49 protein-coding genes and 1 tRNA gene (1 of these 50 running past the window's edge) are annotated in these 57458 nt (G+C 54.5%); 30 read left to right on the top strand and 20 right to left on the bottom strand.

All coding sequences use genetic code 11. The features are described from left to right. Both ACQY36_RS02020 and ACQY36_RS02015 read left to right on the top strand, forming a co-directional pair. A protein-coding gene (locus tag ACQY36_RS02020) for an aminopeptidase (RefSeq protein ID WP_428077493.1) crosses the window boundary here: on the top strand, positions 1-24 show its end. 1188 nt of this gene lie to the left of the window's left edge; the window shows 24 of its 1212 coding nt (coding positions 1189-1212); its start codon lies beyond the left edge, outside the window; the stop codon is at positions 22-24. A gap of 117 nt (positions 25-141) precedes the next feature. Continuing rightward, positions 142-933, top strand: a complete 792-nt coding sequence (locus ACQY36_RS02015) for a hypothetical protein (protein ID WP_428077492.1) — start codon at positions 142-144, stop codon at positions 931-933. 150 nt (positions 934-1083) lie between these two features. Here the strand turns inward: ACQY36_RS02015 and ACQY36_RS02010 are convergent, their stop codons facing one another. The 3 genes from ACQY36_RS02010 to ACQY36_RS02000 form a co-directional block, all read right to left on the bottom strand. Further along, positions 1084-1707, bottom strand: coding sequence for an anaerobic ribonucleoside-triphosphate reductase activating protein (locus ACQY36_RS02010; protein ID WP_428055261.1), 624 nt, complete (start codon positions 1705-1707; stop codon positions 1084-1086). Between the two features lie 30 nt (positions 1708-1737). Then, positions 1738-1950 carry an anaerobic ribonucleoside-triphosphate reductase gene (gene nrdD, locus ACQY36_RS02005; protein WP_428055263.1) on the bottom strand — a complete coding sequence of 71 codons (213 nt, stop codon included), beginning with the start codon at positions 1948-1950 and terminating at the stop codon, positions 1738-1740. 161 nt (positions 1951-2111) lie between these two features. Then, a complete protein-coding gene (locus tag ACQY36_RS02000; protein ID WP_428071356.1) occupies positions 2112-4157 on the bottom strand; it encodes a ribonucleoside triphosphate reductase in 2046 nt (681 codons plus the stop codon). 475 nt (positions 4158-4632) lie between these two features. Between ACQY36_RS02000 and ACQY36_RS01995 the strand changes: the two genes are divergently transcribed. Then, complete coding sequence (locus tag ACQY36_RS01995; protein WP_428077491.1) at positions 4633-4890, top strand: hypothetical protein; 258 nt, start codon at positions 4633-4635, stop codon at positions 4888-4890. Between the two features lie 58 nt (positions 4891-4948). Here the strand turns inward: ACQY36_RS01995 and ACQY36_RS01990 are convergent, their stop codons facing one another. Beyond that, entirely contained in the window at positions 4949-5425 is a 477-nt protein-coding gene (locus ACQY36_RS01990; protein ID WP_428077490.1) for a TspO/MBR family protein, read from the bottom strand. Positions 5426-5561: 136 nt separating this feature from the next. Between ACQY36_RS01990 and ACQY36_RS01985 the strand changes: the two genes are divergently transcribed. The 5 genes from ACQY36_RS01985 (at position 5562) to ACQY36_RS01965 (ending at position 10206) form a co-directional block, all read left to right on the top strand. Continuing rightward, a complete protein-coding gene (locus ACQY36_RS01985; RefSeq protein WP_428055269.1) occupies positions 5562-5936 on the top strand; it encodes an acetyl-CoA carboxylase biotin carboxyl carrier protein in 375 nt (124 codons plus the stop codon). Between the two features lie 9 nt (positions 5937-5945). Next, a complete protein-coding gene (gene accC, locus ACQY36_RS01980) occupies positions 5946-7337 on the top strand; it encodes an acetyl-CoA carboxylase biotin carboxylase subunit (RefSeq protein WP_428077489.1) in 1392 nt (463 codons plus the stop codon). Next, positions 7321-7785, top strand: a complete 465-nt coding sequence (rfaE2, locus tag ACQY36_RS01975; protein WP_428077488.1) for a D-glycero-beta-D-manno-heptose 1-phosphate adenylyltransferase — start codon at positions 7321-7323, stop codon at positions 7783-7785. Before accC ends, rfaE2 begins: the two co-directional genes overlap by 17 nt. 63 nt (positions 7786-7848) lie before the next feature. After that, positions 7849-9039 (top strand): aminotransferase class I/II-fold pyridoxal phosphate-dependent enzyme, encoded by a 1191-nt coding sequence (locus ACQY36_RS01970; protein ID WP_428055275.1) that lies wholly within the window; start codon positions 7849-7851, stop codon positions 9037-9039. 57 nt (positions 9040-9096) lie between these two features. Further along, entirely contained in the window at positions 9097-10206 is a 1110-nt protein-coding gene (locus ACQY36_RS01965; RefSeq protein ID WP_428077487.1) for a GNAT family N-acetyltransferase, read from the top strand. A 1064-nt stretch (positions 10207-11270) separates the two neighbouring features. Here ACQY36_RS01965 and ACQY36_RS01960 read toward each other — a convergent pair. The 6 genes from ACQY36_RS01960 to ACQY36_RS01935 are packed head-to-tail and all read right to left on the bottom strand — an operon-like array spanning position 11271 to position 16686. Beyond that, positions 11271-12182, bottom strand: a complete 912-nt coding sequence (locus ACQY36_RS01960; protein WP_428077486.1) for an RluA family pseudouridine synthase — start codon at positions 12180-12182, stop codon at positions 11271-11273. Beyond that, on the bottom strand, positions 12175-12960 hold the full coding sequence (gene lgt / locus ACQY36_RS01955; protein ID WP_428077485.1) for a prolipoprotein diacylglyceryl transferase: 786 nt from the start codon (positions 12958-12960) through the stop codon (positions 12175-12177). The genes ACQY36_RS01960 and lgt overlap by 8 nt, the downstream gene beginning before the upstream one ends. Next, positions 12960-13568, bottom strand: a complete 609-nt coding sequence (locus ACQY36_RS01950; protein WP_428077484.1) for an MBL fold metallo-hydrolase — start codon at positions 13566-13568, stop codon at positions 12960-12962. Before ACQY36_RS01950 ends, lgt begins: the two co-directional genes overlap by 1 nt. Positions 13569-13590: 22 nt before the next feature. After that, complete coding sequence (locus ACQY36_RS01945) at positions 13591-13890, bottom strand: FtsB family cell division protein (RefSeq protein ID WP_428077483.1); 300 nt, start codon at positions 13888-13890, stop codon at positions 13591-13593. Position 13891: 1 nt separating this feature from the next. Continuing rightward, positions 13892-15163: a phosphopyruvate hydratase gene (gene eno / locus ACQY36_RS01940; protein WP_428077482.1), complete on the bottom strand. Its 1272-nt coding sequence runs from the start codon at positions 15161-15163 to the stop codon at positions 13892-13894. A gap of 35 nt (positions 15164-15198) precedes the next feature. Beyond that, the gene (locus tag ACQY36_RS01935; protein WP_428071349.1) at positions 15199-16686 is read right to left on the bottom strand and encodes a hypothetical protein; all 1488 of its coding nucleotides are present in this window, start codon (positions 16684-16686) and stop codon (positions 15199-15201) included. A 122-nt stretch (positions 16687-16808) separates the two neighbouring features. Between ACQY36_RS01935 and rlmN the strand changes: the two genes are divergently transcribed. From rlmN to ACQY36_RS01910, 5 genes are read left to right on the top strand one after another with little or no spacing between them, the layout of a single operon-like run. Then, positions 16809-17831, top strand: coding sequence for a 23S rRNA (adenine(2503)-C(2))-methyltransferase RlmN (gene rlmN / locus ACQY36_RS01930; protein WP_428071350.1), 1023 nt, complete (start codon positions 16809-16811; stop codon positions 17829-17831). 8 nt (positions 17832-17839) lie between these two features. After that, entirely contained in the window at positions 17840-18277 is a 438-nt protein-coding gene (locus tag ACQY36_RS01925; RefSeq protein ID WP_428071352.1) for a hypothetical protein, read from the top strand. After that, complete coding sequence (gene queC, locus ACQY36_RS01920; protein WP_428077481.1) at positions 18258-20051, top strand: 7-cyano-7-deazaguanine synthase QueC; 1794 nt, start codon at positions 18258-18260, stop codon at positions 20049-20051. Before ACQY36_RS01925 ends, queC begins: the two co-directional genes overlap by 20 nt. Before the next feature lies 1 nt (position 20052). After that, positions 20053-20391 (top strand): DMT family transporter, encoded by a 339-nt coding sequence (locus ACQY36_RS01915; protein ID WP_428077480.1) that lies wholly within the window; start codon positions 20053-20055, stop codon positions 20389-20391. A gap of 10 nt (positions 20392-20401) precedes the next feature. After that, complete coding sequence (locus ACQY36_RS01910) at positions 20402-20920, top strand: hypothetical protein (protein WP_428077479.1); 519 nt, start codon at positions 20402-20404, stop codon at positions 20918-20920. Between the two features lie 68 nt (positions 20921-20988). Here the strand turns inward: ACQY36_RS01910 and ACQY36_RS01905 are convergent, their stop codons facing one another. From ACQY36_RS01905 to ACQY36_RS01895, 3 genes are all read right to left on the bottom strand, one after another. Further along, complete coding sequence (locus ACQY36_RS01905) at positions 20989-21399, bottom strand: ACT domain-containing protein (RefSeq protein ID WP_428055299.1); 411 nt, start codon at positions 21397-21399, stop codon at positions 20989-20991. A gap of 152 nt (positions 21400-21551) precedes the next feature. Next, positions 21552-22343: an inositol monophosphatase family protein gene (locus ACQY36_RS01900; protein ID WP_428077478.1), complete on the bottom strand. Its 792-nt coding sequence runs from the start codon at positions 22341-22343 to the stop codon at positions 21552-21554. Further along, entirely contained in the window at positions 22340-23830 is a 1491-nt protein-coding gene (locus tag ACQY36_RS01895) for a TM0106 family RecB-like putative nuclease (protein WP_428055303.1), read from the bottom strand. The genes ACQY36_RS01900 and ACQY36_RS01895 overlap by 4 nt, the downstream gene beginning before the upstream one ends. A 96-nt stretch (positions 23831-23926) precedes the next feature. On the opposite strand from ACQY36_RS01895, the gene ACQY36_RS01890 reads away from it, so the two are divergent. Genes ACQY36_RS01890 through def form a run of 3 tightly spaced genes read left to right on the top strand, consistent with a single transcriptional unit; the run spans position 23927 to position 27021 of the window. Then, the gene (locus tag ACQY36_RS01890; RefSeq protein WP_428055305.1) at positions 23927-24400 is read left to right on the top strand and encodes a PTS sugar transporter subunit IIA; all 474 of its coding nucleotides are present in this window, start codon (positions 23927-23929) and stop codon (positions 24398-24400) included. A gap of 8 nt (positions 24401-24408) precedes the next feature. Next, on the top strand, positions 24409-26436 hold the full coding sequence (locus ACQY36_RS01885) for an APC family permease (protein ID WP_428077477.1): 2028 nt from the start codon (positions 24409-24411) through the stop codon (positions 26434-26436). 60 nt (positions 26437-26496) lie between these two features. Next, positions 26497-27021 carry a peptide deformylase gene (gene def, locus ACQY36_RS01880; protein ID WP_428055309.1) on the top strand — a complete coding sequence of 175 codons (525 nt, stop codon included), beginning with the start codon at positions 26497-26499 and terminating at the stop codon, positions 27019-27021. Between the two features lie 64 nt (positions 27022-27085). Here the strand turns inward: def and gpmA are convergent, their stop codons facing one another. Beyond that, positions 27086-27835: a 2,3-diphosphoglycerate-dependent phosphoglycerate mutase gene (gene gpmA, locus ACQY36_RS01875; RefSeq protein WP_428077476.1), complete on the bottom strand. Its 750-nt coding sequence runs from the start codon at positions 27833-27835 to the stop codon at positions 27086-27088. Positions 27836-28095: 260 nt separating this feature from the next. Between gpmA and ACQY36_RS01870 the strand changes: the two genes are divergently transcribed. The 10 genes from ACQY36_RS01870 (at position 28096) to ACQY36_RS01825 (ending at position 47030) form a co-directional block, all read left to right on the top strand. Next, positions 28096-29436: a prepilin-type N-terminal cleavage/methylation domain-containing protein gene (locus ACQY36_RS01870; RefSeq protein ID WP_428077475.1), complete on the top strand. Its 1341-nt coding sequence runs from the start codon at positions 28096-28098 to the stop codon at positions 29434-29436. Between the two features lie 276 nt (positions 29437-29712). Then, positions 29713-30978, top strand: coding sequence for a diaminopimelate decarboxylase (gene lysA, locus ACQY36_RS01865; RefSeq protein WP_428077474.1), 1266 nt, complete (start codon positions 29713-29715; stop codon positions 30976-30978). Further along, the gene (locus ACQY36_RS01860) at positions 30975-31703 is read left to right on the top strand and encodes a hypothetical protein (protein ID WP_428077473.1); all 729 of its coding nucleotides are present in this window, start codon (positions 30975-30977) and stop codon (positions 31701-31703) included. Before lysA ends, ACQY36_RS01860 begins: the two co-directional genes overlap by 4 nt. Before the next feature lie 9 nt (positions 31704-31712). After that, positions 31713-31886: a hypothetical protein gene (locus ACQY36_RS01855; protein ID WP_428077472.1), complete on the top strand. Its 174-nt coding sequence runs from the start codon at positions 31713-31715 to the stop codon at positions 31884-31886. A 132-nt stretch (positions 31887-32018) separates the two neighbouring features. Beyond that, the gene (locus ACQY36_RS01850; protein WP_428071386.1) at positions 32019-33146 is read left to right on the top strand and encodes a coenzyme F420-0:L-glutamate ligase; all 1128 of its coding nucleotides are present in this window, start codon (positions 32019-32021) and stop codon (positions 33144-33146) included. A 332-nt stretch (positions 33147-33478) separates the two neighbouring features. After that, positions 33479-33916, top strand: coding sequence for a hypothetical protein (locus ACQY36_RS01845; RefSeq protein WP_428077471.1), 438 nt, complete (start codon positions 33479-33481; stop codon positions 33914-33916). A gap of 338 nt (positions 33917-34254) precedes the next feature. After that, on the top strand, positions 34255-43659 hold the full coding sequence (locus ACQY36_RS01840; RefSeq protein WP_428077470.1) for an SDR family NAD(P)-dependent oxidoreductase: 9405 nt from the start codon (positions 34255-34257) through the stop codon (positions 43657-43659). Between the two features lie 11 nt (positions 43660-43670). Then, positions 43671-44291, top strand: coding sequence for a 4'-phosphopantetheinyl transferase family protein (locus ACQY36_RS01835; RefSeq protein ID WP_428077469.1), 621 nt, complete (start codon positions 43671-43673; stop codon positions 44289-44291). 47 nt (positions 44292-44338) lie between these two features. Next, positions 44339-45943: an acyl-CoA carboxylase subunit beta gene (locus tag ACQY36_RS01830; RefSeq protein ID WP_428077468.1), complete on the top strand. Its 1605-nt coding sequence runs from the start codon at positions 44339-44341 to the stop codon at positions 45941-45943. A 574-nt stretch (positions 45944-46517) separates the two neighbouring features. Next, positions 46518-47030: a type IV pilin protein gene (locus ACQY36_RS01825; RefSeq protein WP_428077467.1), complete on the top strand. Its 513-nt coding sequence runs from the start codon at positions 46518-46520 to the stop codon at positions 47028-47030. A gap of 53 nt (positions 47031-47083) precedes the next feature. Here ACQY36_RS01825 and ACQY36_RS01820 read toward each other — a convergent pair whose 3' ends face one another. Further along, positions 47084-49765: a 4-alpha-glucanotransferase gene (locus tag ACQY36_RS01820; protein WP_428077466.1), complete on the bottom strand. Its 2682-nt coding sequence runs from the start codon at positions 49763-49765 to the stop codon at positions 47084-47086. Between the two features lie 3 nt (positions 49766-49768). Beyond that, positions 49769-51094 carry an MFS transporter gene (locus tag ACQY36_RS01815; RefSeq protein WP_428077465.1) on the bottom strand — a complete coding sequence of 442 codons (1326 nt, stop codon included), beginning with the start codon at positions 51092-51094 and terminating at the stop codon, positions 49769-49771. A gap of 109 nt (positions 51095-51203) precedes the next feature. Here ACQY36_RS01815 and ACQY36_RS01810 point away from each other — a divergent pair, with 109 nt between their 5' ends. From ACQY36_RS01810 to ACQY36_RS01800, 3 genes are all read left to right on the top strand, one after another. Then, entirely contained in the window at positions 51204-51617 is a 414-nt protein-coding gene (locus ACQY36_RS01810; protein WP_428072002.1) for an EamA family transporter, read from the top strand. A gap of 48 nt (positions 51618-51665) precedes the next feature. Next, entirely contained in the window at positions 51666-52847 is a 1182-nt protein-coding gene (locus tag ACQY36_RS01805; RefSeq protein WP_428077464.1) for a sigma-70 family RNA polymerase sigma factor, read from the top strand. Positions 52848-52866: 19 nt separating this feature from the next. Further along, positions 52867-52940, top strand: a tRNA-Arg gene (locus ACQY36_RS01800). A 42-nt stretch (positions 52941-52982) separates the two neighbouring features. Here ACQY36_RS01800 and ACQY36_RS01795 read toward each other — a convergent pair. Then, positions 52983-53603 (bottom strand): hypothetical protein, encoded by a 621-nt coding sequence (locus tag ACQY36_RS01795; RefSeq protein WP_428077463.1) that lies wholly within the window; start codon positions 53601-53603, stop codon positions 52983-52985. 171 nt (positions 53604-53774) lie between these two features. On the opposite strand from ACQY36_RS01795, the gene ACQY36_RS01790 reads away from it, so the two are divergent. After that, entirely contained in the window at positions 53775-54380 is a 606-nt protein-coding gene (locus ACQY36_RS01790; protein WP_428055434.1) for a nitroreductase family protein, read from the top strand. 329 nt (positions 54381-54709) lie between these two features. On the opposite strand, the gene ACQY36_RS01785 is transcribed toward ACQY36_RS01790, so the two are convergent. Genes ACQY36_RS01785 through ACQY36_RS01775 form a run of 3 tightly spaced genes read right to left on the bottom strand, consistent with a single transcriptional unit; the run spans position 54710 to position 57007 of the window. After that, positions 54710-55018: a septation protein SpoVG family protein gene (locus tag ACQY36_RS01785; RefSeq protein WP_428077462.1), complete on the bottom strand. Its 309-nt coding sequence runs from the start codon at positions 55016-55018 to the stop codon at positions 54710-54712. Continuing rightward, positions 54975-55940 (bottom strand): 4-(cytidine 5'-diphospho)-2-C-methyl-D-erythritol kinase, encoded by a 966-nt coding sequence (gene ispE / locus ACQY36_RS01780; protein WP_428077461.1) that lies wholly within the window; start codon positions 55938-55940, stop codon positions 54975-54977. The genes ACQY36_RS01785 and ispE overlap by 44 nt, the downstream gene beginning before the upstream one ends. After that, positions 55937-57007: a toxin-antitoxin system YwqK family antitoxin gene (locus ACQY36_RS01775; RefSeq protein WP_428077460.1), complete on the bottom strand. Its 1071-nt coding sequence runs from the start codon at positions 57005-57007 to the stop codon at positions 55937-55939. The genes ispE and ACQY36_RS01775 overlap by 4 nt, the downstream gene beginning before the upstream one ends. Positions 57008-57458 lie beyond the last annotated feature (451 nt).

The following is a 57458-nucleotide window of genomic DNA, read 5'->3' as shown; positions in this document are numbered from 1 at the left end:
GAAAAAGGCCAATTCCGCTATTAATCTCTGCTGTGTATAGGCCATAAGACCCACAAAAAGGTGGGTCTTATGGCCCTTGTTGCGTGCATACAGATTGTTTAAACTAAAAATATAGATGTTACTTTACCAAAGGAGTTTAACATGAAGAAACTGATGATGTTGGTGGCCCTATCCGTTTTAACCCCTTGTGTATTTGCGCAGTCTTCCGTAAACACCGCCGCTATCCAGCGCGCGGCCAAAGCCGGAAAAGACAGCAAAGCGGCCCGCGTGGAAACCCTTTCCAAGCGCGTACTGGCCGAATTGGAATCCTTCCGCAAGCAGGCGTATAAGTGGGAGTATTACGAAGCGAATTATATGTTCCAGTCCATGGACGGCCTGCGTGAGAGCTATATGGCGCTGCGCGCGGAATCTGTCCCGGCGGCCCGCAAGGTGGCGCCGAAGGTCAATGAGCCTGTATTTGTGGCGAACGGCAGAACCCAAATTAAGGTGGAAGATTATTTGCGTATGGAAACGGTCAGCCTGTGGCAGAGCGAACAGGTGAAATTTGACGCGTTCCACGATGCGCTGGCGGAAGACTTGGCCGCCGCGAAGAAAGCGGACTCCGCCGCGGAAGAGCAAGCCGCCGCCGCTTTGCCGGAAGATTTTAAAAACGGGCTGGAAAGCTTCCGCGCCTATGTGCAGCAATCTAAAACCTTCAATTCCAACTTCGTCTTGCAGAGCATGATGAACGCGATGGACGCGTTTAACGCGAATTTGAAAAAGGACCCGAAATCCGGCCCGGCCATGGCGAAAGAATTTGTCAAACCGATTCAAGCCGGCTGGGGTACCGTGGTGGATCCGGTGGCCTTTATTAACGACCATGCCTGCGAAGTCTGGCCGATTCAGGAGGATTTGTATAACTTTAGAGACCAGTTGGTCAGACTTTCCCGCTGATTTCCTGGCACCGATTATTAAAAACTCCCGGGTCAAAACCCGGGAGTTTTTGTCTGTCCGGCTGGAAAAGCGGGCGGGATAAATGCGGAAATACGGCCCATAAAAAACGCGCCGGAAAGGCGCGTTGGGTAAATTGGAAGAAGCGGGGGGTTAAATTTCCTGATGGAGCACTTTTAAGGCGGCTTTTTCTTTGGCGACGGGCAGGCATTCCTGCACGCGGAAATGTTTGCCGTCCACGCTTTGCGAGATGGCGGCGATATCCGCATCCGTCAGCACTTCTTTATCATACGTGGTGCGAAATTCGTATCCCAGGCCGCTTTGGCGGATTAAATCCATGGATTCGCGCAGTACGGCGGGGTTGAATTCCACGCCCGTAATCAGCGCGTATTTGTCCAGCGGGGCCTTTAAATCCATGGCGATAAAGTCCACCAGCTTGTCCTGAATTAATTGTTTGAGCATATCGGGCCGGGTGCCGTTGGTGTCCAGCTTAACGGCGTAGCCCATGGCTTTTAATTTGGCTAAAAATTGGGGCAGATCTTCGTGCAGGGTAGGCTCCCCGCCGGATACCACAACGCCCTCCAGGGTGCCCTGGCGGCGTTTTAAAAAGGCGTCTATTTCCTCTTCGGCAACGGGTTCGGCGAACAGGTGCGGATACACCAGCTCCGGGTTGTGGCAGTAGCGGCAGCGGAAATTGCACCCTTGGGTGAACACCACCGCGGCCGGCCGGCCCGGAAAGTCAATCAGTGTAAATTTAATCAGTCCGCCTATTTTCATGCCGGAACCCGTTGCAGAATAAGAGAAAACTTATTTTTCGCAGTCGCAGCCGCAAGAGCAGCCGACGTGCATGGTTTTTCTCATGGCAAATTCTTCTTTTTTGCCTTTGTTCCAGTTCTGGACGGGGCGCAGATAGCCCACTACTCTGGAGTATACTTCGCATTTGGAACCGTGAACTTCGTTCATTTCTTTTTTGAGTTCCGAGATTTTGTTTTCAACTACTTGTCTTTCCTGTGCAGTCATGGCTTTGTCTCCTAAATACAAGGTACAACTGTGTATCAACGGGAACGGGCCCGTGAAAACCCGTTACTTCATTATGGCACTTTGCCACGTCCGTTTCAACCGCTTTTTTGGGTTAGCTTTGCGGCGCAAAGTAACCCAAAAAAGGTAATTACTGCGAAGAACTATTTGCTGTAAAGCTGTTCTTCCAAAAGTTTTACTTGATGTTCCAGCTCCTGCATGCGTTCGGCTTTGCATTTGGGGCATTCAAAATGTTCGCCTTCAATGTAGCCGCACTTGGGGCAGACGCTGAACGTGGGCGTGATGGAGAAGTACGGCAGGGTGTATTTCTCGCACACGGTTTTGATGAATTTCTTCATCGCTTCCAAATCTTTGATTTTTTCGCCGGTGAAAATATGCTGTACGGTTCCGCCGGTGTATTTGGACTGGATGGTGCTCTGCAGGTCCAGCATTTCAAACACGTCGTCGGTATAGTTGACGGGCAGCTGGGAAGAGTTGGTATAGAAGGGCTGATGGCCCTGTTTGTACAGCTCTTCGTTGGCGCAGATGATTTCCGGGAAGCGTTCTTTGTCCAGCTTGGCCAGGCGGTACGACGTGCCTTCGGCCGGCGTGGCTTCCAGGTTATAGTTGTTGCCGGTTTCTTCCTGGAATTTTACCAGCGTTTCGCGCATAAACGTCAGCACTTTTTCGGCGAACGCTTTGCCTTTTTCGGAGCCGATGTCTTCGCCGATGAGGTTGGTGGCGGCTTCGTTTAAGCCCACGAGCCCGATGGTGGAGAAGTGGTTCTTCCAGAATTCGCCGAAGCGCTGGCGCACGGAGCGCAGGTAGAAGCTCATGTACGGATAGAGGTTGCCCTTGGTAAAGCGTTCAATCACTTTGCGCTTGATTTCCAGGCTGGTCTTGGCCACTTCCATGCGGTCTTTCAAATTGGCGAAGAATTCGTCTTCGTTTTTGGACAGATACCCCAGGCGCGGCAGGTTGATGGTTACCACGCCGATGGAACCGGTGAGCGGGGCCGAGCCGAACAGGCCGCCGCCGCGTTTTCTGAGTTCGCGGTTGTCAATGCGCAGACGGCAGCACATGGAGCGCGCGTCTTCGGGGTTCATATCGGAATTGATGAAGTTGGCAAAGTACGGAATACCGTATTTGGCCGTCATTTCCCACAGCGGGGTGAGTTTGGGGTTGTCCCAGTCAAAATCCTTGGTGATGTTATACGTCGGAATCGGGAACGTGAACACGCGGCCCTTGGCGTCGCCCGCGAGCATCACCTCGCAGAACGCGCGGTTGAGCATATCCATTTCGTTCTGGAATTCGCCGTACGTTTTGTCCTGCAGTTTGCCGCCGATGATGACCGGCTGGTCCTTATAATAAGAAGGCACCGTCAAATCCAGTGTCAGGTTCGTAAACGGAGTCTGGAAGCCCACGCGGGTCGGCACGTTGACGTTGAACAAAAATTCCTGAAGCGCCTGTTTTACTTCGTCGTAGGTCAGTTTGTCGTAATAGATAAAAGGCGCGAGCAGCGTGTCAAAGTTGGAGAACGCCTGCGCGCCGGCGCTTTCGCCCTGCAGGGTGTAGAAAAAGTTGACCACCTGGCCCAGCGCGGTGCGCAGGTGTTTGGCGGGCTTGCTTTCGGCTTTGCCGACTACGCCCGTAAAGCCGCTTAACAGCAGGTCCTGCAAGTCCCAGCCCACGCAGTAGGCGCCCAGCAGGCCCAAGTCGTGCAGGTGGAAGTCCCCTTCCGAGTGCATGCGGCGCACATTGTCCGGATAAATTTTGTTGAGCCAGTAGACTTTGCTGATTTCAGACGAAATATAGTTGTTCAGCCCCTGTAGCGAATAGCCCATATTGCTGTTTTCGTTCACCTGCCAGTCTATTTTTTGCAGGTATTGGTCCACCAGGTCTACGTTAAATTTGGAAGTAATCTCGCGCATGCGGGCGTGCTGGTCGCGGTAGAGGATATAGGCCTTGGCCGTTTTGTGATAATTGGAAGTAAGCAGCACGTCTTCCACGATGTCCTGCACGTTTTCCACGTTCGGCACGGTGTCCGAATACAGCTGCTGGATGATGTTGATGGCGCGGATGGTCAGTTTTTTAGCGGTTTCCGGGTCAAATTCCCCGGTTACCTCGGCGGCTTTGGCGATGGCTTTGGTAATTTTTTTAGAGTCAAAACGTTGGGTGGTACCGTCTCTTTTGACGATATGCGTAATCACTTCAGAGTTTTCCATAATGTGTAGTCCTGGTAGAATATTCGCCGTTGTCTAAAGTAACGACTTTTAAAATTTTGACAAAAACAGACAAAAATTGCAAATTCCGTCTGAGCGTTTGCGTTTGGCAGGTTTGGTAAAAACAAATCCCCGTCGGAGAAAATAGTTTTTTGCCGCTGCTGGCGGACGCGGAAAACGGCGTGCTTCTTAATAGTAATTATTACTAATAAAGAAAATCTTGTCAAACTTTTTTTGGACCTATAAAAATATGCCCCAAAATATAAGGCAAAACGGGCGGCGCGGTTTTAAAGGGTCCCAAAACGCCTGGGTCCTTTTTTCGGCCCAAATAGGTCTTTTTTGTTTCCGGAAAACCCTTGATCCGGACGGCGCGCCGGAGGTCCGGCGCGGAAAATAACCCTTTCCGGGGGTTGACGGAGGGCGGGTAAACTGGTTTAATAAAAAAAAGGAAAGGGGGTGCTATATGGATTTTTATCAATGGTGTGTGTTGGCGGCGGTGGCGGCGTTTATCGTGTTTGTGGCGTTTGCGGTGCGCGCGTTTCTGCAAATTACCCGCACGGCCGAAGCGGTGGAGTATCTGGCCATTTCTACCGCGGAAAACGTGGATAAAGCCAAAAGCGCGTTTGATTTGATTGACAATGTTTCCACCATGCTGGATTCCACTTTTTACAAAGTGATGAAGCTGGGGATGGACCTCGTCAAACGTTACCGCGGCCGCTGAGGGCGTTTAACTGTTTTTACAAGGGCTCTTCCTTACGGGAGGGCCCTTTTTCATATGGTTAGGCGTTTAACGCCCACACGCCTATATTTAAATAGGCCGCATACATCAGCCATAGTCCGTAAGGGAGCAGGAGCCACGCGGCCGCGCGGTTTCTGCGCCAAAGCGCATATGCAAGCCATACGCCTTCGGCCAGCATCAGCGCCAGAATAAGCAGGGCGGCCGCCGGGTCGCGCCGCCCGAAGAATACGGGCGTCCACCAGGCGTTGAGCGCAAGCTGCACGATAAACAGAATCAGGGGTTTTCGCGCGGAGAGGCTGAGCCCGCGGCCAAAAGCCAAAAAAGCCGCAGTGCCCAGCAGTATGTACAATACGCCCCACGCCAGACCAAACAGGGCATCCGGCGGCGTAAACGGCGGCAGGGCCAGGGCGTGATACCAGCCCAGGTTGGCCTGTACCGCGCGCGCACCCGCCAGCGCGGGCAGCTGGCACAGGGCCAGCCAAAAAAGCAGTTTTAAAAAAGGCAGTATGCGTTTCATACTTTCACGCTAGCATTTTGCCGGCTGACGTAAAACCGGGAAAAAGGGTTAGTCCTATGGGCGGAGCGTGCCGTTTTGCTCCTAAAAATGGTAAAATAACCAGAGCGTATTTTTAACCTTTCAATCCGAGGACACTATGGACACGAAACTGATTACGGAAGTAACCGATTGGCTTAAAACCACCGATTTGGCCGAATTTTGCTACGAAAAAGACGGCGACTGCATTGAAGTAAAAACCCAAGAAGCCCTGCCCGAACCCGCACAGTTTTCCTGCTCGCTGACGGCTGTTACCGCGCCGTCCGTAGGCATTTACCGCGCGGCGGTTAAAGGCAAAGCGCTTCCGTTAAAAGAAGGCCAGGCCGTTAAAGAAGGCGACGCGCTGGGCCTGGTGGAAACGGTTTCCCAAAAACATAAAATCACGGCTCCCGTGTCCGGGAAGCTGCGCATCGTAACGGCGCAGGAAGGCGCGCCGGTGGAATTCGGCCTGCCGCTGTTTTTCATTGAGAGATAGGAGCCTTCTATGTCCGCCAATATCAAAATTACTCCTTTTAAAAAAGTTCTTATCGCCAACCGCGGGGAAATTGCCCTGCGCGTCATCCGCACTTTAAAAGAAATGGGCATTAAGTCCGTGGTCGTCTACTCGGAGGCCGACCGCGGCAGCCTGCATGTGCGCATGGCCGACGAAGCCGTATGCATCGGCGCGGCGCCGTCCCCTTTAAGCTATTTAAACATTGACGCCATCGTTACCGCCGCCAAAATCACCGGCGCGGACGCGGTTCACCCCGGTTACGGGTTCCTGTCCGAAAATGCGGACTTCGCTTCCGCCGTTACCAAAGCCGGTATGACCTTTATCGGCCCCACCGCCGAAGCGATTGAAATGCTGGGCGTTAAATCCACCGCGCGCGAAATCGCGGTGAAAGCCGGCGTGCCGATTACGCCCGGTTCCGACGGCGTAGTGGGCAAAAACTTCCGCGAAGTGGCCCGCAAAATCGGTTTCCCGATTATGATTAAAGCGTCTTTGGGCGGCGGCGGCAAAGGAATGCGCGCGTGCCTGAAAGAAGAAGATTTGGAACGCATGATGAAAACCGCGCAGGGCGAAGCCAAGGCCAACTTTGGCGACGACCGCGTGTATTTTGAAAAACTCGTTTTAAATCCGCGCCACATTGAAGTGCAGGTGGCGGGGGACAATTACGGCAACGTCGTGGCGTTTGCCGAGCGCGACTGCAGTATGCAGCGCCGTCACCAGAAGCTGGTGGAAGAGTCTCCTTCTCCGTTTGTGGATGCGGTAACGCGCAAAAAACTGCAGGAAGCGGCCTGCAAGCTTGTTAAAGCCGCCAAGTACCGCGGTGTAGGCACCGTGGAGTTTTTGATGGCGCAGAACAAAGAATTTTATTTTATGGAAGTAAACACCCGTCTTCAGGTGGAGCATCCGGTGACGGAATCGGTCTGCGGGCTGGATTTGGTTAAAATGCAAATCCAAATCGCGCAGGGCGAACCGTTGCACGTAACGCAGGACGAAGCGGCCGTGATTAAATGCCACGCCATTGAGCACCGCATCAACGCCGAAGACAGCGAAATGAATTTCACCCCCTGCCCGGGCACCATTGAAGAATGGATTCCCGCCGGCGGCCTGGGCGTACGCGTGGACAGCCATATGTACACGGGCTATACCATCCCCAGCTATTACGACAGCTTAATCGCCAAGCTGATCGTCACCGCGCCGGACCGCACGAAATTGCTGGAACGCAGCCGCCGCTGTCTGGGCGAGTTTCAAATCGGCGGTGTAAAAACCACCATTCCGTTCCACCAGAAAATCGTGGGCAACGAAGATTTCATCCAAGGCAATATGGACACGGGGCTTATTGAGCGCATGATGTCCAAAGAAAAGGAAGCCAGTGAAAGCAAAAAATAAAATTCTCGGTCCGCGCGCCCTTAAAAAAATGCTGGAAACCGCGCGTAAGGAAGGGAAAAAAATCGTATTTACCAACGGCTGTTTTGACATTCTGCACGCCGGACACGTGAGCGTGCTGGAATTTTCGCGCGCCAAAGGCGACGTACTGGTCGTGGGCGTAAACAGCGACGATTCCGTCCGCCGTTTAAAAGGGCCTTCCCGCCCCGTCAACTGCCAGGCGGACCGGGCGCTGGTGCTGGCGGCGCTGGAAAGCGTATCGGCCGTCTGCCTGTTTAAAGAAGATACGCCGTATGAACTGATTAAACTCGTCCGCCCCGACGTGCTCGTCAAAGGCGGCGATTACAAACCCGGCGAGATTGTCGGCCGTGAATTTGCAAAAAAGGTGGTTCGGTTCCCGCTGTTAAAAGGCCGCTCCACCACCAATATAATTAAAAAGGTAAGTAAATAAACCGTTTGGCGGCCCCCGTTTGGGCGGCCGGCGGACGGTTGTTGCGCCACGAGGATAAACAATATGTCTGATATTTTTGAGAAATGCAGGAATTTCAAAGACGCCAAACTGGCTATGCGTATGGGCATTTACGGCTATTTCCAGCCGATTGAATCCGCCCAGGGGCCGGAAGTGATGTTAGGCGGTAAAAAATATATTATGGCCGGGTCCAACAACTACTTAGGCCTGGCGGACGACCCCGAAATGAAAAAAGCGGCCAGCGAAGCCGCCCTGAAATACGGCACCGGCTGCGCGGGTTCGCGCTTCTTAAACGGTAACACCAAAGCCGCCGACGAGCTGGAAGCGCGCATCGCCAAATTTAAACGCAAACAAGCGGGGCTTATTTTCTCTACCGGATATCAGATGAACCTGGGCGTGGTGTCGTGCCTGGTTAAAAAAGGCGACTACGCCATCGTGGACAAGCTGGACCACGCCAGTATTTTGGACGGCGTGAAACTTTCCGACGGCGAAATGGTGCGCTTTAAACACAACGACCCGGAAGACCTGGAGCGCGTGCTGTCCAAACTGCCGGAAGAAGCCGGCAAACTGATTATCGTAGATGGCGTATTTAGCATGGAGGGCGATATCTGCCCGCTGCCGGAAATTGTTAAAGCGGCCAAAAAATACGGCGCGCGCATTATCGTAGACGACGCGCACGCCACCGGCATTATCGGCAAAACGGGCCGCGGCACCTGCGAGTATTTCGGCCTGGAAAACGGCGAGGTGGATCTGGTGGTGGGAACCTGCTCCAAAACGTTTGCCACCGTCGGCGGTTTTGTGGTGGGGGACGAAGACATCATCCACTATATCCGCCACAACGCCCGCAGCCAGATTTTCTCCGCCGCGCTGCCGCCCGCTTCCGTGGCTTCCATCACCAAAGCGCTGGAGCTGATTGAAAACGACACTTCCCGCCGCGACAATTTGTTCCGCCTGACCGCGAAACTTAAAAAAGGCCTGGAAGACCTGGGGTACGATTTGGGCACCAGCACCACCCCGGTGCTGCCGGTGCACGTGGGCAGCAACGAAAACTGCTTTAAAATGTGGCGTGCGCTGCACGAGCTGGGTATTTTTTCCAACCCGGTCGTCAGCCCCGCCGTGCCGCCCGGCCGCGCGCTGATGCGCCTGACCTTGATGGCTACGCATACCGACGAACACGTGGATAAAATTATTGACGCGTTCGCCCAGGCGGGCCGCGCAATCGGCATTATTAAATAGTTTGTGTATTTCAAAACCCCGGTTTTAAGCCGGGGTTTTGTATTTAGGGTGAGGAATATGAGTGTGGAAATCCGTCAAATTACCGACAGCGAATTAAACGAATTTGTAAATTTTCCGTTTGAACTGTATAAGCGGGATCCGTATTGGGTGGGGGAACTGAAAGCCGACACCAAAAAACTCCTGCGCGCAGACAATGTTTTCTGGACGCACGGCGAGCGGGCTCTTTTTATGGCTTACCAAAACGGCAAGCCCGCTGGGCGCATTTTGGCGCTTATCAACCGGGCGCATAACGAATACCATCAGGAAAATATCGGTTTTTTCGGCTTTTTTGACTGCGTAAACGATTCGTCCGTTTCGGACGCGTTGTTTAAAGCGGCCGAAGACTGGCTCCGCTCTAAAAGCGTCACCGCCGTGCGCGGGCCGGCCAATCCGTCCAGCAACCACGTGTACGGACTTTTGGTGGACGGTTTTGACAGTATGCCCGCTATCATGATGCCGTATAATTACCCGTATTACGCGGAACTGATTGAGCGGGCGGGTTTTACCAAAGTGAAAGATTTGCTGGCGTTTCACCGCACCAAGGATGATAAATTTTCCGAACGATTTATCAAAGTCTGCGCCCGGTGCGCGCGCGGCAAAGGCATTACGCTCAGGCGGCTGAATTTGAAAAACTTGGAGCAGGAAGCCGAAATCATCCGCGAAATTTATAACAAAGCCTGGGCGGAGAACTGGGGCTTTGTGCCGCTGAGCAAGCAGGAAATGGCCGACGTGGTGAACGAATTAAAATTGATTGTGCGGCCCGAAGGCACCTGCGTGCTGGAGGCGGACGGCGTACCCGCCGGGTTTTATATTGCCATCCCGAATATGAACCACGCTTTAAAGGAGCTGAAGGGTTCGCTGGCTAACCCGTGGCGCATTTTAAAAGCGCTGTGGGCCTGGCGCAGAATTAAGGACGCGCGCTTGATTATGTTGGGCGTGGCTCCGGAATTTAGGCAGCGCGGGATTGATTTGATTTTAATCAAACACATTGTGGACCACGGCGTAGCCGTTTGGAACGAGGCGGAGCTTTCCTGGGTGTTGGAAGACAACGAAGGTATTATCCGGGGGATTGTGGAGTGCGGGTGTCATCCCAGCAAGCGTTACCGGCTGTACCAAAAGGATTTATAACGGCTGTCGTATGTTGAATTTACGTACACGGACTAAAGAGGATATCTTTAGTCCGTGTTACTTGTATGGGCAACTATTTTCCACATTTGTGCGATTTTGTGTTCCCTTGCCTCTCGGCGTACCTGGCAGTACTTCCTCGGGCAACTGGCCACGCAAACTCGCGGCAAATCTGAAAAATCAGCCAATCGTCAGCAAAGGCGCAGTCTGTGCCGGACGGCACCTGAATGAACGGCTGTCGTATCGTCGGGTTTACGTACACGGACTAAAGAGGATATCTTTAGTCCGTGTTACTTATCCGGGCAACTATTTTCCATATTTGTGCGATTTTGCGTTCCCTTGCCTCTCGGCGTACCTGGCAGTACTTCCTCGGGCAACTGGCCACGCAAACTCGCGGCAAATCTGAAAAATCAGCCAATCGTCAGCAAAGGCGCAGTCTGTGCCGGACGGCACCTGAATGAACGGCTGTCGTATCGTCGGATTTACGTACACGGACTAAAGAAGATTTCTTTAGTCCGTGTTACTTATATGGAACAAGAATGTATCGTACCGGGAGAGAGGGCCGCCGGGTAAAAAAGCCAAACAAAGGGCCCTATCCTTCCCACGGGAATAGGGCCTTTTGTAACTTTGTCCGGTGGGCGGGTCCCCTCCCGCGTCCGGACGGATGAAATCTATATACTTATGGTATGTTATTAAATTTCTTTTTTAAAGCTTAAAAACTAATTAGTTTGAAAAAGAACTCCGCCCTGATACGGACGGAGTTCTTTTATTGTCAAGAGGAACGGTGTTTTTACCCCATATAAAAACGCAGTTTCCTCTTTTCCCCTGTGCAGCTCCCTTGCTCGCGGCCTTGGGCCGTTTATCCCCCGGAGCTTGATGAAATCCGTTTCCTTAACCATACGGTAACTAATCCCGCGTCCCGGGTAAAGCCGGAAAAAGGGTTAGTTTGTTGGGTTGCGGTTCCCCTGCGTTACTTTTGCTCGTAACAATAAAACCCCCGCAGGGAGGCGGGGGTTTATAAAGTCTGCTCCCCAGTAAGCCTGGGGAATTTTATATAGCGTTTGGGATTATTTTTTAGAAGCGCTGACGCGTTCCCACGCCGCTTCAAAATCCGGCGGGACGGGTGCCTCAAACATCAGTTTTTTGCCCGTCAGCGGGTGTTTAAATTCCAGGCGCCGCGCGTGCAGCATCAGGCGGTCCGCCGTGGCGCCGCGGTAGAGCCAGTCCCCCAAAACGGGATATCCCAGCCAGCTTAAATGTACGCGCAGCTGGTTGGTGCGGCCCGTGCGGGGGTAGAGTTCAATATAGGTAAATCCGTTTTTGCGCTCCAGCACTTTATAGCCGGTGACGGCCTCGCGCCCGATATCCGACGCTTTGATTTTGCCGCCCGCCACGCGCCCGATCGGCACGTCAATGGTGCCTTCGTCGTCCGGCACTTCGCCGCAGGCGATGGAATGATAGGTTTTGTGCACGTCGCGGTTGGCAAACAGCGCCACCATTTCGGCCTGGAACTCCGGGTTCTTGGCCACCAGCATCACGCCGCTGGTTTCGCGGTCCAGCCGGTGCACGAGGCCCGCGCGCGGGGTGGCCGGGTCAAAGCCTTTGGGCGGGTTGGCGAGAATGACGGACACCAGCGTCTCTTCAGACGAGAAAACGGCTTCCGGATGTTCTTCCCACACCGGGCTCTGCGGATGTACAAGCATACCGGCGGGTTTTATCAGCACAAAAAAATCTTTTGCGTCGTGGATAATTAAATCGGAAAGTTTGGTTTTGCTTTCGGCCCGGGGGAATTCAATCGCCACCGTTTCGCCGGCCGTCAGCGGCCAGGAAGGCTTTACTTTTTTGCCGTTGACGGTGATTTTGCCGTCTTTAATCATTTTCTGCACGAGGGCGCGGGAAAAATCCGGCAGTTCGTCGGCGGCAAAAATGTCCAGGCGGCGGGAGTATCCTTCAAAAATGATTTTTTTGGTTTCAGGCATGTTGTTTATCCTTTTTTAAATAACGCCACACGATAAGCGCGGCCAGCGCGCCCAGGAGCGAAAGGCCCTGGGAAGGCGAAAGCCCTAAAATATATTCGCCCCGGTAATCGCCGCGGAAGAATTCAATAATAAAACGCATCAGGCTGTAGCACATCACGTATTCCACTAAAATTACGCCCGCTTTGTGCGGTTTTTTATAGGCGTAATGGAGAATAAAAAATAAAATCAGGTTGCCCGCGGCTTCATACAGCTGGGTGGGATGAATGTGTACGCCCAGCAGTTCCGGCGCCACCAGCGAATGCGGGTTGGTAAACGCCACGCCCCAGGGCATATCCGTCGGGCGGCCGTGGCAGCAGCCGGCCAGAAAACAGCCGATGCGCCCCAGCGCGTGCCCCAGCGGCAGGGCGACGATTAAAAAGTCGGACGTTTGTAAAACAGGCAGCCGCTTCTTTTTCATATACCAGACAAGCGCGGCTACGGACACAATCATCCCGCCGAAGAATACGAACCCGTAGCGGAAATCGTGCACGATGTTGGAAAGTTTTTCGGCCAGCGTAGCACCCAAATGCGGCCAGGAAACGAGGATATAAAGGAGTTTGCTCCCGGCCAGCGCGCCGATAAACGCAATAAAAATCAGGTTCCAGAAAGTGTCTTTGTCCAGCCCGATTTTTTTCAGGCGAGGCAGCAGATACAGCGCGGCCGCCGCATAACCGAGCGCCGTCATCAGCCCGTAACTGGCCAGCTCAAAGGAGCCTATTTTGAACAGTACCGGATGCATTACAAGGCCTCCGCGTCGCGTATGGCGTTGCGCATAAACGGGTTTTTCACCCGTTCGTACCCGATGGTGGAACTGCATTTGCCGCCGTAGCTGTGCCCGGCGAAGATTTGCGTGTCTTCGGGCAGTTTGGAAAGTTTAACGAGGCTTCTGCGCATTTCGCGCGGGTCGGAGGACGGCAGGTCCACGCGGCCGCAGGCGCCGGGGAACAGCGTATCCCCGGTAAAAAGGGCGTTGCCGATTTTAATGCATACGCCGCCCGCCGTATGGCCGGGGGTGGGGATGATTTCCACGTGAAACGGTCCCACGTCAAAGGTTTGTTCGCCGCTGTAGGCGTTTAGCATATGCGCGTCAATGCCGGAGAGAATGACGTCGTTCTTTTCCATATACCCTTTCAGGCGGTGTTTTTCCAGCAGGTTCTGGGCGAATTTAACGTGGTCAAAATGCCCGTGGGTAAAGAAAACGGCCAGCAGGCGCAGGCCTTTTTCCTGCAGGGTATGCTCCAAAAAATTCATATCCCAGGCCGGGTCAATTAACAGGGCGTCCTGCCCTTCGCTGACGAGGTAGGTGCAATTGTCCATCGGGCCCAGATTGATAACGTCTATATTCATAAAATCCTCTTGCGCGCCTGCGCTATTTTACGTGGAAGCGAAACTCAATTTCGCCGGGTTTAACCATATTGTACTGCGTCCGCGCGAGTTCTTCAATATATGCCGGGTCCTGCTTTTCCAGCAGTTTCATTTTAGCCAGCAGTTCTTCGTGCTGTTTATCCAGCTGCACGCGCTGGCGGGCCAGCTTGCGCATTTCCAGTTTATTATGCACCAAACTTAAAAAGCTGCTCCCTAAAAAAAATGTAACCACTGCCGCCAGCCCAAAGGCCAGCAGCAGTGGTTTTTTGTTGCGAATTAAAGCTTCTTTGAGTTCCTGCGTCACATTATCTCTTAAAGGCAGAATCGCGCGCGTAGACCGCTTTTTCGCCCAGCTCGGCTTCAATTTGCAGCAGGCGGTTGTACTTGGCCGTACGTTCGGAACGGGCCGGCGCGCCGGTTTTGATGGCGCCGGCGTTGGTGGCTACCGCCAGGTCGGCGATGAAGGTGTCTTCCGTCTCGCCCGAGCGGTGCGACACAATGCGCGAGTATCCGTTCTGTTTGGCCAGTTCCATGACGTCAATCGTTTCGGACACGGTGCCGATCTGGTTGACTTTAATCAAAATGGAGTTGGCGGCTTTTTCTTCAATGCCTTTCTGCAGGCGTTTGATGTTGGTAACGAACAAATCATCGCCCACCAGGTTGATTTTTTTGCCGAGCTTTTTGGTGATGTGTTTCCAGCCGGCCCAGTCGTCTTCCTGCAGCGGGTCTTCAATGGAGATGAGCGGATAGGCGGCGCACCAGTCGGCGTAGATATCCGTCATCTGTTCGGCGGAGTACATTTTGCCTTCAAAGCGGTAGGCTCCGTCGTGGAAGAATTCGCTGGCGGCGCAGTCCATCGCCAGGGAAATTTCCGGATGGCCGGCTTTTTTGGCGGCGGCCAGTACGGTTTTTAACACATCTTCGTGCTTGGAAATTTTAGGAGCGAAGCCGCCTTCGTCGCCCACGGCAATAACCATGCCTTCGGACTTTAACAGGTTTCTCAGGGAATGGTAGGTTTCGCTGGCTTCGCGCAGTGCTTCGGAAAAGCTCTTGGGCGCGGTGGGCACAATCATAAATTCCTGCACGTCCAGGCCGGAATCGGCGTGTTTGCCGCCGTTGATGATGTTAAGCATCGGGGCGGGCATTAAATAGGTGTCGTATTCCAAACCGTACACGTTGCGGATGTGCTGGTAGAGCGGCAATTTGGCGTGGTGGCAGCCCGCGCGCAGTACAGCCATGGAAACGGCCAGCATGGCGTTGGCGCCCAGGTTGGATTTGTTTTCCGTCCCGTCTAGGGCAATCATGCTTTCGTCCACCAGGCGGATGTCGTACGGGTCCATCCCGGCCAGCTGCTGGGAAATGCGTTCCACGTTTTCCACGGCTTTTAATACACCTTTGCCGTTGTAGCGTTCGCCGCCGTCGCGAAGTTCAAGCGCTTCGTGCGAACCGGTGGAAGCTCCGCTGGGGACTGCTGCGGTGCCGGTGTTGCCGTCGTCCAGAAGCACGTCGGCGGCGATGGTCGGGTATCCGCGCGAGTCTAAAATTTCTCTTGCCGTAATTTTTTTAATGCGAACCATAGTACAACCCCCTTCGGCCGCGTGGCGGCCGTTTGTCAGACAATACTGTCAATAATTTTTTTGCCTTCTTTGATGAGCGCGGCCGGCAGTTTTTCATCCTGCGCTTCCGCGTACATACGAATCAGCCGTTCGGTGCTGGACGGCCGGATGGCCAGCCAGCTGCCGCCTTTCAAAATAAATTTGAAACCGTCGGTGGAGTCAATACGCCAGACGGACGTCTTGTTGATGGACAGCGGCGGGCGGATGTCCAGCCGTTCCATGATTCGGTTGATTTCAGTTTCCGTTTTCGGGATACTTACTTTCTGGTCAAACAATTGTTTGTACTTCTTATAAAATTCTTTTTTAAGCTGTTTGAGCGTTTTGCCCTCTACGGCCAGCATATCCACCACCAGCAGACACGCCAGCAGGCCGTCTTTATCCGGGATGTGGTTCGCCACGGCGATGCCGCCGGACTCTTCCATCCCCATAATATACTGCCCGGTGGTCATCAGCTCGGTGATGTATTTAAACCCTACCGGCGTTTCGCGCAGCATCAGCCCGTTGGTTTTGGCCACCTGGTCAATCAGGTTGGACGTAATAACGCTTCTGCATACGCGGCCTTTTAATTTTTTATTGCGCACCAGGTGTTCCAGCAGCATCGGCGCGATTTCGTTGGGGGAAACCCAGTTTCCCTCCGCGTCAATGATGCCGAACTTGTCGCAGTCCGGGTTGCAGGCGATGCCCAGGTGCATCTTTTTGCCGGTAACCAGTTTTTTAAGGTCGGTCAGGCTGACGGGGCCCGCGTTGGGCACGTGCCCGCCGAAGAGGACGTCGTCCCCTTCGTGGATGCCTTCCACGGTAACGCCGTATTTTTCCAAAAATTCGCGGAAATAGTTTTTAGCCGTTCCGAAAAGCGGGTCCACCGCCACTTTAAGCTTGGATTTTTTAAGCGCTTTTACGTCCAGCATTTTTTCCAAACGCGCCAAATAGCTTTTGCGCAGGTCTTTGCTGACGACGGCCGCGGCGTTTAAATAACCAAATTCGGTGGAAGAAGCTTTTAAAATCTGGGCGCTGGGGGAGGGAATGCGTTTTTCAATGTCCTGCACGATTTCGTTGTTGGCGATGCCGCCGTAGTAGGAAATCCATTTCACGCCGTTTACATAGTATTCGGCTTCGCTGCCGGTTACCACAATGGCCCCGACGGCGCACTCGTTCAGGACGGCCCACTCGGCCACGGGGGTCGGCAGGGGCAGTTCGGCCACTTTTACGGTAATTCCGCTCTGCACCAGGGCATTGGCGGCAATATAAGCAAATTGTTTAGAGAAAAAACGGGTGTCAAACCCCACGAGCACGAGGGGTTTCTTAGGTTTTTTGCCGTGTTCTTCGCAGTGCTTGCGGTAACCCGTACCTTCAAAACCGTAGAAGGGATGTTCCAGAATATGTTCGGAAATCCCGTAAGCCAAACGCTGTACGGACTGGGCGGTAAGCCCGTCCGCGGTAACGGCCCGGAAGCCGGCGGTGCTAAACTTGATATCTTCACTCATCGTGCTGGTATTATACTAAAAAACAGGCATTTTTTCACGTTTGGGGAAAAAGGGGTATAAAAAGGAAAGGGAACGGGCCGTAAAATGATAAAATATATGCAACCCATAATAAGGAAAGAAAAATGAATTTTGAATACGTAAAACAATACATTAAAGACGCGGGCCTGCCCAACTTCCGCATTTCGCAGGTAAAAGACGCCATTTTTAAAAAAGGCATTTCGTCCTGGGACGAAGCCACCAATCTGCCGGCGGATTTACGCGAAAAACTGAAACAGGACCGTCCCCTTTTAAGCTTTGAAGTTACCCAAATCGTCTGCTCGCGGCAGGACCGGGTGGCCAAGGCGCTTTTAACGCTTAAAGACGGATACCGCATTGAAACCGTATTGTTAAAACCGCAGGACACCTGGAGCGTGTGCGTGTCCAGCCAGGTGGGGTGCCCGCTGCGCTGTTCCTTTTGCAGTACGGGCAAGATGGGCTTTAAGCGCGATTTGACGCAGGAAGAAATTACCGACCAGGTGCTGATGTGGTACCAGTACGTGCGCAAAGAACGGCTGGGCGAGCGGATTTCCAGCGTGGTGTTTATGGGGATGGGGGAGCCGCTGCTGAATTATTTAAACGTGGTCAAAGCCGCGCGGGACTTGTCCGACCCGGACTATTTAAACATCGGCGCGCGCCATATTTCCATTTCCACTTCCGGCGTGGCGGACAAACTGCACAAGCTGGCGGTGGATTTGCCGCAGGCCAATTTGGCGGTGTCTTTGCACAATGCGGACAACGACGAGCGCAGCCGCATTATGCCCGTCAACCGCAAGTTTGATTTGGACGATTTGAAAAAAGCGGTGGAAGAATACATCGCCATGACGGGCCGCCAGGTGTTTTTGGAGTATTCGGTAATTGAAAACATCAACAGCCGCCCGGAGCATATCCGCAAACTGGCGGACTGGATTTACAGCATTAAGGACAATTACCTGCTGCACGTCAACCTGATTGCGTGCAACCTGGGACGCGGCGAAAAAACCGACGACCGCGTGGTGAAAGATTTTGCCGCCGGGCTCAAGGGTATGGGTATCGGCGTAACTATCCGCAAGAGCATGGGCAACGATATTTTGGCCGCCTGCGGGCAGTTGGCTTCTCAAAAAAGATAGGAGGACGTATGAAAAAGTTTAACATCTTAGGCGCGGCGCTTTTACTGCTGGCCGGCTGCGCGACGCTGGAGCAAACCAATTTGGACTGGATTGCGATAGGGCCGGACTTCCCGGCCACCAAGGCGAAAAACGTGCAGATTCTCGGCAGTAAGAGCGAAATCACCCGTCCGTACGGCAACCTGGGGCTGTTGCGCATTAAAAATTTGAAACCCGAAAGAGACGTGCTGAAAATGGGCGTGGAAAAAGGGCGCAGATTTGCGGCTTCCAAAGGGGCGGACGCCATTTTAATCGGCCAGTATAACAGCGCCGAAGACGGCGCGTCCGACCCGCGCGTTACGCTGATTATTTATGCCATAAAGTATGTGGATGATTTGTCCGAAGAAGACGAAAAAGCCATTGAAGATTTTAAAGTATTGGGGATTTTAAATGAACGTTCTGATAGCTAAAACCGTTGATGAATGTGAGCAGTGGACGGACGTCGCCGTCGTGGTGGACGTCCTGCGGGCCGCCACCACCGTCTGCGCGCTGTTGGAGCGCGGCAAAAAAGACGTGCTGGTGTTCGGCGACGCGGAACAAGCCGTCGCTTTCGCCAAAGCGCACCCGGATTTTGAAGTATATTCCGAGCTGGACTTGCCCGTTGCGCACGAGGACAATTCGCCGTATGCGGCGTCCCGCTCCAACGCGCGCAAGCCCGCCCTGGTGGTAACTACCGCCGGGACAAAGGCCGTTACGTGCGCGCGGCAGGCGTCTTTAGTGCTGGCGGGGGGATTCTGCAACTTTTACGCGCTGGCCGAGGCGCTTACTTCGCAAAACAAAGACGTACTGCTTATCCCCAGCGCGCTTTACGGCACGTCGGACGACGTGGAAGATGGTCTGTGTGTGCAGGCGCTTAAAGATTTTATCCAGGGCATTGGCACCCCGGAGGACGCGATTGTGGAGTTTAACAACACGATGCGTTACGGGGAGTTTATGAAACAGGGCCCGAAAACCGCCGAGAAAGATGCGAAAATCGCTTTTAAAGTAAACGGTTTGCCGGTGGTGCCCCAAATAACATGCGCCAAAGAAGGTTACGGCGTATGCCACGCCTACGGCACGCCCGCGCCGGCGCAGTGGCTGGATGAACCGCCCGCCGAAGCGTCCGCGCAGGAAGCGGACGAGCCAGCCGAAGAGGCCGTACAGGAAGCGGAAACGCCGCGCTCGGCCACTAAGCGCATTAAAAATTTTTTCAGCGACATTTTGCACGCCGCCAAAGAGGAAAAAGCGGAGCTTGAAAAAAGCGTACAGCCCGCCGCCGCTCCTGAAAAAACCGCGTCCGCTCCGCAGTCCGACGATTTGTTGGATGCGGTGTTGAAGCAGTCGCAGCCCGCCGCGTCCCAAACGCCCCGGGCGGCGGAACCCGCACCGGAACAGCCCGCCGCTCCGGCGGACAAACCCGCTCCGGCGGCACAGGCGGACGCTCCGCGGGAAAAGGCCTCCGGGCCGCGCCAGTCCGTCACGCTGCCGGGAGAAGTAACTTTTTCCGGCAAAGCTTCCGGATTTGGCGGCAAGGCCAAAAAGAAAGCCATTGTGCTTTTCTCGGGCGGATTGGATTCCACCACGTGTTTGTACTGGGCCATCGCGCACGGATACGAGTGCGAAGCGCTGACCGTTTCGTACGGCCAGCGGCACGACCGGGAAGTGCTGGCCGCGCAGATGATTGCGCGCAACCTGGGGATTAAACACCATTTAATTACGCTTAACCTGCCGTGGCTGTCGTGCTGTTCGCTGGTGGACAAGAACCAGACGCTGCCCGACGTGGCGCTGGAAGACATCCCAAAAGAAGGGATTCCGTCCACGTACGTACCGGGCCGGAACCTGATGTTTTTGGCGATTGCCGGGTCGCTCTTAGACGCGGCGGGCGCGGATGCGATTATCGCGGGCCCGAACGCCGTTGATTTTTCCGGCTATCCGGACTGCACGCCCGCGTTCTTTAAAGCGGCGGCGGACGCGTTAAACCGCGGCACGAAAATGGGCGTAACGGAAGGGATTGAAGTGCTGGCGCCGCTGATGCGTTTGTCCAAAACGCAGATTGTACAGCTGGCGGCCAAACTCAAAGTTCCGTTTGAACTGACCTGGAGCTGTTATGCCGGAGGCCAGAAGCCCTGCGGGCACTGCGATTCGTGCAAACTGCGCGCCAAAGGCTTTGCCGAGGCCGGCATACACGATACGTCGTTAGATTAATATGCTGTGGAAGTATTATTTGTTTTTGGCCGGGGCCATTGTTTTTGAAATCATCGGCACCAACGCTTTAAAGGCGGCGGCCGGGTTTACGCGGCTGGGGCCGTCTTTGCTGACGGTGGCCGCGTATGTCGGGGCGTTTTATTTGCTGGGGCTTTCGTTAAAGGGGATTTCCCTGGGGATTGCCTACGCCGTTTGGGCGGGCGTCGGCATTGTGCTTACGGCGGTGGCGGCGTTTCTGGTTTTCCGGGAACGGCCCGATTTGCCCGCTGTGCTGGGTATGGGGCTTATCATACTGGGCGTAGTGGTGATTAATGTGTTTTCCAAGACGGTTTCTCATTGAAGGAGGATATATGAAAAAATTTTTGTTGCCGGCAGTAACCCTTTGTTTTTCAGCCGCATTGTTTGCGGCGCAGCCGCAGGCGGAGGTGCGGGAAGCGGAGCCGCCCGCCGAATGCAGCCTGCCTAAAGAGGCGGCCGCCGTACCCGCCGCCAAGCTGACGCCGGCGAAGAAGCTGACCCCCGCAGAAGAAAAAAAAGCGTTTGAAGCGCGCCGCAAGCTGATTAACAAACTGGTAAAACAGTACCGCAAGGCGTCTGAGGCCGAAAAGCCGGCCATTAAGGCCCGGCTGGCGGAAGCCGTGTCCGAAAGCGTGGACGCGGGTATGGCTTATTTGGAAGGCCGCATCGCCGCCGAACGCGCCAACCTGGATAATTGGGAAGCCAAGCTGAAGGAAGACCAAAAAAATCTGCCCGAGATAAAAGCCCGGCGCGTGGAGGATTTGATTTCCGGCGAAGCCAAACGCAAACACAAAGCCGCCAAGAAAGCCTGGAAAAAGCAGATGAAAGCCGCCAAAAGCCGGTTAAAGTAGCCGTTTTGAACCGCCATATAAAAAGCCTTCCCGTTTGGGAAGGCTTTTTGTACGGAAAAAAGAACGGTTTAATTGAACAGTTCCGACGATTCCAGCGCGTTTAACGCTTTGGTAATGTCGTTTACCACCACAATCCAGCGGGTGCCGGGCCCCGCGCCGGCGGTGCCGTAGATGGTGGTGATGTTGATGCCGTGGCCGGAAAGGACGGAACCAATGTCTTTGACCAGGCCCACGCGGTTGGGCGCGTCAATGCAGATGGCGTCGGTCTTGACGCTGGTGAAACCCGCTTTGGTCAGCGCGTGGCTGATTTCCTGGTCGTATTTAACGGCCAGGCGCACCACGGCCGCGTCGTAGCGCACGTCTTGCGAAATGGCGATGACGTCTACATTTTCGCGTACAAACAGATCCGCAAAATTTTTCAGCGCGCCGGGCTCGTTAATTAAAAAGACGCTGTATTGTTTAACCACACTGATGGACATTCAAACCCCTTTACTAACAAACATACCTGTTTCTAAAATTATATCAAACCTGCGACTGGAAAACGTAAAAAAAACGGCCCCTGTGCGGCCCGCCTGCGGCAGGGCGGCTGCGGAAGCGTGATGAAAGCGTTATTTTTTCGGGGAAAAGCCGTTTAAGGCCGGGGTTCGGTCTTACGGATAATTTGGAGCATTTGGGCGTGGATTTTGCCGTTGCTTGCCAGCATGGTGCGGCCGTAATCGGGCAGCTTCTTATATTTTTTACCGCTGTAGTCCGTTACTTTTCCGCCGGCTTCCTGCAAAATAAGTATGCCGGCTCCCACGTCCCACGGGTTTAAATTGTCTTCCCAGTAGCCGTCGGTGCGGCCGGCGGCCAGCCAGCACAAATCCAGCGCGGCCGAGCCCAGGCGGCGTACGTCGTGGCAGGAATTTAAAAAGCCTTCAAAGCGCGTGAGCAGTTCCGGCATGCGCGTAAAGCGGTTGTACGGAAACCCCGTTACCAGCAAAGCCTGCGCCAGTTTGGCGGTTTTGGATACGTGTATTTTTTTGCCGTTAAGCGTGGCGCCTTTGCCTTTTTGGGCCAAAAACGTTTCGCCCGTGGCCGGGTTGGCCACGCCGCCCAAAACGGGTTCGTTTTTATAAAACAGCGCGACGGAAACCGAGCATTGCGGAAAAGTATGCGCAAAATTGGTGGTGCCGTCAATCGGGTCAATCACCCAGGTATAATCCGCGCCGGTATTTTTGACGGCGTCTTCTTCGGCCAGGTAATCGTGCAGGGGGAAGCGTTTGCGGATGATGTTCAGCACCGCTTTTTGGCTGGCGACGTCGGCCTTGGTAACCAGGTTGGCCTTGCCTTTGAGTTCGTAGCCTACTTTGCCGAAATGCCGCCGCACCACCTTGGAGGCGGCTTGCAGACATTCTTGTAAAACGGCAAATTCCTGTTTCATTTTTTAAGGTCCAGCACTTCGGCGGCTTTGAGTTTGTCTTCCAAGTACAGCATGGCTTTGCAGTCGTCTTCGTTGTACATCAGCACTTTGCCGAGTAGTTCGTCGTTACCGGTTTTAAGCCAGCTGGTGAAGTAGACCATGCTGTCCATCGCGCCGCAGTCGTCCTGCCGCCAGTTAAACCCAAACGCGGGCGCGGCGGCTTTTAGCGAGAAGCTCGGCGCGGGCAGGTAAAATTGCTTGTTGACGGAGACTTTTAGGTCGTAGCAAATCTCGCACAGGGCTTTTAGTTTGGCCGCATCCTGCGGGTTTTTGCCGGCGAGATTTTTCATTTTTTTAACTTCGTACTCCGTCCAGTGGTACAGGGCGGTGTTGGCGAAGTCTTTGATATAGTCGTAAAACTGTTCAAAAATTTTGATTTCTTCTTCCGGCGTTTTCGCCACAAAGCTGACGTATTTGTTTTCTTCTTTGTCCCAAATGCCGATGAGGTAGACAAAAGACACATTGTCTTTGGTGAAGGTTTCCGTGGCCTCAAAATCAAAGTACAAATTATATTTCTTGGCGGGCGGGGGGAAGTGCCCGGCTTCGCGCAGTATCGGCTTGTTGTGCAGGTACGCCTGGGCGTTATAGTAGGAGTCGGTGGCGTGCGGCTCTTCCAGGATGCCTTGCAGTTTTTCAATTCCGGCGCGGGCCACGTCGTCCGTCGTGTACATCCCGTTGATTTTCAGGCACTGGCGCATTTCGGTATTAAGGCCCGGGAGCATTAACAAATCTTTGGTTTCCGCCACCGTTTTGTTGGCGTATACGCGCCACGGCGCGCTGGCGGCTTTGGGCGGTTTGTGGGCTTCGGGCTTGGCCAGTCCGTCGCGGATGCTGCGCCAGTAGGCCAGCTCGCGGGCCAGCCGGTCGCAATGGTCTTGGTAGGCGACGTCCAGGGTGCGGTCTTTTAAGAACACGCGGGTATTGTCCGGCGTATATTTTTGCGTACAGCCTAGCATCCGGTTCAGCAGGCACACCTGCAGGGCGTAATGCTCCTTTAAATCGTGCGCGCGCTTAAACTGGAAAATGTGATAGTGGTAAGGGCCGAACGCGCTGGGAGCGCCGTCGGAACGGACCAGCAGGTTGATGCTGCCGTAGGTGTTTTCGGGCAGGTTCCACAGCAGGGCGTTGGCTATGGCGCTTTCGCCGCGGGCCATGGCGGAAAGGGTGTTTTTGAAGCGTTCGGTTTCGTTTTCGCCCGTTACAAATACCACGCCGGGGAACTCGTTTTTAATCCACTGGTCGCGGGTGTTGCGGTCGGTACGGATTTTTAAATTCTCGTAGCGGTTGGCTTCGGGGACGGCCGCCTCTTTGGGTGCGTGAAAAAAGCACCAGATGCTGAAAGGGTCTTCCAGCAGGGAAAACATTTTAGAGGCGTTAAAATCCTGCTTGCCGGGCGTGCGTCCGGCGGAAAGGGTGTTGAATAAATCCAGAATCTCGTTGTCGGTCATTATAAGGTATTCTAGCTTTTTTGGAGAGGGAATAAAACCGTTTTTTGACGGCTTGCCAGTTTGGCGCGTTATTTGCTACCATAAAAACTTGAGACTATGCCATCAAATGAACAAAGCAAACTGAGCCTGGGAAGTTTAATTACGCCGAACCGCGTGCTGTTTGCGCAAGGCTGTCCGGGCAAAAAAGAGTTAATTGAAGCATTGGTGCGGACCGTCTGCCGCGATTACCCGCAGCTGGACCCGGCCGATGTGGCCTCCCAGGTGCTTAAACGCGAAGAAGGCATCAGCACTACGCTTGACACCGGCCTTTCCATCCCGCACGCACGCCTGGAAGAACTGGGCGATTTTACCGCCGCGCTGGCGGTGCTGCCCGAACCGTTGCGGGACCAGACTAATTCGGATCTGCCCATCCGGGTCATGTTCTTGTTTCTTTCTCCCGCCAAACCGGCGTTTTTCCAAAAACACCTGCAGATTCTTTCTACGCTGGCCGAAACGTTCAAACCCGAATTTATCCAGGAATTGGTTTCACTTCAAGACGCCGGGGCCGTGGCCGCGCGTCTGGCCCGTTAACAATCCCCATGAGAAACGCTTCCGAGGGTTCACCCAGTCTGTTCCGCGTCAAAAAAGTGGTCGTGCTGACTACGGCCATGCTTACGTTTATCCCGTTCTGGAAAGCCGCCGCCGTGGTGCTGTGCGACTTTGGCTCCAGCGCTTTCTACGCGGGCGGCATCGCCATGCGGGCGTTCGGGCCGGCGTTCCCCTGGTATATTTTAGCCGTTATGCTGTTTTCCGGCCTGCTTTTAATGGTGGAGCTGGAAGCCTGTTCGCTCTTCGTGCGCGGGGGCGCGTACAAAATTGTGCGCGAAGGCCTGGGGGATACCGCCGCCAAGCTGGCCGCGTCCGCGCTTATTTTTGATTTTATTTTAACCGGCCCCATCAGCGCCGTTACCGCCGGGCATTATTTGTGCGGGCTGGCCAATTCGTTTTTGGAAATGGCCGGGCTGAGTTTTACCCTGCCGGAAGGCGGCATTTCCGTAGTGTTCGGGCTGTTGGTAACGGTATATTTCTGGCGGCAGAACGTAAAAGGGATAGAAGAATCCAGTTCCAAAAGCGCCAAAATTATTGCGTTTTCGCTGGCGGTTTGTTTTCTGCTGGCCATTTGGTCGTTTATCACCATCGGCCTGCGCGGCGCGCATATGCCGCCCGCGGAGCTTAGCTTTTCCCCGGAGTCGCTCGGCTGGGCCGGACATATAGACTGGATGAAAACCATCGGCCTCGTGGGGATGTTTATGGCGTTTGGGCACAGCGTGCTGGCTTTGTCGGGCATTGAGACGCTGTCCCAGGTGTACCGCGAAATTGAGTATCCCAAAGCCCAGAATTTAAAGAAAGCCGCGTGGCTGATTTTTGGGTTTGCGCTGCTGTTTACGGGGGGGCTTACTTTTCTGTCGGCCGTTATTATTCCGCCGGAACTGATTGCCGCCAAATACAACGACAATCTGCTCTCCGGCCTGGCGATGAGCCTGGCCGGCCCCGGCATTTTAAAACTGCTGATGCAGGTAATGGTTGTGGTGTGCGGCGTGGCGATGCTTTCCGGCGCGGTGAACACCTCGCTCATCGGCTCCAACGCGCTGATGAACCGTATTGCCGAAGACGGTATTCTGACGGACTGGTTCCGCAAAATCCACCGCCGCTACGGCACTTCGTACCATATCATCCACCTGATTGCGGCGGTGCAGATGATTGTCGTTTTAGTTTCGCGCGGCAACGTATACCTGCTGGGCGAGGCTTACGCTTTTGGCGTGATGTGGTGTTTCGTGCTTGAAGTGGTGGCTATTGCGCGCCTGCGCTGGAAAAAAGCCTCCCAAAAGCGCGATTTTATGTTTCCGCTGAATATCAAATACGAAAATTATTACATCCCGGTGGGGCTTATTTTGCTGTCCGGCTTTTTGCTTACGGTGGCGCTCGTGAATATGACCACCAAGCAAATCGCCACCGTGGCGGGATTCGGGTTTACGGCGTTTTTGTTTGCGGTGTTTTCGCTGTCCGAGCGGTTGAACGCCAAAAAGGCCAATACGATGTTTGAGGAAGGCTACCGCGAACGCATCAATGCCGAAACCGTGGACGATTTGAAAGAGGCGTTTTCGGAGCTGGACCGCCCGCACCGCGTGCTGGTGGCCGTTAAAAACCCGGAAAACCTGTACCATCTGGAAGAAGTGCTCAGCAAAGTAAATGCGGACGAAACGGACGTGATTGTGCTGTATTGCAAGCCCGTTGAAAACATATTGTACCGCCAGGATATGCGGTCTGCGGCGGTGGACGAGCACGAAGTGTTTACCGCAGTAATTTTTCTGGCCGAAAAATACGGTCTGTCCGTAACGCCCGTGCTGGTGCATTCCAACGACGCTTTCTACGCCATCGCCCAGGCGGCCGCCGTGGCGGACGCGCGGGAAGTGGTGATGGGCGTTTCCGGGCGGCACGGCGCAAACCCGCAGCTGGAGCGCGCGGTAATGACCTGGGGCGCGGTGAAAGACCGCGAACTCAGCCACCCCGTTACCCTGCGTATTTTATGGGAAGGAAGGGAAGTCTCCTACCGGTTCACCCGGTAAGGTCGGGCGGCGCCCCGGGCGGGGCGTGCCTGCGTTTTCCCAATATGATAAAATAAATTTATGGCTATTTTGCGCGTTACCAAATACGGCGAAGATATCTTGCGCCAAAAACTAAAACCCGTTGATTTCAAGACGCTGGAGCCCTTGCTGCCCAAACTGCTTAAAGATATGGAGGATACGTGTCTGGCGGTGCGGGGCGTGGGGCTGGCGGCCAACCAAATCGGGCTGGACTACCGGCTGGCGGTTATTTTGATTCCGGAGTCGGACAAAGAAAACGCGCCTTTAAAACGTTATGTAATTATCAACCCGGAAATCGTGTCCATGCGGGGGGAAAAGATAGAAGAAGAAGGCTGCCTTTCCCTGCCGGGGCTGTGGGCGGAGGTAAAGCGCGCTACGGACGTTACGCTTAAATACATTGACGAGAACGGGCAGGAGCAGGTCAAACGCGCGCGCGGGCTGTTGGCCAAAGCCTTTCAGCACGAGGTGGACCATTTGAACGGCAAACTGTTTGTGGACTTGGTAAATCCCGCTTTAAAGCCGGAACTTAAAAAGGCCATTAAAAAACTGCGTAAAGACTGGAACTAAATTTTGCCATATATAAAAAACACCCCGGGTTTTACGGCCCGGGGTGTTTTTTGGGGTGCAAAGTTTATTTGGCGGCCTTGCCCTGGCTGGCCACGGCGGCCATTTGCTTTTTGATTTCTTCCGGGTCGCCCAGGAAATAATCTTTTTGCAGGACCAGGTCGTCCGTAAATTCAAACACGTACGGCACGCCCGTAGGCAGGTTGAGGTTTACTATCTCGTCATCCGGGATATGCTTTAAATGCTTTACAATGCCGCGCAGGCTGTTGCCGTGCGCCGCGATGAGCACTTCGCGCTGGTCCGCCAGCTGCGGAAAAATCACGCCGTTCCAATACGGCAGGATGCGGCCCACGGTGTCCGCCAGCGATTCGGTCAGCGGCAGGTAGGCGGGGGGCACGTCCGCGTAGCGGCGGTCGTTCTGCGGGGCGCGCGGGTCTTCCGGCGTAAGGGCCGGCGGACGCACGTCGTAACTCCGGCGCCAGATTTTTACCTGTTCTTCGCCGAATTTGGCGGCGGTTTCGGCTTTGTTGAGGCCCTGGAGCGCGCCGTAATGTTTTTCATTTAACCGCCAGTTTTTTTCAACCGGCAGGGAATCCTGGTCCATTACGTCCAGCACCTGGTTCAGCGTTTTGACCGCGCGTTTTAAATAAGAAGTGTAGGCTTTGTCAAAATAAAAGCCTGCGTCGCGCAGCTGTTTGCCGGCGCGCCGGGCTTCCTGCACGCCGAGTTCGGTTAAATCTACGTCGGTCCAGCCCGTAAAGCGGTTTTCCAGGTTCCATTGGCTTTGGCCGTGTCTTAGCAATACGATTCTTTTCATAATAAGTCATCTCCCCGATTATTATATTTTATACTACCTTTTTTCGCAAAAACCCGTACACTTATAAAAAGGGTTAGTCCGGCCGGGTTTTGCTTGACGGGCATAAAACTACTTTGATACGATACCATTTGGTGGTTGGGGAGGGAATAATCGGCAATATCTGATGCGTATTGTTCCGCTCCAATTTGAGGTTCAGCACAAGAGGGGACGCCTCCGGCGTTCTGTTTTGTTATGTTATTGCAGCATTGAGGAGGGACATTATGGAGTTCAAAAAGAAGAAAGCCTTTACCCTTACGGAACTGCTGGTGGTGGTTATCGTAATCGGCGTATTGGCGGCGGTGGTTCTGCCCAAGTTCAGTAAAGTGGTGGAAACACGCAAAACGACGGAAGCCGAGGCGTTGATGGCCGCCGTGCGCACCGAGCAGGAAAAGCGGTGCGCGCTGGACAAGCGTTACGTGTCGGAATTGTCCGCAGTGAAAGACATCCTGCCTGAGAGCAATACCAAGAATTTTACCTATTCGCTCACGTCTACGGGTATGGAAGCGGCGAGCAAAGGCAAATACGGCTATACGCTGAAAATGCCTTCGTACGCCGACGGCCGTTTGTGCTGCGAAAGCGAAGCCGAGTGCGCCAAGCTTAATAAAGATTACCCGCTCTGCTCCGCGCTGACGGCCCGCGCCGATTACAACAGCGGCGCAGCGTGCGCCGGGGAACCGGAAGAGAAACAGTGTACGGGTTCTTCCACGCGGGCCTGCGGATGTTTAAACAAAGGGACGCAAACGCGTACGTGCGATACGTCTACGGGCACGTGGAGCGGCTGGAGCGCGTGCAGTATCAGCGACGCGTGCGACTGTACGTCCGTTTCCGGGCCGAAGCCCGCTTCGGAAAGTCGCGACTGCAACGAATGCGGCACGCAGACCAGTTCCTACACGTGTAACGCTTCCAACGGCACCTGGACGGAAACGTGGAGCGCCTGCTCCGTAAGCTCCTCTTCCGAGTGCGCGCAGGACTGCCCGGACGGTAAAACCTGGAACGGCACCGCATGCGTATGCAATTCCACAGCTGCCTGTGAAAACAAAATAGTCGGGTTTCAGACTTCAACTGTCACCAGTCTGGGAGCTCAATTTCAACTGGCTACCGTTTATTATGAATGGGATGAAGACACCTGCTCCTGCACTTGCCCCAGCCAGAAAAATCAGTATATATGCGACACCGTGACGAAGTACGGGTCGTGGGATGAGAGCGCCTGCAACTGCGGTGCAGCGGACCTTCCGGAACAGAGCTACTACTTCAAATGCGTTTCGCGCGTGCGCAGCGAGGGCGGCGGCATGGTTTCGCAAGGCAGCTATTCCACTTTTGAGGCGGCGCAGTCCGCCTGTCTGTCCGGTGAGGATACCAACGCCAGCTTTATGAAATACCTTTCCGGCGGGGAGCCGGTGCCGGGATGCCGGCCGTACCAGGATAAAAACGGCATGTGGGTCAGCTGTGCTTTGACGCCGGCGTATTACATCAAATACCAGTGCTCCACCGAGCCGCCGCAGCCGTGTTCGGGTTATGGTTTCTGCGAAGAAATGTGTATGGTGATTCAGCCGCACGATTAAACAAAAAAGTTGGTTTAAAAAACCCGCGCTTTTTACGGCGCGGGTTTTTTCGGGTTGCGCGGAAGAGGCGTTTTTACTATACTTATTTTATGGCAATTATTTTATCCGCTAAGCGTGTGAGCAAACAGAACAAGAGCAAAAAGCGCTCTTGCGTCCTTGCTTACAATTTTGCGGAGATTTAACGGCCTTATTTTAATTACGAATTTGCAACACCCCCGCTTAATTGTAAGCGGGGGTTTTTGTTATGCGCCAAAACTACCTAAAGGAGAGAATAATATGTGTTTCAACTACCAGAACGGAGAACTTTTTGCGGAGGGGGTGGATTTGAAAGAAATCGCCAAGCAGGTCGGTACGCCGTTTTACTGCTACAGCTCCGATAAGCTGACCCGCAACTTTGAGGCTTACCAAAGAGCCCTCGCGCCGTTTCACGCCACGGTGTGTTACTCCGTTAAAGCCAACCCGAATTTGGGCGTCGTCAGCACGCTGGCGCGGCTGGGCAGCGGGGCGGACGTAGTGTCGGCCGGCGAGATGTTTGTAGCGTTAAAAGCGGGCATTTCGGCGGACAAAATTGTTTTCTCCGGCGTGGGCAAAACGCCGTATGAACTGGAGGAAGCCATCAAAGCGCAAATTCTGCAAATCAATGCCGAATCCGCCGCCGAAGTGGAAACCATCAACCGTATTGCGCTGTCTCTGGGGGTAAAAGCCAATGTGGCCCTGCGCGTAAACCCGGATGTGGACGCGCTGACGCACGTCAAAATCACCACCGGCAAAAAAGAAAATAAATTCGGCGTGGACTGGGACGAAGCGCACGAACTCTACCGCGCCGCCGCCAAAATGGAAGGCATCCGTCTGGCGGGCATAGCGGTGCATATCGGCTCGCAGCTGCTTGATTTGGAGCCGTTCCGCCTGGCGTTTACCAAAATTGCGGGCATGGTGCGCGAGCTGGAAGCCGAAGGAATTTATCTGGAAAATATAGACCTGGGCGGCGGCATGGGCATTAACTACAATGTGGAACTTCCGCCCACCTGCTCCGCGTATGCGGACGTGGTGCGCGAAACGCTGGGCGATTTGGGCAAACACATTATTGTGGAGCCGGGCCGCTCCATAGCAGGCAACGCGGGCGTGCTGGTAACGGAAGTGATTTACACCAAAAAAATGGGCCAGAAAAATTTTATCATCGTAGACGCGGGGATGAACGACCTCGTCCGCCCCGCCATGTATGACGCGTGGCATACGGTGCTGCCCGTTACCAAAGAAGGCGTCGCGCCCATCATCGCCGATATCGTCGGCCCCATTTGCGAATCGGGCGACGTATTTGCCAAAGACCGTATTATTGAACCTGTGCAGCAGGGGCGGCTACTTGCTATAATGTGTGCTGGGGCTTATGGGGCGGCGATGTCTTCCATTTACAACTTCCGCCCGCTGGTGCCCGAAGTGATGGCGCACGGACGGGAATTCGCCGTGGTGCGCAAACGCACTTCTTACGAGGAAATGCTAAGCGGCCACGCGGTTGCGCCGTGGCTGCAAGGAAACGCGCTATGAGACAGATTTGCATTATGAAATTCGGCGGCAATACGCTGGCCAACAAACAAAAACTTTTAATGGCGGCGGACTTAATCAAAGCCCGCTATGACGATAACTTTATCCCCGTGGTGGTGGCTTCGGCCAACGGCAACCTGACCGACGTACTGCTGGACCATGCGTTCAGCATTACCTCCTCGCCCGACAAGCGCGAGCTGGATATGCTCATCACCACCGGCGAACGCGTCAGCGTGGCCCTGCTGTCCATTGCCTTGCGCGCCATCGGCGTGCCGTCCGTCTCGCTGACGGGTTCCCAAATCGGGCTTATTACCACCTGCACGCATACGGGGGCGGATATTTTATCTTTAAAAGGCGACCGCTTGGTAAAAGAAATTCAGGCCGGCAATGTGCCGATTGTGGCCGGATTTCAGGGCATTGGCGAGAACAAAGAAATCACCACGTTAAAACGCGGCGGGAGCGATGTGTCCGCCGTGTTCCTGGCGGCCCAGCTGGGCGCGGACCACGTGGAAATGATTAAAGACGTGGACGGCGTATACTCCGCAGACCCCAACAAAGACACCAAAGCCCAGAAATACGAAGTGCTGGATTTTGACGAAATGTATAAGTTGGCGCTTAACGGCGCGAGCGTGCTGCACCCGGACGCGGTGCGCCTGGCCAAAGAAAAAGGCGTGGAAATCCGCATCGTCCATTACCAGACGGGCCGGACGGGCACCGTCATTAAATAGGAGTCTTGTATGAACCTGGCGTTTAAATTCAACCTTTTCGGCGTCATCTCGTTTCTGGTGATGTGCGGGCTGTTTTATTGGCTGTTCCCGGCGTTGGACAATGTGTTTTTGCGTTATGCGGTATATGCCGTATTCGCGGCGTGCGCCTTCAGCGCGTGTTTTTTAATCGTCAGGCGAAAATAAGACGTGAAACCGAAATTTACACCGGGAGGCTTGGACGGCTTCCCGGTTTTTTCCGCCCGGCAATTGACGCGCCCCGCGTAAAAAAGTTACACTGTCAAACGGCAGTTCACCTTTTGCAGACCGGAGATGTTTATGAAGAGATACAGCGGCGTCGTTTCACGCGGCATTCGTATGCCCTTAATTAAAGAAGGAACGGACATTGTACCCGTCATCGCGGATACGCTGGCCGCCGCGGCCCAGGCCGAGCCGTTTTCTTTTAAAGAACACGCCGTGGTGGGGGTGACCGAATCGCTGGTGGCGCGCGGGCAGGGCAACTTTGTAACGCTGGCGGATATTTCCGCTTCCGTCGCGGAGCTGTTCCCGCAGGGCGACGTGGTGATTTTTTCTCCTATTTTAAGCCGCAACCGTTTTCTGCCGATGTTAAAAGGCATTGTGGGGGGGATTAAAGGCAAAGTGAATATCGTGCTGACGCTTCCCTCCGACGAAGTGGGCAACCCGCTCTGCGCCGATCCCTACGGGTACGAAGAAGGCGTATTTGGCGAAGACAGTGTGCATTTTAACTTCGTACACCCCATTACCAAGTCCAATTATTCCAAACTGTATAAGGAATTGGACCCGGAAAAAATTTCCATTTCCTATGTATGGGGGATTGATAATTTTATTAAAGCCTCCGCCGCCAAAGGCGGCCAGGCCCTGGTCTGCACGGTGCACAACCGCCAGGTCTATTCGGCTAAACTTTCCCAGGCCGGTTTTAAAACCCATACGCTTGCGGATATCTGCGCCAAACCCATGCGCCCCGGCGCGGGGTTCAACGCCGAATTCGGCCTGCTGGGTTCCAACTATTCCAACGAAGACCGCGTGAAACTTTTCCCGCGCGACTGCCAGGCGTTTGTAGACCGCCTGCAGCAGCAAATCGCCGCCAAAACGGGCGTCAAGCCCGAAGTGATGATTTACGGCGACGGCGCCTATAAAGACCCCGCCACCGGCATTTGGGAGCTGGCGGACCCGCTGGTCTGCCCGGCGGCGACGGACGGCCTTTCGGGTATGCCGCACGAAACCAAATTAAAATCGCTGATTGATTCGGGCAAAGACGTGGAAAAAGAAGTGCAGGCCAATGCCGGGGGCCAGGCGCTGGGCACCACGCCGCGCCGGCTGACCGATTTGCTGGGTTCGCTGTGCGACCTGACCAGCGGCTCCGGGGACAAAGGCACCCCCGTCATTTATATTACAGGCTATTTTGACAATTACTATACGAAATAATCTATGATTAGTCCGTTTCAGATTTTACCGATTATTATGGTGCCTTGGCGGCCGGGCGGGCAGCCGGTTATACGGAATGCTTCCTTGGCCGGACTCAAGACCTGCTGTATTTTTGTAACAGTAATCGGCTTGGTAGTTTATTTTTGGTTTTTAAAGTGGTATCAGGCCCACCCCCTGTGGGGTAAAATCATTGTATGGACCGCTGCCGTATGGTGTGTCCTGCGGCTGATAGGGATTATCCGTTCTTTTTGCGATGACCCCTATACGCGCGTAAAATCCGGAAAAGGCGACTAAAGCCAAAAGTCTGTCCAAAAATATGCTAAGATAACAATATGGAAAACACTGTCATTTTACAACTCATTGGTTTTACCGTTTGTTTTATTTTGCTGTTCGTATTTACGGCCAAGTATCGTGCCGCGCTCGCGCACGAAACCGACTTTGAGCCCGCCGTGGAAGATTTGACCGTGGTTACCGTGGCCCAGCCGCCGGCTTTTAAACCGCGCGCTTCCATCCTGCAGTCTTTGCAGGGGTCTTCTTCTTTGGAAACGGCCGATTTAAAAGAAAAAGTGAAAGATTTGCATTACCGGCTGGAAGAACTCAAGGCCGCGCACGATAAGTCCAACGGGGAGATTTCCAAACAGCTGGCCCGGATGGAACAGCGCCTGAGCACTTTTGAGCAGGAATACGTTACCAAATTGCAGCCCACTTTGCTGAGCCTGATTGAAGAATTGGAGAATATGAAAGTGGCTGAAAATAAGGCCGAAAAATAAATTGTGCACTGTTTTTGATTGCAAAACCGCCGCTTAATTTGCGGCGGTTTTGCGTTTTATACCCGTCCCTTTCAACAAAACGGAGGAGCGTTTTGCGCGGGCCGTATGCAAAAACGGGCGCAAATTTGCGTTTTTTCCAAGGGTCCGTTCTGCGGGGGTTAAGACGGAAAGGACGAAAAAGAAGCTTGGCAAAGGGGAAAATTCTGATAAAACGGATGAGGTTTTGTCAATACTCGGCTCCAAAAAACCGCCCGCGGATTTGTTTGTACTGCTAAAATTTCATAAAATATATCTATATACGTATGCCAAGGAAAGAGGATTTTACGTTAGGAGAACAAATGAAAAATAAAAACCTTGAACCTATCGCCATTGTTGGTATCGGTGCGATTATGCCCGGAGCTTTAAATAAAGATGAGTTCTGGAGCAATATTAAAGAAGGCAAATACTGCATTACCGAAATTCCCGCTTCATACTGGGATTATAAACTGTTCTACAGTCCCGACCACAAGGCCGAAGACAAGCTTTACTCCAAAATCGGCGGTTTCATCCCCGAGTCTTTCAAATTCAATTCCTTAAAATACCGCATTCCTCCGCAAATCGCCAAACAGATGGACACGGTGCAGCACCTGGCCATTGAAACCACCCGTATGGCTTTGGAAGATTCCGGCTACGACAAAAAAGAGTTTGACCGCAACCGCACCGCGGTAATCATCGGCAACTCCATGGGCGGCATGAAGAACGAAATGTCCAACACCCGCCTGAACAGACCTTTCTTGTACGAAATCCTCAAAAATACTTCCGCTTTTAAATCCCTGGCCCCGGCCGACGCCCAAAAAATGATTGACGAAATGGACGCTGGCGTGCGCGAAAAATTCACCCCGATAACCGAAGACTCCATGCCGGGCGAACTGGCCAACGTAATCCCGGGCCGCGTGGCCAACGTGTTTGACGTGCACGGCACCAACTTTGCCGTGGACGCCGCCTGCGCCACTTCTTTGGCCGCCATTGACCAGGCCGTCAACGGCCTTCGCATGGGCAATTTTGATATGGCTATCGCCGGCGGGGTGGACCAGATGATGTCCCCGTCCGCTTACATTAAATTCTGCAAAATCGGCGCGCTGTCCGAAAAAGGCTCCTGCCCGTTTGACGCCAAGGCCGACGGTTTCGTCATGGCCGAAGGCGCCGGTATGGTGATTTTAAAACGCCTGTCGGACGCCGTAAAAGACGGCGATAAAGTCTACGCCGTCATCCGCGCCGTGGGCGCCTCTTCCGACGGAAAAGGCAAAGGCATCACCGCCCCGAACCCGAAAGGGCAGAAAATCGCCGTGGAAAAAGCCTTTGAACAAGTGGAATACACCCCCGGCGACGTGGGCCTTATTGAAGCGCACGGCACCAGCACCCGCGTGGGCGACGCCGTGGAACTGAACGCTTTAAACGAAATTTTTGGCGCGCACGCCAAACCCGGCACCATTGGGCTGGGCAGCGTAAAAAGCCAGATTGGCCACGCCAAAGCGGCGGCCGGCATCGCTTCTTTAATCAAGACGTCGCTCGCCTTATATAATAAGGTATTGCCGCCGTCCGTCAATTTTGAAACTCCGAACCCGACCGTGGACTGGGCCACCTGCCCTTTCCGCGTGATTACCAAAACGGAAGAATGGCCCGGCGGCAAAGTGCGCCGCGCCAACGTATCCGCTTTCGGCTTCGGCGGCACGAACTTCCACGTGGCTATGGAAGAAATGAACGACGGTCTGTTAAAAAAGGCCGAAGAATCCCGGCAGCAGTCTACCGTTTCAACCCCCGTACAGGAGAAATTAACTATGACCAGCAGTAACGCCTACACCCTTCACGTTCCCGGCGAGAAAATCCAAAGCGACGTATTGACTTTTTCCGCCGCCACCAAGCAGGAACTGTTTAACGTGTTGGACAAGGCCCTCGTCGCCATTCAGTTTGACCCTACCTACCTTCCGAGCATCGCCTATAAGAACCACCTGGAAAAACCCGCCAAATTTGCGGTAACCATCAATGTGGAAACCCCGGAAAAACTCAAAGAAAAAATTGAGTTCTTCAAAAAAACCGCTTCCGCCCAGGACGTGTGGGAACAGGAATCCCTGTACCTGCGCATGAAAGGCATTTATCCGTTTACGCCCACGGAAATTAAACCCAAAGTCTGCTTTATGTTCCCGGGCCAGGGTTCCCAGTATGTGGATATGATGAAAGATTTGGCTTCCAAATATAAAGTGGTGCAGGATACCTTTGACGAAGCCGACCGCCTGCTGCAGAACATCATCGGCCAGACGCTGACCGAAACCCTGTGGAGCAAACCCGGCGAAACGAAAGAAAAAATCGCCGAACGCGAAGCCGCCATCAAGAAAACCGAAATGACGCAGCCCGCCGTGCTTACGGCCGATATCGCGATGATGCGCCTTTTGTCTTCTTTCGGCATTAAGCCCGACGTGGTGATGGGCCACAGCCTGGGCGAATACGCCGCCGCCGTAGCCGCCGGTATTTTTGATTTTGAAAACGGCCTGAAAGCCGTTTGCACCCGCGGGAAAGTAATGTCCGAAATTAAAGTGGAAGACAACGGCAAGATGGCCTCCATCGCCGCCCCCGTGGAACGCGTGGAGCCCGAGCTCGCGCGCATCAGCGGTTATGTGGCCGTGGCCAACAAAAACTGCCCGACGCAGACCGTTATCGCCGGCGCCAGCAAATCCATTGACGACGCCATCAAAATGTTCACCGATATGGGCATCCAGGCCGTGCAGATTCCGGTTTCGCACGCTTTCCACTCCGCCATCGTGCGCCCGGCCATGCCGCAGTACCGCGCTTTCCTGGACACGCTGAAATTCAACGCGCCCACCATGCCGATTACCACCAACGTAACGGCCGAGTTTTACCCCAGCGACCCGGAAAAAATCAAAGACCTGATGGTCACGCAGATTTCCCACTCCGTGGAATGGATTAAACAGCTGCAGACCACCTACGATTCCGGCGTGCGCCTGTTTGTGGAATGCGGCCCCAAACGCGTGCTTTCCGCATTGGCTTCCAATACGCTTTCCGACAAGAAAGACATTAAAGTGCTGGCCTCCAACCATCCGAAAAAAGGCGGCATTGTGGAATTTAACGACCTGTTTGCCAACCTGATTTCCTCCGGCATCCAGCTGAACTGGACGGGCACCAATATGTTTGGCGACAGCTCCACCTTCAACCCCGCTTTTGTAAACTGGGTAACCGGCAACGCCACCCCGGCGGAAAAAGCCGAAGGCGCCGTGAAAGACAATACCGTGTGCGCCTGCAAAACCTCCGCTCCGGCGGCCCAAAACGGCTGCTGCGCCCAGAAGTCCGTAGTCATCAGCGGTATCGCCGCCGGCGGCCCCGGCAGCTGGGACCGCGTCTTCCGCGACGGCGTGCTGGACGAAATTTTGCAGGGCCGCAACATGATTGAACCCGTTAAGGCCGATATCCAGCAGAAACAAATTGACAAGCATGTGGAGTTCGTCATTAAATCCAAAGACGGCAACCACCGTTTTGAACGCTTGACCTCGCCGATGCAGGCCATTAAGCTGGCGGCTCAGGCGGGTACGTTTGATTTGGAAAAAGAATTTGGCCTGCCGGCCAAGTGGGTCCGCTCTATGGACCGCAGCTTCCAGATGGCGATTGCCGCCGGTATCCTGGCGCTTAAAGACGCGGGTATTCCGCTGGTGCTGTATTATAAACCCACCTCTACGGGCGGGTATCTGCCGGACCGCTGGGGTCTGCCGGCTGAAATGATTGACGACACGGGCGTCATCTTCACTTCCGCCTTCCCCGTGGCCAACAGTATGATGGGCGATCTGTCCAAACGCGTGGCGGGGCTTTTAAATAACAAAACCGCCAAAGAAGTCCGCGCGTTCTGCGATAAATTCATCTCCCAGATTTCCGACCCGGTCCTCAAAGCGGAAATTGAAAACTGGTATCAGGCCAACTTTAAAGATAAAGAAGTGGAGCCGGAAGCTTTCACCTCCGAGTTTATTTTAAAGACGATTATCATCGCCCACTCCCACTTCTGCCAGTGGATCCGCGCCAAAGGCCCGGCCACCTCTATGAGTGCGGCCTGCGCTTCCACCGCCCAGGCGGTTGCCATGGCGCAGGACTGGATTAAGCTCGGCCGCTGCAAACGCGTCATCGTCATCAGCGCCGACGATATCACCAACGACAATGTGTCCGAATGGATTTTGACGGCCTTCCTGGCCTCCGGCGCCGCCACCACGGAAGCCGACGTTACCAAAGCCGCCCTTCCCTTTGACCGCCGCAGAAACGGTATGATTGTGGGGATGGGTGCGGTGTCTTTGGTGGTGGAAGAAGAAAGCGAAGTGGCCAAACGCGGTATGAAACCGCTGGCCAAAGTGCTTTCCACCGAAATCCGCAACAGCGGTTTCCACGTAACCCGCCTGGACGTGGCCCACGTGGCGCAGGTAATGAACGACCTCGTGTCCCGCGCGGAAAAAGACTTCGGTTTAAACCGTTCCGACATCGCCAAACAGCTCGTGTTCATTTCGCATGAAACGTACACCCCGGCCCGCGGCGGTTCCGCGAGCGCGGAAGCGTATGCTTTAAAATCCACCTTTGGTAAAGACGTCAGCAGCGTTATCGTCAGCAATACCAAAGGCTTTACCGGCCACTCCATGGGCGCCGGCCTGGAAGACGCCATCGCCGTACGCTGCCTCAACACCGGTCTGGTGCCGCCGATTGCCAACTTTAAAGAAGCGGACCCGGAACTGGAAGGCATTACGCTTAGCAAAGGCGGACACTACAACTTTAAATACGCCCTGCGCCTGGCGGCCGGATTCGGTTCCCAATTAGGTATGACTTTACTTGAAAAAATGTGGCAGGAAGGCGAACCGCGCATTGCGGACCAAGCCAAACACGAAGCGTGGCTGAAAGAAATTTCCGGCCAGCAGGCTCCGGTGCTGGAAGTGGTGCAGAACACCCTTCGCATTAAAGACAACTACCGCCACGGCGTGAAACCCGCCTTGGTGATGGAAGGCTCCCAGGCGTTTGTGGATAAAGTAAACGCCATCCACGCGCATGAAACCAAAGCCGCCGCGCCCGTGAGCGCGCCTGCTGCGGCCGCTCCTGTGCCCGCCGCTCCGGCCCCGGCCCCGAAAGCCGCCGCGCTGGATGAGGCGACGGTAACAAAAGAAGTGGTCAAAATGGTGGGCGACAAGACGGGTTACCCCGAAGATATGCTGGATATTGACTTGGATATGGAAGCCGACCTGGGTATTGACACCGTCAAACAGGCCGAGCTCTTTGCGTCTTTGCGCGAACATTACGGCATTGCCCAGCAGGACGGCATCCAGTTAAAGGATTATCCGACCATTCGCCACTGCATTAAATTTGTGCTCGCGAACGCGGGCGGGAACGTCCCGTCCACGGTTGCCGCGGTTCCTGCGGCCGCCGTCGCTCCCGTGATGCAGGCCGCCGTATCCGCGCCCGCCGCTCCGGCCGTAACGCCGGCCCCTGCCGTACAGGCCGCCGCGATGCCGTCTTTAAGCGAGGCGGACGTACAGGCCAACATCTTAAATATCATTTCCGAAAAAACCGGCTATCCGCAGGATATGCTGGAGCTGGACCTGGATATGGAAGCCGACCTCGGCATTGATACGGTCAAACAGGCGGAACTGTTTGCGATTATGCGCGATACGTATCACATCGCCAAACAGGAAGGCGTACAGCTGAAAGATTATCCGACCATCCGCTCTATTATTAAGTATGCGCTGGCCAACGCCGGTTCCGAAAGCGCCTCTTCCGCCGCGCCCGTAAGCGCGCCTGCCGCGGCTCCCGCGCCGGCGGTAACGCCGGCTCCTGCTGCGGCCGCTCCTGCGCCCGCCGCGGCCCCGAAAGCCGCCGCGCTGGACGAAGCGTCCGTAACCAAAGAAGTGGTCGCGATGGTAGCCGAAAAAACCGGTTACCCGGAAGATATGCTGGAACTGGACCTGGATATGGAAGCCGACCTGGGTATTGATACGGTCAAACAGGCTGAATTGTTTGCCGCGATGCGCGAGCATTACGGTATTGCCCAGCAGGACGGTATCCAGTTAAAAGATTATCCGACTATCCGCCACTGCATTAAATTTGTGATTGCGAATGCGGGCGGGGACGTCCCGTCCACGGTTATTTCGTCCACGGTGACTGCGGCTCCTGCCGCGCCCGTGAGCGCGCCCGTTGTGGCTCCGGCTGCAGCCGCTCCTACTCCCGTCGCCGCGGCCCCGAAAGCCGCCGCGCTGGACGAAGCGTCCGTAACCAAAGAAGTGGTCGCGATGGTAGCCGAAAAAACCGGTTACCCGGAAGATATGCTGGAACTGGACCTGGATATGGAAGCCGACCTGGGTATTGATACGGTCAAACAGGCTGAATTGTTTGCCGCGATGCGCGAGCATTACGGTATTGCCCAGCAGGATGGTATCCAGTTAAAAGATTATCCGACGATCCGCCACTGCATTAAATTTGTGCTCGCAAACGCGGGCGGGAACGTCCCGTCCGCGGTTCCTGCGGCTCCTGCCGCGCCCGTGAGCGCGCCCGCCGCTCAGCCGGCTGTTGTACAGGCCGCCGCGCCCGTTGCTCCGGCGGTAACGCCCGCCCCGGCTGTGAAAGCCGCCGCGTCCGCTTTGGATGAAGCCACGGTAACGAAAGAAATCGTTAAAATGGTAGCCGAAAAAACCGGTTATCCGGAAGATATGCTGGAGCTGGACCTGGATATGGAAGCCGACCTTGGCATTGATACGGTCAAACAGGCGGAACTGTTTGCCGCGATGCGCGAACATTACGGTATCGCCCAGCAGGAAGGCATCCAGTTAAAAGACTATCCGACGATTCGCCACTGCATTAACTTTGCGCTGGCCAACGCCGGCGGGAACGCCCCGTCCGCTGTGGCTCCGTCCACGGTTACTGCGGCTCCTGCCGCGCCCGTTGCCCCGGCTCCGGCTGTGGCCGCTCCTGCGCCCGCTCCGGCGGAGGAAGCCGCCGCACCCGCCCCGAAACTGGCCAAAAAGCCGGAACACATTGTGGCGGAACATATCGGTGCGCCGGAAGCCGACGCGCTGGTTACCAACCCGACGGCTCCGATTGAAAAACGCGTTTCCCTGGCGGAACGCCCCGAACGGGAAGGCTATCAGGGCGAACACTGCCACGAGAAAAAACTGCGCTACGTAACCACCGTAGCCGATGCGCCGCTTTCCGAACGGGAAAACAGACGCCTGTCCAAAGACCGCACAATCCTGCTGTTTGCGGACAACTCGCAGCTGATTAAAGCCTATCAGGAAGAATTTAAAGAACTGGGCGTGAAGTACCACGTGTTCACCACGCTCAAAACCCGCAGCAAAAACACGACTATCGTGAACTGGGAATCGTACGAAGAAACCGAAGCGGCCTTGAAGGATTACGCTGCCGAAGATCCGAACATTCAGGGTATCGTGTACCTGCTGGGCGCGACCGTCAAGAAATTTGACAAAAAAGCCAGCCCGCACGCCGAACTGACCAAGTACGTCATGCCGCTGTTTATTGCGCTGCGCGTATTTGAAAAAGGGATGGCCAACCGCCAGGACGCGGATACGTTCTTTGCGGTCAACACCAAAATTGACGGCAACTTCGGCTACACGACCAAAGACGAATTCAACCCCATCGTGGGCGCGCTGACCGGCGGCACCACCTGCTACCGCAAAGACGTGTACGAACGCACCGGCGCCATCGGCAAGCTGATGGATTTTGAACCCACCGCCACGCCCGATGAAATGGCCCAGAAGACCATGGACGAAGTGCTCCACGGCGATATGCGCCTGATGATTGGTACGCGCGACAATATGCGCTCCACCATTCTCTCGCTGCCGACCCGCCTGGACAAGAGCGTCAAACATTTTGACCTCGCCGGCAAAACCATCATCTTCACCGGCTCCGGCCGCGGTATCGGCGCGATGCTTTCGCAGAAAATCGCCGCGCAGTACCACAGCAAAATCATCGTCTTGGATATTATTGAAATCCAGGAAAAAACGCCGCTGTGGGCTTCTATGAACGAAGCCGAACTGGCCGCGCTTAAAAAGCAAATCTGGGAAGACCTCAAGGCCGATACGACCCAAAAGGCCACCCCGGTGCTGCTGGAACGCGCTTTCGGCCGCGTGAAAGATTCCATTACGCTCTACAACAACCTGCAGAAACTGCGCGAGTTGGGAAGCGAAGTGGAATACTACCACTGCGACGTGATGAACTCGTCCATGATGAAAGAAGTCTGCACGAAAATCAAAGCCAAAAACGGCCGTGTGGACGGACTGATTCACTTTGCGGGGCTGGAACGCTCTAAACTGATTTACGACAAAGATCCGGCTGAATACTACCGCATTTTTGACGTAAAAGCCACCAGCTTCGCCACGTTCCTGGCCAACAACATCGTGCGCGACGACGGCTTCTTCGCCTTCGCTTCGTCCATCGCCGGCAAATACGGCAACCTGGGCCAGAGCGATTACGCGAGCGCCAACGACTACCTGGCCAAGTCGGCCTTGTCGCTGCAGAACCAGGGCTACCGCGCCATCAGCATCGCCATGAGCGCCTACAAGAACGTAGGTATGGGCGTGCGCGCCGGCGTGGAAACCTTCCTGCGCTCCAACGGGGTGGACTTTGTGGACCCCGAAGACGGTATGCAGATCTTCCTGGACGAAATCGTCTACGGACGCGTGCCGGAAATCGTGCTCACGGGTTCGCTGGGCAGACTGGACTGGGACCATCAGTTAAAGTTTGAATGGGACGAAATCGGAGCCGGCGAAACCGGCTCCGACGACGCTCCCACAGGCGGTTCCTCCGCTCCCGCGGCGCTGAAAGCGGCCGCTCCCAAAGCTAAAGCCGAGGGGGGCGTGGACGCTTCCAAAGCCACGCATTTTTTGGGTAATGTTACGTCCCTGCAGAAAGGGGCGGAAATTCACCTGGAAAAAGAATTTAACTTGGATTCCGACCCGTACCTGGCCGACCACGCCATTGAAGGCACGCCGTATGTGCCGGGCGTGATGGGCATTGAAACCTTTATGGAAACCGCCGCCGCGCTTACGGGCGCCGTGCCGCAGGGTTTAAAGGACGTGCATTTCTATCTGCCGATTAAGCTTTTGAGAAACCGCCCGCAGGCCGTGCGCGTAACGGGCAAAGCGGCCGGCAAGGAAGCGGTAATGGAAATTGAGTCCGACTTTATCAACAGCAAAGGCGTAAAAATGGGCAATACCCGCCGCCACTTTACCGCCAAAACGCTGGACGGCTTTGCCTCCACCTGGTCCGCCGTGAAGGCCGACGCCATGACGGGCCTTGCCGGACAGATGACCGTAAGCAAAGAAGAAATCTACAAAAAGTATTTCCACGGTCCTTCTTTCCAGGTGTTGGGCGGTATTCTGCGTGTGGACAAACATTCCTCGCTCGCGGTGTATAACACGACTCCGCGCCCGCAGTGGAACGACGGCCCGCGCACCCTGCTTGCCAACCCGATGCTGATTGAAGCGGCTTTCCAGTGCTGCGGATTCCAGGATATGAGCATTGAACACAAAATGACGCTGCCCGACGGCATCGCCGAAGTGGCCGTGCTTAAAAACCAGGTTCCGCCCGCCCAGCTGTACTTATACGGCGTAAACCGCGGCGCTACCGCCGACGGCAAAACCCTCCACGACGCGTATGTGTTTGACGCGCAGGGCGACGTGTGGGTGGAAATCCACGGTTACCAGGCCATCGGCCAGTAACTTGGGGCGAGATGTCCTGCCAGATTAACGCAGTTGATTTAAACCGTCTGCCTCCGGCCGGCGAAATCTTGAGCGAAAAGGAAGGAGCGTTTTACCAAACGCTCCGCTTCCCCAAGCGCAGGATGGAGTGGCTCGGGGGCAGATTTGCGTTAAAAGAGCTGGTGCGCCAAACGCTGGGCGCACCGCTGAAAGACATAGAAATACTGCCGCACGCAAGCGGCAAACCCGTTTTAAGCGCGGGGGGAAAACCGTGCACGCTGGCGTTTAGCATTACGCACAGCCGCGGCTGGGCCGTGGCGGCCGTCAGCGCGGACGAACCGTTTGTGGGCATTGATTTGGAAAAAATAGAACACCGCATTGACGCGTGGGCGCGGGATTTTTTTCACCCTTCCGAACTGACCGGCGAGGGGGACGCTTTTTTGACGGCTTTGTGGACGCAGAAAGAGGCTTTGGTAAAACTGCTGGGCACGGGGCTTTCGCTAAACAGCTACGATGTGCGCTGTGTGGACGGGAAACCCGCTTTTTTCGGGGCGGCGCTGACAGAATACGTCCGCCTGGGGAGCCCGCAGATTACGCTTAAAACGCACGAGCTGCTGCCCGGTTTTATGTTTACGCTCGCCTGCGGGCATTGACACGTATTATTTAGTAAAATATAAGGTATACAGATTTCGGAGGGACTATGATAGAACTCTTTGAGGATCCCAGACAAGACAAGCCGTCGGACCAACCCGCTCCGGCCAGCTTGGTAAAATTCAGACAAATTTCCCAGGACGCTTTACAAGGCGCCGGCGAGGCCCGCATCAAAGCCCAGAAGGACAAAGGCAAGATGACCGCCCGCGAACGCATCTCTTACCTGCTGGACAAAGACAGCTTTTTAGAAATTAAAAGTTTGATGGAAACTTCCTGCAGCGACTTCGGCCTGAAAGACAAACATATTAAAGGCGACGGCGTCATCACCGGTTTTGGCCGCATCAACGGCCGCGAGGTGGCTCTTTTTGCGCAGGATTTTACCCAGCTGGGCGGTTCGCTCGGCCTGGCGCACGCCAAAAAAATCGCCGCGCTGATGGACCGCGCGCTGGAGGCGAAAATCCCCGTAATCGGCTTGTACGATTCCGGCGGCGCGCGTATTCAGGAAGGGGTGGACAGCTTAAACGGCTACGGCGAGATTTTCTACCGCAACGTGAAAGCCTCCGGCGTCATCCCGCAGATTTCCGTCATTTTGGGCCCGTGCGCGGGCGGCGCGGCGTATTCGCCCGCGTTAACCGATTTTATTTTTATGGTGGAAGGCATCAGCCATATGTTCATCACCGGCCCCGGCGCGGTAAAAGCGGCCACCGGCGAAGAAGTGGATTTTGACACCCTGGGCGGCTCCCGCCCCCACAGCGAAAAAAGCGGCGTGTGCCAGTTTGTCGCCAAGTCGGAGCAGGACTGCTTCCGCCAGGTGCGCGAACTGCTCTCTTTCCTTCCCCAGAACTGCGAACAAAAAGCCCCGGCCGAAACGACCAGCGACCTGGTGGCCCGCAGCGTGCCCGTGCTGGAGCGCGTGTGCGAAATGGACCCCAAAAAAGCGTTCCGCATTCACCACGTCATCTGGCGCATCGCCGACGATTTCGGCTTCTTTGAAATCCACCAGAATTTTGCCAAAAACGTGGTTACCGGTTTTATCCGCCTGGGCGGCCAGGTGGTGGGCGTAGTAGCCAATAACCCGGCCTGTCTGGGCGGCGCGCTGGACAGCGACGCGAGCGATAAAGCCGCGCGCTTCATCCGCTTTTTAAATGCGTTTAATATTCCGCTTTTGACGCTGGTGGACACCGGCGGCTATCTGCCCGGCGTACAGCAGGAGCACGGCGGAATCATCCGCCACGGCGCGAAACTGCTTTACGCGTATTCCGAAGCGTCCATCCCGAAAGTAACCCTGGTTTTGCGCAAAGCCTACGGCGGCGCGTATATTGCGATGGGTTCCAAATACCTGCGCGGGGATTTTAACTTTGCTTTCCCGAGCGCGGAAATTGCCGTTATGGGCCCGCGCGGCGCGGTGGAAATTTTGTATTCGCGCGATTTGAAAGCCGAAACCGATCCGGCCAAAAAAGAAGCCTTGAAGCAGAAAATGACGCAGGATTATTCCGACAAATTCGCCTCGCCCTATCAGGCGGCTTCCAACGGCTCTATTGACGAGATTATTGAACCGGCCGAAGCGCGTACAAAAATTATCCGCGCGTTTGAAGTATTGAAAGACAAACGCGACCCGCGCAAAAATCCGCACAAAGGCAACATCCCGCTGTAAGCCATTCGGATTTCTGTTTAAAAACTCCCGCCTGCTTTTTGGGCGGGAGTTTTTGCATAGTGCGGCGTATTGGGGCTCGCTGTTACGGTACTTGGCGACATTGTTTAAATAGTGTGGCTCAATTAGTCGGATGTGTCCGCTTAGAGAACCGTCCCCTGGAAGGGGGCCTTGCAGGCCGTGCAGATAAAAAACCGTCCCCGGAAAACTTTTGCGTCCCCGAATGTTTCTCTCCCAAATATCTAAAAGTACCGTATTTTGCCGGGCCCTGGATAAGGCCAGAGCTCCATGGCCTGGACCCTGCGGGCGGCTTTTCGGGCTCGCTTTACGGTACTTGGTAACATTGTTTAAACAGTGTGGCTCAATTAGTCGGATGGCACCGTTAGGGAAAGGGAGGGGCGGCTCGGTCTTACCAGACGGGTGCATACCCCCTTTGTTGTTCCCATCTAACTAATAGCACCGTTTATTGCTTTAGCCCTGGTCAGGCCAGATTGCCTGCCCCCGGCAAGGGGGTTGATTTGTTTTTTTTTTTGATAAATTAGGATTATTACCTTGTATAAATGGGGGGATATATCCCGTGCAAAAAAGTCTCGGATTTACGCTAATAGAATTGTTAGTGGTTGTTTTAATTATCGGTATTTTAGCCGCCGTTGCACTTCCTAAATACGAGCAGGCCGTGCTTAAAACGCGTTCCATGCGTTTGCTGCCTCTTTTGCGTTCTATCTCAGATGCTGAAAATATTTTTTATATGGCGAATGGACATTATACGCTCCGTTTTTCCGATTTGGATATTGATATGCCCAAAGGAGCCAGCTCAGATACCGATACCACCGTTACCTACAAGGATTTTACCTGTTTACTGCGTGAGGGTGTTTCGGGTGTATCCTCTTCTGCTTCGGCATATTGTCATGACAACCGAGGCAACGCGCCGTGGATGGAAAAGTATTTCGCCAGGAATGATTTTATCTGTTGGGGCGGCAGGAGTGATTTGGCCATGCAGATTTGTAAAAGCATTTCCGGCAAAACGACGCCGGATGCCTCCACTACAGGCAGTGGTGGCGTCGTGACCACCGGCTTTTCGTTTCAGTAATGGCTGACACGTAAAAACTCCGGTCTTTTCAGGCCGGAGTTTTTAATGGGTTTTCAGCGTTTGGCGTTTTCAATCATCCCGCGTATTTTGGCGTTAAACGCGTCTTCTTGCAGGAGTTTTTCAAGCGTCATCGGCATACGGTAACGCCAGTAGTGGCGCGGGTTGGCCGGGACGTTGATTCGCTCCGCTTCCGGGTCTTTGGCGCGGAGTTTTTCGTCCATAGAAGTCCAGTCCTGAAACGAAATAAGCGCCAGCATGGCCGGGCTTTGCAGGTGCTGGTTAAGTATCTTTTCGCACGTTTTGCCGTCCGCTTCGGCGGGCGCCTCGCCCAGGCTGCCCAGCACTTCGTTCCAAAACCGCCGGGTAAGCGCCGGCGTTTCTTTCCACCAGCCGCGCAGTACGGACATATCGTGCGTGGACGGCGTAGCCACGGAAAGATACGGATAGTGCGCGGCGTCTGCAAACGTATCGCCCAGGCGTTTGGGCATACGCTGGATTTCCAGCGAAAGCATCTGGAGTTCTTTTAATACGTCGGGCACGCAGTCCGGAATCATCCCCAGGTCTTCCGCGCACGCCAGAAGGCGCGTGGCCTGCGTAAGAGCGGGGAGTTTCTTCATCGCTTCGTCTTTCCAGAACTGGTTGTGGCGGCGGAAAAAGTATTCGTTGTACAAACGGGTGAACGCTTCTTTTTCCGGCTGGGAAAGCGCGCGGAAGGCCGCGTCCGACAGGGCGGAAATCCGCGGATGGTATTTAGACGCGTCCTTGCGGTCCGGCACAAAAAGCACATTGGACGCCAGCGCATAGAGTCCGTTTTGCAGGTGCAGGGACTTTTCGTCCGTTTTGCCGGCAAAGGCGGCTTGTATTTTGCGCTGGGTGTCGTAAGACGGCAGGAGATCATACAGGCCCTGTTGTGCGGCCGGGGCGAGGTAGTGTTTTTTAACTTCTTTCGCCAAGTCTCCGAATTTTTCAAACAGGATTTGCTCCGAGATATACGGCCGCAGATATTCCGGCTTAAACGGCAGGCCGAAGCTTTCAATTTCTTGCGCGTCCATCGGCAGGGCGGGCGAGAACTGCCCTAAAAGCCCCTGCACGCTGTGCGACGGGATTTCCCAGATGCGGAAGAAGCCCAGCACGTGATCAATGCGGTACGCGTCAAAATAGCGCGCCATATGCGTAAAGCGCCGCACCCACCAGCGGTAGCCGTCCCGTGCCATTACGTCCCAGTTATAGGTTGGAAAGCCCCAGTTCTGCCCGGTGGCGGAAAAATCGTCTGGCGGCGCGCCGGCCTGGGCATCCAGACAAAAAAGTTCTTTTTCGGTCCAGGCTTCCACGCTGTGGGGGGAAATGCCGATGGGAATATCCCCTTTTAAAATGATTCCTTTTTCCCGCGCGCGCTTGACGGCGGCCAGCAGCTGCGCGTGCAGTATATACTGCACATAGTACCAGAAGCATACTTCGTCGTAATCGGGCGAGTAGGGCGCGCAGAAGTTGGCCATTTCGCCGCGCGAGAAAAACGAATGCTGCGGCCACGCGGAAAAATCGGCCGTTTGGTAGCGGTCCCGCAGGACGCAGAACATCGCGTAGGCGGGCAGCCAATGTTCGTTCTCCAGATAAAACCGGCGGAACTCCGGCGACGCCAGCACGCGCTTCCCTTCCTGCGCAAACGCGTGTTGGAGGCGTTCCAGTTTCAAACGCAGGGCGGCCTCGTAATCTATTTGCGGCAGCGCGTTTAATTTTTTGCGTTCCGCTTCAAAACGTTTAGCCGTCTTCGCGTCCGCCGCGGGCAGGCGGCGCACGTCGGCATACAGCGGGTGAAACGCATAGACGGATACGGCGTTGTACGGGTACGAATCCTGCCAGGTGCGGGTGAGCGTCGTGTCGTTTATCGGCAGAATCTGAATTACGCGCTGGCCCGTGCGGACGGCCCAGTCGGTGAGTTTTTCCAAGTCCCCAAAGTCGCCCGCGCCCCAGCCGTCTTCGCTTCGGAGCGAGAATACCGGAATTACCGCACCCGCCGCGCGCAGGGGCGCGGGGTCTGTAAAGCGGGGGCGCAAATCGTCCTGCACCCATACTTCCCCATTTTTAATCTCAGGCGCGTAAAGCAGGCGGTTGGGGCCTTCTTCCCAAAGCGTTTCGTCTTTAACCCGGATGATGAATTTATATTCCAGCGGGTATGATAGCGCGTCTGCGTCTAAAGACAGGCTCCACTCGTTAAATTCCCCTTCGCTCATCGGCAGGGCTTTTTGCGGGTCCCAGCCGCCGAGTTCCGGCGCGCCGCCGCAGACAAACAACGTCTGTCCGGGACCCGGGCGCGGCGTTTGCGCGCGTAGGATAAGCGTGCGCGTAAAAAGTTTAAGAGGAGAGGCCAGATGCGCTTCGCGGCGGCGGAACACGTCCGTTACCGCAGAGGAATAAAGCCACGATTCTTCCGGCAGGGCGCGCCATTGGTCTTGCAGAAGATAATGTCCGGCCGCCGGGTCGGCGTACAGACTGCGCGGGACGGACTGCCACTCGCGGCGCAGTACGCGCGCGCCCCGGCGCAGTTCGTAATGGTAGGCCAGTTCCGCCGGCTGTTTAAGGAGAATCTGAATTTCGCCGCTCCAGTTTTCGCCGTCCTGCGTGGAAAGCGGAATGTTTATTTTGCGTTCGCTCGCCGTGGCGTGCGCGCGGTACAAAACGGCGTGGAGCGTTTCGCCCCATACCGTCTTATACCGAAGATGGAAAGAGAGTTTCATACCTTACTCCCGCGCGGTTTCGCGGCCCTGCACCCAAAACGTAAACGCCGCGGCGATAAACAGGCTGATTCCGCCCACGCCCACGGCGGCAATCGCGCTTCCGCCCAGAAAATGCTTCATAAACGGGCCGAAGAACAGATTTACGCAGATTTGCGGAATGACGATAAAGAAGTTGAACACGCCCATATAAAAACCCATTTTCTCGGCGGGCAGCGCGTTGGACAGCATGGCGTAGGGCATGGAAAGAATACTGCTCCACGCAACGCCGATGCACACCATCGGAAAGATAAGCCCCATTTGGGTAAATTCAAACCCAAAGAGCGTAAGGCCCAGCGAACCTAAACCCACGCCGCCGATGGAAAGGCACACGATGTGAATGGCCTTGGCGGAAAATTTGGTGGTCAGCCACAACAGCGCAAACGCGAATACAAACGCCACGCCGTTGTAGATGCCGAAGCAGGAGCTGCCCCAGTTGGCGGCGGTTTCGTAGGCGGGGGTGCCGGGTTCGGCGTGGAATACGCCGGCGGCGATGCCGGGCGTAAAGTACACCCACATCACCATAAACGCGGCCCAGGTGAAAAACTGCACGGCGGCCAGGCGGCGCATGGTGGAGGGCATCGTGATAAACGCCCGCGCCATTTCACCCAATGTTTTTTTGAGGCTGACGGTTTGCTTTTGGAGTTTTTTGAACGCCTCCATATCGGCCGGCGGATATTCGGGCGTAGTTTTGATGGTGGCTAAAATGGCAGCCATCAGCACGACCGCACCGATGTAGAACGAGTATTTGACCGTGTTGGGAATGTGGCCCAGCGGCGCTTCGGTGCTGACACCTAAAGAGGTTAAAATCTGCGGCAGGAAGGACGCAATCACCGCGCCCGCGCCAATCATCACGCTTTGCATGGCGTAGCCGGTTTTGCGCTGGTTTTTGGGCAGAATGTCGCCCACAAATGCGCGGAACGGCTCCATGCTGACGTTGACGGAAGTGTCCAATATCCACAGCGCAATAACGGCCATCCAGATGGCCGAAGCCTGCGGCATTAAAAATAAAGCAATCATGGAAAAAATCGCGCCGCCCAAAAAATAGGGCCGTCTTCTGCCCAGGCGGCACCAGGTGCGGTCGCTGAAATACCCTACGAGCGGCTGTACCAGAAGCCCCGTTACGGGGGCCGCCAGCCACAGAAGGGGAATCTGGTCCTCCCGCGCACCCAGGCGCGAATAAATGGCGCTCATATTACCCATTTGCAGGGCCCAGCCGAACTGGATGCCGAAAAAACCCAAACACATATACATAATCTGAAGAAAAGTCTTAGGCGGACGTTCCGTGTGCATAATTCCTCCGAATGTTGAGTATCTTCTTTCATTATAACACTATTTTTCGCCCGTGCAACCGTACGCGCGCGGGAATTGCTAAAATATACCAAAAAGGAGGAGGTTTCGTATGTGGATTGTGTATGCGCTTTTATCCGCGCTGTTCGCGGCGCTTACGTCGGTGCTGGCTAAGGTGGGTATAGAGGGCATCAACTCCAATCTGGCTACGGCCATCCGCACGGCGGTGGTGCTGCTGCTGGCGTGGGGAATTGTGTTTGCGACGGGGGTGCACCAGCAAATTTCCTCGGTCAGCCAGAAAAGCTGGACGTTTTTGGTGCTTTCCGGCCTGGCCACGGGGGGCTCGTGGCTGTTTTTTTATAAGGCCCTTCAGCTGGGCAGCGCTTCGCGCGTGGTGCCGGTGGACAAATTCAGCGTGGTGCTGACGATTTTGCTGTCTTTTATCTTTTTGCACGAGGCGGTGAGTATGAAAGTCATCGCCGGCGGCGCGCTGATTACGGCCGGCGTTTTGTGTATGGTTTTATAATTCAAAACGGGCTGGAGCCGGAGCAAAAAGTTTGATATTATGTTATATATGGAAAACGATACGCTCGACAGTGTAAACGAGTACTTTAAACACCTGGGCAAAATTACCAAGGACATGGACCGCGAGGAAATGTCCCGCCTGTGGAAGCGCGCCAAAAAAGGCGATAAAGACGCAAAAAACAGAATTATGGAAATGAACCTGCGCCTGGTTATTCCGACGGCCAAGCGTTTCCAGCGCCCGGGGATGGAACTGATGGACCTGATTGAAGAAGGCAATTTGGGCCTTCTGCAGGCCATTGATAAATTTGAACCCGAAAAAGGCTACCGTTTTTCCACCTATGCCGTGTACTGGATTGAACAATATATCCGCAAGTATATTGAAGAACAGTCCGGCTCCATCAAAATTCCGTCGCACGCCTGGGGCAATTTGAAAAAATGGTTCCGCGCGTGGAACGAACTGAAAGAAGCCAACGGGCGCGACCCGTCTTTAAACGAAATGGCGGCGGAGCTGAGTTTGACGGCGCGGCAGGTAAAGTCTATTATGGACACGCTAAGCGCGGCCAAAGGCGTTGATTCGCTGACTACGCTGGTGCACGAAGAAGAAGAAACCACGCTGGAAGATTTAATCAGCGACGACGGCAAAGGCAATCCGCACGACGTATTTCTGAAGAACGAAAACCAGAACAGCATCAAAAAAAGCATGGAAGATTTAAGCGACCGCGACCGCCAGGTGATTATTATGCGCTACGGCCTGGCCGACAACGAACCTAAAACATTGGGCGAAGTGGCCGAGATTTTGGGCTTGTCGCGCGAGCGGGTGCGCCAGATTGAAGAACGCGCCGTAAATACGCTTCGCAAAGAAGCGCAGAAAGCGGGCATTTTGGAACTGACGGCGGTGGACCGCCGCACGCGCAAACTGCACAGCGCGATGCACCCGCGTTTGAAAACCAACATTTTAGGCGAAACGGCGGACAACAGTCCGCTCGCCAAACTGCTTAAAAAGCGCGCCGCTTTCGCGGCCGCCCAGCAGAAAGCCGCCCGTTCCGCCGCCAAAGGCGCGGCTAAAAATGCCAAAGCCAAGCCGGCCGCAAAGGCTGCGGCTAAAAAAACGGCTGTAAAAAAATCCGCCAAAAAAACGGCTGTAAAAACCGCCGCTAAGAAAACAAAATCCGCTTCGGCTAAAAAGCCGTCCCGTAAAGCGGTCCAGGCCAAAAGACCGTCCCGTAAATAAACGATAATTTGTATTTAACGCCCCCGTAGCTCAAATGGATAGAGCGGCTCCGTCCTAAGGAGAAGGTTGCGAGTTCAACTCCCGCCGGGGGTAGTCTTTGTATAGAACATGTTGCCAGCGTTTGTGTTAATATGCTTAAAACCGTATTCCGGTATGCACGCGGAAGGAAGCGCTCCACCGGTGTTTTAAGTAGAAGTATGCGCCGATTTCCCGGTCAAAATGATATGTCCCTCTCCCTTCCATCCCAATAAACCACGCATCCGTTACATCCGTCTCCACACCCAGTCCAACGGCCGCATACGGCGAATCCTTTCGTTCCCTGCGTCCGCCCAGGTATTCAGTCTTATGTCGGGTAAGCCCCGCCCCAATCAAGATATACGTACGAGGCGCGGTGCTGGGCGTGAGCGTGAACTTGGCCGCCGCTCCCCAGCGTACAAAGCCGTATTTATGCAATAACGGCTCCGCCTCTTCGGAACGCGATACGGCTCCTTCCAGTCCTGCGGATACCCAGGGGGCCAGAGCATATAATACTGTCATCCCCAGGCCGGATTCCGAACGCAGGAGCGTAATGCCGGAAAGTTCTTTGATGGTATTGGAACCAATGAAAGCGTTTGCGGTGATTTCCAGGCGGCTGTCCAAGACGGCGGGCTTGGGCTGGGGTGAATAATAGTAATCTCCGGCACGGTAAATTTGGGAAAATAAAGGGGAATAAGACAGGGGAAGCAAAGCCGCAGACAGCAGCAAAATCCGTTTCATATAATAATATTGTAACAAGATATCTCTCCCGACAAAATAATCCAATACCATTACGGCGGAGCCGTCCTTCGCCCAAATACGCGCCCCGGCGGATGGTAAACAGGAAAATAACCTAAAAAACCTTTTGACTTTCGCGGCCGGGATATTTATTCTAAAAGAAAGGGGGATTTTATGGAAAAAGTGAATCTGTTTTTAAACGCGGTGAAGGACCGCCGCTCTCGCTACGCGCTGACGGACAAAAGCCCCGTATCGGACGAGCAAATTGTCACGGCGGTGAAAGAAGCCGTTAAATACGCGCCCAGCGCGTTTAATTCGCAGGGGGCGCGGCTGATGGTGTTGCTGGGCGAACGCCACGAAGAATTTTGGCGGCTGACGAAAGACGTTTTAAAAGGCATGGTGCCCGCAGACAAATTTGCGCCCACCGAAGCGAAGATAAATTCTTTCGCCGCGGCGCGCGGCACCGTGCTTTATTTTGAAGATTGGGACGTCGTGGCCGGCCTGCAGGAAAAGTTTCCGTCGTATAAGGACAATTTTCCGCTGTGGGCGTACCAATCCAACGGGATGGTGGAATTTATCGTATGGACGGCGCTGGCGGAACTGGGGATAGGGGCGAGCCTGCAGCACTATAATCCCATCGTGGACGATAAAGTGCGCGAAGCGTTTGGCGTGCCCAAAAGCTGGAAACTGCTTGCGCAAATGCCGTTTGGCGAAGCCTATGCTCCGGCCGAGGAAAAGAGTTTTATGCCGGTTGACGAGCGCGTAAAGGTGCTGAAATAAGATTTAATAAACCCCGGGTGATTGGCCCGGGGGGTTTTAACGCGGCTGTAAAAAACGCTTTCAGGGCGCATGCAATTCATACGTGCTGCAGCCGCTTTGCAAACCGGGGCCGGAAGGGGATTTCCTCCCGGGTTTCCTGGTGAGACGTCTGCTTGCCGGGCATAAAAAAGAGCCCCCTGCGGGGCTCTTTTTGTATGGTTTCCGGACTAGGACTCGAACCTAGAATGACTGGACCAAAACCAGTAGTGATACCATTTCACCATCCGGAAGTAAATTGTTTCATCACAGCTTGAGCGAGATGAATAACGGAAAATCTGTGCTGAACACCCTTATTGTGCGTCTTGACCGCTTTCTGCAGCGGCGTGGAAGTCGTAGTCGGAAGTGCTGGTGCTTTTCGCTGCGCCCAAGGGGTTGTTTTTTAATTCTTCCTCGTAGGCTTTTAAAACATTTTCTTCCAGATATTCCCGAAACTCTTGGTTGATGGGGTGAACCATGTCCTTGTGGGTACCGTCGGGCAATTTCCGGGAAGGCATACAGAGAAACACGCCTTTTGTTCCTTCCACAACTTTCATATTGCGAACTACGAAAGAATCGTCAAACGTTACGCTTGCAAACGCCTTGAGGCGATCCTCTCCCATAAGATGTATCCTTATTTCCGTTATTTTCATCCTTTAAGCTCCTATGAAATGTCGTAAAGAAAACTATCCGTTCCTTGTTTTGTAATTTACTTACCAAATTTTTTGCATCCTTTTCAGTTTCAACTAAAGCAAAAACCGTGGAGCCGGAACCGGACATTAAAACTGCATCTGTATTTGTTTTTCTCAAATCGAGCAGCACATTTCGTACAGAGTTTGTAAAAGGAACAACGCACTCCTCCAGCCGGTTGAATAATAAATGTTTCCACCCGGCCAGGGGACTGGCACATCTTAGGTATGCTATTAATTTATCTAAATTGGAGGTGTTTGTCAAGGCGGCTTCGGCGGAGGGCAGCCGGAGCCTGGCAAATACGCCCTTGGTCGGTACGACCGTGTTGGGGTACGCCAGCACCAGCCACGGCAGCGGCCCCGGCGCGGGGACGGGGGTAAGTTTCTCGCCGATGCCTTCGCCTTTTAAAAAGGTGTCTTCGTACATAAAAAGCGGTACGTCCGCCCCCAGTTTGGCGCTGGCGGGGAGCAGTTCGTTTTTATCTTTTCCAAAAATTTCGCACAAGGCCAGCAGTACGCCCGCCGCGTCGGAAGAGCCGCCGCCCAGGCCGGCCCCCGTGGGGGTGTGTTTTTCAAGCGTGATTTGTACGTCGGCCGTTAGATGAAAATGCTCCAGAAACGTCCGGGCCGCCCGGCAGGCCAGGTTGGAAGCGTCCGCCTGCAGGAGGGGGGCCACCGGGCCGGTGAGCGTAAGCGAAATATCCGTTTGCGGCGCGGGGACGGCTTCTACGGTAAGCGTATCGCCGAAATTAATTTTGCCGAATAATGTGGCGAGCTCGTGGTAACCGTCGGGCCGTTTGCCGGTTACTTCCAGAAACAGATTTACTTTGGCCGGGCAGAAACGCGTTATTTTCATTTGGCCTTCCTGTCCGTATTATGCACGAGGGAACCCCAGTGATATTCTTCGCTGGTCAGGAGTTCGCCGTTTTCGGCGTAAACGTTGCGTTTGCCTTCCAAAAGGCCTTCGGTGTAAAATTCTTCCAGGCGAATTTTACCGCTTGCAAAATAGCCGAACCGTTCGCCGTCCAAACGGCCGTTATTGTAATTTTCGCGATACCACAGCGCGCCGGACGGAAAATACAGCAGGCGTTCTCCGTTGAGTTTGCCGTCGGTGAAGTTTTCTTCGCTTTCTTTCAGTCCGTTGGTATAAAAGGCCGTGCGTTTGCCGTTTAAACGCCCGTGTTTATATTGTTCCTGCTGGCGCACGCCGCCGTTTTTTTGCGTAACGGTGCGCTCCCCTTCCAGGAATGAATTTTTATAAGAGCAGCGGGTGTGGAGCACGTCGTTTTTAAGAGGGGTGAAATACTCGGCGGGCCCCTGTAAGACGCCGGACACGTATTCCTCGCGCGAGAGGAGCGCCCCGTTCTCGTCATAACGCAGGAGCGGCCCGTTTAATTTGTTTTCTTTATAATGGGCTTCGGTTTTTACCTGGCCGTTTTCGTAGAATTCTTTTACTTCCCCGTCCGGGATGGTGCCCAGAATTTCCAGCGTGGCGCCGTTGGAGGAGAGCGTTTCTTCGGCCACTTCCTGACCGTTAATATAGAAAGAATTGGCGTTTTTGGTGCTTTTGAGCACGGTGCCGGGATAGAGCTGTGCGGCTTTTTCGTCTTTGGGTTTATCCGCGGCGGGCTTTTGCAAATTGCGTTCCGTAATGCTGACCAGCCGTCCGTTTTCGTACTCTTCGCTGTACGTAATGGTGTTGTCGGCCAAATTGATGACTTCAAATTTTCCGTTGAGTTTCCCGGCGAGTAAATGCTTGACGGTGGCGGACGATACGTTGAATTCCGTTATTTCTCCGTCGGGCAGTTCCCCGGTGGTGTTGACGATGTTTTGCTCTTTGTCCAAAAATTCCTTAGCCAGCGGGACGGCTTTGTAATACGTGCGGGCCGAGGGCGTGGAAACGCAGATAATTGTTTCTTTCATTAAAAAAGCTCCCCTATGGTTTGCTGTCATTTTACAATACTTTTTGCACCGTGTGCGACATCTTATTAAACGGCGGGGCGCCGGCCGGGGGTATAATGGTTCCTTTTTTGCTGTCAGGGCCGTGCAGACTTTACGGTGCTTGGCGGTATTGTTTAAACGGTGTGGCTCCATTAGTTGGATGACTCTCTCCGGGAAAGGGCGGGGCGGACCCTGCGGCTGGCCCGGAGGGTGCGGCTTTTCGGGCTCGCTGTTACGTTGCTTGGCAACATAGCTTAAACGGTGTGGCTCCATTAGTCGGATGTGTCCGCATAGAGAACCGTCCCCTGGAAGGGGGCCTTGATTTGTTTTTTTTTTTTGATACGATGGCAAAAGGACTTGGTAAAGGGGGGGACGCCTACACGCTTCAGCTACGCTTATCACGCCCCGATTTGGAAGATTAAAAGCATCTTCT

Origin of the sequence: Candidatus Avelusimicrobium alvi (assembly GCF_958451995.1) — a bacterium.
Taxonomy (GTDB): domain Bacteria; phylum Elusimicrobiota; class Elusimicrobia; order Elusimicrobiales; family Elusimicrobiaceae; genus Avelusimicrobium; species Avelusimicrobium alvi.
Note: the sequence above shows the minus strand (reverse complement) of the source record. Positions and strands in the feature narration are given on the sequence as shown.

Coding starts and splice junctions, on each gene's coding strand:
- ACQY36_RS02015 (WP_428077492.1), top strand. CDS start 142: ATGAAGAAACTGATGATGTTGGTGGCCCTATCCGTTTTAACCCCTTGT.
- ACQY36_RS02010 (WP_428055261.1), bottom strand. CDS start 1,707: ATGAAAATAGGCGGACTGATTAAATTTACACTGATTGACTTTCCGGGC.
- nrdD (WP_428055263.1), bottom strand. CDS start 1,950: ATGACTGCACAGGAAAGACAAGTAGTTGAAAACAAAATCTCGGAACTC.
- ACQY36_RS01995 (WP_428077491.1), top strand. CDS start 4,633: ATGGATTTTTATCAATGGTGTGTGTTGGCGGCGGTGGCGGCGTTTATC.
- ACQY36_RS01990 (WP_428077490.1), bottom strand. CDS start 5,425: ATGAAACGCATACTGCCTTTTTTAAAACTGCTTTTTTGGCTGGCCCTG.
- ACQY36_RS01985 (WP_428055269.1), top strand. CDS start 5,562: ATGGACACGAAACTGATTACGGAAGTAACCGATTGGCTTAAAACCACC.
- accC (WP_428077489.1), top strand. CDS start 5,946: ATGTCCGCCAATATCAAAATTACTCCTTTTAAAAAAGTTCTTATCGCC.
- ACQY36_RS01970 (WP_428055275.1), top strand. CDS start 7,849: ATGTCTGATATTTTTGAGAAATGCAGGAATTTCAAAGACGCCAAACTG.
- ACQY36_RS01965 (WP_428077487.1), top strand. CDS start 9,097: ATGAGTGTGGAAATCCGTCAAATTACCGACAGCGAATTAAACGAATTT.
- ACQY36_RS01960 (WP_428077486.1), bottom strand. CDS start 12,182: ATGCCTGAAACCAAAAAAATCATTTTTGAAGGATACTCCCGCCGCCTG.
- lgt (WP_428077485.1), bottom strand. CDS start 12,960: ATGCATCCGGTACTGTTCAAAATAGGCTCCTTTGAGCTGGCCAGTTAC.
- ACQY36_RS01950 (WP_428077484.1), bottom strand. CDS start 13,568: ATGAATATAGACGTTATCAATCTGGGCCCGATGGACAATTGCACCTAC.
- eno (WP_428077482.1), bottom strand. CDS start 15,163: ATGGTTCGCATTAAAAAAATTACGGCAAGAGAAATTTTAGACTCGCGC.
- ACQY36_RS01935 (WP_428071349.1), bottom strand. CDS start 16,686: ATGAGTGAAGATATCAAGTTTAGCACCGCCGGCTTCCGGGCCGTTACC.
- rlmN (WP_428071350.1), top strand. CDS start 16,809: ATGAATTTTGAATACGTAAAACAATACATTAAAGACGCGGGCCTGCCC.
- ACQY36_RS01925 (WP_428071352.1), top strand. CDS start 17,840: ATGAAAAAGTTTAACATCTTAGGCGCGGCGCTTTTACTGCTGGCCGGC.
- queC (WP_428077481.1), top strand. CDS start 18,258: ATGAACGTTCTGATAGCTAAAACCGTTGATGAATGTGAGCAGTGGACG.
- ACQY36_RS01915 (WP_428077480.1), top strand. CDS start 20,053: ATGCTGTGGAAGTATTATTTGTTTTTGGCCGGGGCCATTGTTTTTGAA.
- ACQY36_RS01910 (WP_428077479.1), top strand. CDS start 20,402: ATGAAAAAATTTTTGTTGCCGGCAGTAACCCTTTGTTTTTCAGCCGCA.
- ACQY36_RS01905 (WP_428055299.1), bottom strand. CDS start 21,399: ATGTCCATCAGTGTGGTTAAACAATACAGCGTCTTTTTAATTAACGAG.
- ACQY36_RS01900 (WP_428077478.1), bottom strand. CDS start 22,343: ATGAAACAGGAATTTGCCGTTTTACAAGAATGTCTGCAAGCCGCCTCC.
- ACQY36_RS01895 (WP_428055303.1), bottom strand. CDS start 23,830: ATGACCGACAACGAGATTCTGGATTTATTCAACACCCTTTCCGCCGGA.
- ACQY36_RS01890 (WP_428055305.1), top strand. CDS start 23,927: ATGCCATCAAATGAACAAAGCAAACTGAGCCTGGGAAGTTTAATTACG.
- ACQY36_RS01885 (WP_428077477.1), top strand. CDS start 24,409: ATGAGAAACGCTTCCGAGGGTTCACCCAGTCTGTTCCGCGTCAAAAAA.
- def (WP_428055309.1), top strand. CDS start 26,497: ATGGCTATTTTGCGCGTTACCAAATACGGCGAAGATATCTTGCGCCAA.
- gpmA (WP_428077476.1), bottom strand. CDS start 27,835: ATGAAAAGAATCGTATTGCTAAGACACGGCCAAAGCCAATGGAACCTG.
- ACQY36_RS01870 (WP_428077475.1), top strand. CDS start 28,096: ATGGAGTTCAAAAAGAAGAAAGCCTTTACCCTTACGGAACTGCTGGTG.
- lysA (WP_428077474.1), top strand. CDS start 29,713: ATGTGTTTCAACTACCAGAACGGAGAACTTTTTGCGGAGGGGGTGGAT.
- ACQY36_RS01860 (WP_428077473.1), top strand. CDS start 30,975: ATGAGACAGATTTGCATTATGAAATTCGGCGGCAATACGCTGGCCAAC.
- ACQY36_RS01855 (WP_428077472.1), top strand. CDS start 31,713: ATGAACCTGGCGTTTAAATTCAACCTTTTCGGCGTCATCTCGTTTCTG.
- ACQY36_RS01850 (WP_428071386.1), top strand. CDS start 32,019: ATGAAGAGATACAGCGGCGTCGTTTCACGCGGCATTCGTATGCCCTTA.
- ACQY36_RS01845 (WP_428077471.1), top strand. CDS start 33,479: ATGGAAAACACTGTCATTTTACAACTCATTGGTTTTACCGTTTGTTTT.
- ACQY36_RS01840 (WP_428077470.1), top strand. CDS start 34,255: ATGAAAAATAAAAACCTTGAACCTATCGCCATTGTTGGTATCGGTGCG.
- ACQY36_RS01835 (WP_428077469.1), top strand. CDS start 43,671: ATGTCCTGCCAGATTAACGCAGTTGATTTAAACCGTCTGCCTCCGGCC.
- ACQY36_RS01830 (WP_428077468.1), top strand. CDS start 44,339: ATGATAGAACTCTTTGAGGATCCCAGACAAGACAAGCCGTCGGACCAA.
- ACQY36_RS01820 (WP_428077466.1), bottom strand. CDS start 49,765: ATGAAACTCTCTTTCCATCTTCGGTATAAGACGGTATGGGGCGAAACG.
- ACQY36_RS01815 (WP_428077465.1), bottom strand. CDS start 51,094: ATGCACACGGAACGTCCGCCTAAGACTTTTCTTCAGATTATGTATATG.
- ACQY36_RS01810 (WP_428072002.1), top strand. CDS start 51,204: ATGTGGATTGTGTATGCGCTTTTATCCGCGCTGTTCGCGGCGCTTACG.
- ACQY36_RS01805 (WP_428077464.1), top strand. CDS start 51,666: ATGGAAAACGATACGCTCGACAGTGTAAACGAGTACTTTAAACACCTG.
- ACQY36_RS01795 (WP_428077463.1), bottom strand. CDS start 53,603: ATGAAACGGATTTTGCTGCTGTCTGCGGCTTTGCTTCCCCTGTCTTAT.
- ACQY36_RS01790 (WP_428055434.1), top strand. CDS start 53,775: ATGGAAAAAGTGAATCTGTTTTTAAACGCGGTGAAGGACCGCCGCTCT.
- ACQY36_RS01785 (WP_428077462.1), bottom strand. CDS start 55,018: ATGGGAGAGGATCGCCTCAAGGCGTTTGCAAGCGTAACGTTTGACGAT.
- ispE (WP_428077461.1), bottom strand. CDS start 55,940: ATGAAAATAACGCGTTTCTGCCCGGCCAAAGTAAATCTGTTTCTGGAA.
- ACQY36_RS01775 (WP_428077460.1), bottom strand. CDS start 57,007: ATGAAAGAAACAATTATCTGCGTTTCCACGCCCTCGGCCCGCACGTAT.